The organism is Mongoliibacter ruber (assembly GCF_003003005.1).
Taxonomy (GTDB): Bacteria; Bacteroidota; Bacteroidia; order Cytophagales; family Cyclobacteriaceae; genus Mongoliibacter; species Mongoliibacter ruber.
In genome coordinates this window covers 1-57,671 of sequence record NZ_PVTR01000015.1, presented here as the reverse complement: position 1 = coordinate 57,671, position 57,671 = coordinate 1, and the positions used below count along the sequence as shown (strand labels likewise).

The window sequence follows — 57,671 nt, the reverse complement described above, 5'->3', positions numbered from 1 at the left end:
TAAAATCAGAAAAGACAGCTCGCAGGATTCAAATCAATTTTCAACTGGTTTTATTAAATCCAACAATAAAATAAAAGAGGAGGCGTTACAGGCCTTGATTACCTTAGGTTTTCCAAAATCTTCAGCAGAAAAAAATATCGCTGCAGTATTGAAAAAAACCGGAATGGATATTTCCTTAGAAGAATTAATTAAAGCATCTTTAAAAGCACCTTAATAACCTTTAAATTACTGGTCCTTTGTCCCGGCAGGATTTTTTCTCCAAATGCTCCCGTATCTATGTCTCAGCAGTAGTTTTTCTGTTGGCTTGTATTGCCTTGTGCGTAGTACCAGCTAACGCCCAAGAAGTAGAAGCAGACACAACCGGAGTGGTTATCCCTGACTCATTGGCTGTTACACCACAAGATACGCTTAACATCAATGTCATCGACTCATTAAGCCGAAGAAGGATGCTTCCATCCTTCCTTTTGTGGCAAAATCTCAATACTAATCCACTCTATCCAGAACAAAACCCTTACCGGCCGAGGTATTCTCCTTTTTATCCTACGGGTCCCGCACAAGAAAGGATTCAAGTTGAAGTAGATTCTACACTAAAATATCGAATTCAAAATGAACTGGATAGTGGAGAAGTGGACTCTGGTGTGATTTATGATTTTGACGAATTTTCAAAAATACAAGAATACAAGGTACGCCAGGAGTACTGGAGAAGTCGTTCCAGAGGAATAGATGGGGATAGCCCTGTTACGGGAAGAGACTTAGCTCTTCCAATGACAAGTACACCTCAATTTGACAGGATTTTTGGTGGAGATGAAATCAATATTATCCCTACAGGTTTTGTCAACCTGGACCTTGGAGCCATATTCAGAAGGATAGACAATCCAGCCATACCGATCAGACAGCAACAAAACGGTAATTTTAACTTCAACCAACAGATCCAAATGGCTGTCAATGGGAATTTGGGAGAAAAAATGAGGCTTGGGGCTAACTTTGATTCGAATAACTCCTTTGACTTCCAAAACCAACTTAAACTCGAGTATACGGGTTTCAAAGAAGATATCATCAAATCAATAGAGTTGGGAAATGTCAGCATGCCTGTACAGAACAGCTTGATTCAGGGGGCTCAAAATCTTTTTGGTGTAAAAACACAGTTACAATTCGGCAACCTCTTTGTAACTGCGGTGGCTTCTACCCAAAGAGGTCGAAGGGATGAATTGGTTATCGAGGGCGGGAGTCAGGGAAGACAGTTTGAGATTCAAGGTTCAAATTACGATGAAAACAGACACTTTTTCTTAGGACACTTCTTCAGGGAGAATTATGAAAGATGGTTAAGGGGACTTCCTCAGATTTTATCAGGTGTGAATATCACCAGGGTTGAGGTCTACATTATGAACAGGGCAAACAATACTGAGACCTTGCGAAATTTCAACGCATTTATGGATTTGGGAGAAGGCACCAGAATTTTCAGGCCTGACAATCCTAACATTGGAACGGGCATCACAGGAGCACCTACAGCGAATGGCTCAAATGACCTTTTTCAAAACCTAACTTCGAACAATGCCTTCAGGCCCTTTGACACAGGATCATCAGCTATAGAATCAAACCTTCAATTGACTAGAGGTATAGACTTTGAGCAGGTCAGTGGTGCTAGGAGACTGGCAGATACGGAATTTATTTTTCACCGCGAACTTGGATATGTCTCCTTGACAAGACGGTTGCAAAATGATGAGGTTTTGGCTGTTTCTTATGAATATACATTCAACGGACAGGTTTTTAAAGTCGGTGAACTCTCTGAAGATTATCAAAACCGCCCGGAAAATGAGTTGATCTTTTTGAAAATGCTCAGACCTGCACGTATCAACATCAATATACCAACCTGGGATTTGATGATGAAAAACGTCTATAACCTCAATGCAAATCAGATTATGCCAGATGGTTTTCAGCTTCAGGTAATTTACAGAGACGATAGGACAGGTCTTGATAACCCTACCCTGCTGGAAGGTGAGAACGTAGCCAATAGACCTTTGATCCGCTTGATGGGACTGGATAACCTCAACCCTCAAAATGATCCCGCACCGGATGGTAACTTTGACTTTGTACCCGGTATTACCATTTTCCCAGATAGAGGCTTACTCGTATTTCCGGTTCTGGAACCCTTTGGCAGAACATTGAGGAATCTTTTTCAGCCAAACGAAAGGAACCTGGCTGAGCGCTATGTCTTTGACACCTTGTACCGGACTACAAAAGCGGATGCTGAATTGGTGACCCGTTATGATAAATTTTTCATCAAAGGAAGGTTAACAGCAGGTTCTGCTTCCGAGATATTGCTTCCCGGACTGAATATATCACCGGGATCTGTCATCGTCAATGCTGGTAATATTCCATTGACAGAAGGTGTGGATTTCACCGTGGACTACAACATAGGGAGGGTCAATATCATCAATGAAAGTATCCTTCAGTCAGGCAAGAGAATTTCCATCAGTTTCGAAAAGGCTGATCTTGTATCTTTCCAAACGCGGAGTTTGTTAGGTACGCGCCTTGACTACATGGTCAATGACAAATTGAATATCGGTGGTACATTCCTATACCTGAATGAAAGACCCAATATCACAAGAATAGCTACAGGCTCAGAAACGCTGAGAAACAGCATGTGGGGATTGGACGCCAATTACAATGATGAATCCCGATGGCTGACCAAACTAGCAGATGCACTGCCATTTACCAATACCAAGGAAAAATCCATTATCCAGTTCAGTGGGGAATTTGCGCAACTTTTACCTGGCACCTCCAATAGGGTAAACGGTGAACAGGCTTCTTATATTGATGATTTCGAAACAGCCATTACCCCTTATGGATTGGGAAATGCAGCCGCTCAAACATGGAGTTTGGCAGCTACACCAAGGACTGACAATGATGATTTTGACCTCAGCAATATCACTGAGGATAGGTTGGGAAATGCCTACAGGAGAGCAAAAGTGGCCTGGTATAACATAGACAATGTTTTTTACAGAGAGAGCGGACCTGGGGTACCTTCAAATATTAGTAGGGAAGACCGACAAAATCATTATGTCAGAAGGGTAATTCCTCAGGAAATATTCCAATTCAGGGATAGAGATGTCATCATTGTTCCAGAACCTCTTTTTGAATTGGCCTATTTCCCTTCTGAAAGGGGAATGTACAATTACAATCCAGGACTTACTCCTGAAGGATTACTCCCAAATCCAAGACTAAATTATGGTGGGGTCACCCGCGCTATTACAACCGAGGTAGATTTTGACCGAACGAATATAGAATACATAGAATTCTGGCTCTTAGACCCATTTATTGAAGGACAAAACGGACGGGTAATTGACGGTGTCTTCAATGAAAATAACACCACTGGTGGTAAACTTCGATTTAACCTAGGTGAGGTGTCTGAGGATGTCATCAAAGATGGCAGACATGGATTTGAAAACGGTCTTCCAGCCGATGGTGATCCAACGGCTACCGCTACTACAGAATGGGGTAGAATTACCCGACAACAGTTTTTGATTCCTGCATTCGACAATTCTCCTGAAGCAAGGGCCAATCAGGATATAGGCCTGGATGGATTGGATAGTGAAGAAGAGGTTGAATTTTTCAGAGACAGGTTCATCAACAGACTGAGCGTTTCCCAAAATGCATTACAGGAAATCTTAGAAGATCCATCCAATGATGATTTCAAATATTACTTGGATGAGACCTATGACCAGAATAATGTGAAGATTCTCGAAAGGCACAAAAGATTCAACGGAATGGAAGGAAATACCCCTATTACCTCCAACGTAAATCTCCCCTATACCCCTTCCGGATCAAACCTCCCAGACAATGAGGATTTGAACAATGACAATACTATAAACGAGCTGGAAGCCTATTATGAATACGAAATAGACTTAAGGCCAGGGGAAATGGAAGTCGGTAGGAATTATATCATTGACAAGGTGACCTCTACACAGAGTGGTGACCAAGTCAATTGGTATTTGTTTCGGATCCCTATCAGAACTCCAGACAGGGTACAAGGTGATATATCAGGGTTCAAATCCATCAGGTTTATGAGGACCTACCTGACAGAATTTGAACAACCAGTTGTGCTAAGAATGGCCAATTTCAGGTTGATTGCAAGTCAATGGAGGGTTTTTCAGGAATCGCTTTTTGAAAGAGGCTTTTTTGAAATTCCCGAACCTGACAATTCCAACCTCACTGTAGGAGTGGTCAACATAGAAGAAAACAGCCAAGGCTCACCTACCCAAAGCCCTTATGTATTGCCTCCTGGAATCACACGAGACAGAGATAACCTTGCAGCTGTAGAAAGACAGCTCAACGAGCAGTCTCTAAGATTATGTGTGGAAGACTTGCAAGCAAGGGATGCAAGAGCAGTATTCAAAAATGCAAGTTCACTTGACTTGGTCCAGTTTGAGCGCATCAAAATGTTCTTCCACGCAGATTCGGAGGATGCAGAAGATGGGGAAATGACAGCTTTTTTGAGAATGGGTACTGACTATACAGACAACTATTATGAAATAGAGGTCCCTCTACTCATTACCCCAAAGGGAACACGGGATCCTCGCCAAATCTGGCCATTGGAAAATGAAATCGATATAGCGATAGATGAAATTGTAGGTGTAAAAATCGATAGAGATAACAATAGGGTACCCCTCAATTTGGCATTTACACAAGATGTAAGACAATATAAAGTAACAGTGGTAGGCCGTCCTGAATTGAGTTTAATTCAGGGAATGATGATAGGAATCAGGAACCCTGGAGAAACTGGAGGTGCGTCCAAATCCATCTGTATCTGGGCCAATGAACTTCGGGTGACAGGTTTCAAAGAATCCTCAGGCTGGGCAGCCAATGCCATACTTAACGCGCAAATAGCCGATGTGGCCACGATATCTACCTCTATCAGACATAGTTCTGTAGGATTTGGCGGATTGGAAACAAGACTTTCCCAAAGGTCTCTTTTTGCATCTACCCAATATGACGTATCCGCTAATGTCAACGTAGATAAACTTCTGCCCGAAGCAATGAATGTCACCATACCGATGTATGTCAGTCTTGAAAACACTACTGTAAGACCTGAATATGACCCATTGAACCCGGATGTATTGTTGTCCCAGGCTTTGGATAAATTCACTACGGATGCAGATCGGGACTTTTACCGCAGCCAGGTATTAGACCTGTCAAGACGAAGAAACATAGGTTTCTCCAATGTCAGAAAAAACAGAAATCCTGAAAAGGAATCGGTAAAACCATGGGACATCAGCAACTTCTCTGTCTCTTACGCATACGGTTCGGTAAGACAAAGCAACATCGACACCGAGACCTATTTATTTGAGTCTTATGTTGGCAATCTTGCCTATGTATTCCAGCCAAAGCCTGCAATACTGGAGCCCTTCAAGAATGCCGAATGGCTGGGTAATTTCAGGCTTTTGAAAGAAACCAACTTCAACTTCTCCCCTACTTCAGTATCGGCTCGGGTGGATATCGATAGAAGGTACATGCAGACCCAATACAGGAATGAATTCCTCACCACCGATGGAGTGGAACCATTCTTTCAGAAAAGCTTCTTCCTCAACAGAACATATAATGTCAATTGGGACCTCACCAAAAATCTCCGTGTAGATTACAGCGGAAGGGTAATGGCAGTAATAGATGAACCTGAAGGCTCTAGAGACTCACAGGAAGCAAGAGATTCTGTCATGGTTAACCTCAGGAATTTTGGTAGAACTACCAACTACAACCAACAAGTCATGCTCAATTACAAGCTGCCTTTTGACAAAGTGAAGGCTTTGGATTGGATAGGTATGGATTACAGGTATGGGGCAAATTATACATGGATGACTGGCGCCATAGGTCAGCGGGATACCTTGGGAAATGTAATCCAAAACACAAGAGACCAGGCAATAAACGGCAGGATTGATCTGGTGAAACTTTATAACAAGAATGCTAAAATCAGGGCACTTAATGCGCCAAAAAGACCTAGTATTCCTGGAAGACAGTCCGTAAATGCAGAAGATACCATAGGCACTCCGTTTACCAACAGGTTACTGAAATTTGTCACCATGTTTAAGGATATCACCTTTAGGGCCTCAAAAGTAGAAGGAACTTTCTTGCCTGGTTATATGGAAAACACAGGATTAATGGGTCTGGACAGGAGTTTTATGAACCCAGGACTTGGTTTTATACTTGGAGGACAAAACCCGAATATACGATTTGGACTGGCCGAACAGGGGCTGATGGCGCCTAGCACTGAATTGACCCAGGCCTTCCGACAGAATCAAGCCATAAATATCCAAGTAAATGCTTTAGCGGAACCGTTCAGAGATTTCAGGATTACCTTTGAAGCAAGAAAACGAGAAACAGGAGAATACAGCGAAATCTTTAGAAACTCAGAAACAAATCCCGGCCAGTTTACCTCATTGAGTCCAAACCGGATGGGAGGATACAGCATTACTTATTCCATGTTGAGGACAACTTTTGCCAGAGATGACCAAAGTAACAATTCACCCATATTCAGTCAATTTGTGCAAAACAGGTCTGTTATCCAAGACCGGCTAAATGCAGCCAATCCTGGAGGTGAATTTACCCTCAATGGACAAAATGTATTGACTTTAGCCTTTTTGTCTGCTTATTCAGGAAGAGACCCCAATGAACTTGAATTAAATCCATTCCCAAAAATTCCAATTCCAAATTGGCGCTTAGACTATAAGGGTTTATCACAAATACCTGCCCTAAGGGAGTATTTTGCCAGCATAAACCTTACCCATGGCTATGCCTCCACATACGAGGTGTCAAATTTCTCCAATTCTTTGTTGTACCAAACGGGCCTCGAATTATTTAATAGTGTCAGGGAGATTCCGGGTGCCACACTTACCAATGAATTTGGTGAGTATATACCGATATTTGTACTCAATCAGGTGATATTGACGGAGAGATTTTCTCCTTTAATAGGCATCAATCTACTCACTAAGGATAGATTGAACATCAATTTGGAGTACAACACAGAAAGAAATATTGGACTTAACTTTTCCAATGCACAGGTAACAGAGCAAAATAGCCGAGATTTTGGTTTTGATCTGGGATATACCAAAGCAGGAGTGAAAATTCCTTTCAAAATACAAGGAAGACAAGAAGTTTTGAAAAATGATCTGCAATTGCGCTTAAACACACGCGTAGTGGATACCAGACAAGTCCAAAGGAAAATAGAGGAACCTGCCACAGTCACGAATGGCAACCTGAACCTCCAAATCAGACCTACCATCGGGTATGTCATCAATCAAAGCCTGAATATCCAGATATATTTTGACAGGACAGTCAATGACCCGAGAGTCACCACTGCCTTCCGTAGGAGCTCTACTGCCTTTGGTGGACAACTCCGATTTAATTTATCACAATAGGTTTTTTGATTTGACGAATCCTTGTATTTTTACCCACTTTATTAAATAACTCGAATTATGAATTTGCCTCAAGAACTTAAGTACACCAAAGACCATGAATGGGTCAAAATTGAAGATGGTGTAGCTACTATCGGAATCACTGAATTTGCACAAAGAGAACTGGGAGACATCGTTTATGTAGAAGTAGAAACAGTCGGTGAAACCATTGCTTCAGGCGAAGTATTCGGTACAGTGGAAGCAGTAAAAACAGTATCTGATTTGTTTATGCCGCTCGAAGGAGAAATTCTTGAGTTCAACGAAGAACTCGAATCATCTCCAGAGTTGGTGAATGAATCCCCTTACGAAGAAGGCTGGATGATCAAAGTGAAAATCAGCGGAGATCTTCCCGAAGAACTTTTGACTGCAGAAGAATACGCTGAACTTATCGGAGTTTAATTGAGTTTGGAAAAACACAGAATATTACCGGCCATCATATGGTTAGTCATTGTACTCATCGCACTATTGACGCCGGGAAATAACATCCCGAAGACGCCTACTTTCCCCCATGCTGATAAACTGGTTCATTTTGGCATATTTGCCCTTCTGACCTTTTTGTGGTGTAGAGTAGGCACTTTAAACACTGAAAATCAGCTTATTTGGAAAAGATTATTGACTAATTTATTAGTATTTACAATAATTTTTCCTATATTAGTAGAGTATTTACAAAAATACATTCCCAATCGGTCCTTTGAGTATGCCGATATCGTAGCTAACCTTACGGGAGGTTTGGCAGGTTTTGTAGCCTTTTTTGTTTTGTACAAGTCAAAAAGTAGACTTGTATAAATAAAAATAAATAGCTACAATTGTTATCTCTTAAATTGTAAAATTTATTAACCTTTATAAAGTACAACCATGGAAGCTAAAAAAACGCCGAAGGCGGATTTGACCAAAAAATCAGCGATGTTCCTGAATCTAGGTCTCTTCGTTAGCGTTGGGTTGGTTCTGTTTGCTTTTGAATACAAATCATTCGATGATTTGGGTTTGAAGGATTTAGGACAGGTATCCGATGATTTTGAAGAACTACTTGACATTCCAATTACAGAGCAACCACCACCACCACCGCCGCCAATCGAGCAGCCGGTGATCCAGGAGATTCCTGATGAGGTTGAAATTGAAGAAAAAATCGAAGTTAACTTTGATTTGGATGTTCAGGAAGAAACAGTCATCAAAGAAGTAGTTATTGCAGATGCTCCAGTAGTGGAGAAAGCTGATGAAATTTTTGATGTTGTGGAAAACTCTCCTGAGTTCCCAGGAGGAATGGAAGCTTGGAATGATTATTTGAGAAAAAATCTTAAATACCCAACTCAAGCAAGAAGAATGGGAATCGAAGGTACAGTATATGTTGTATTCGTAGTAAACACAGATGGTTCTATACAGGATGTTGATATCCTGAGAGGTATCGGTGGCGGATGTGACGAAGAAGCACTTCGAGTAGTATCTAACGCTCCGAAATGGACTCCTGGTAAGCAAAGAGGACGTCCAGTAAGGGTAAGGATGAGACTTCCTATCAGATTCAAACTTGGATAATAACATCCAGAAAATACAAAAGGGGCTTTTGCCCCTTTTTTTATACCTATTTTTTTAGATGTATATACGGAATGGTGCCAGTATTAAAACAATATGTATATCCGCTTTAATATTATCGAACCAATATCAATAAATAAATTGTCTGCCATGGTGGATCCAACTCACCTCAAGGAAAGCAGATATCGATTAGAATCCGTTTGCTAAAAAACCTTCGTTTAACTGATTAGTGGCATGATTGCGGATAATCACAGAAAGTAAACACCTCATTTTTGATGCAAATTGATACGAATAGATACATCCATACCGCAGAAAGGTTGAACCAAAGCTACCACGAATACTAGAATTAACGGTTGCTCACAAAGTAGCAGATATTCATTTTTTATAAAATAAAAAAACACTGCGAAATATATCCCGCAGTGTTTTAATTGTACTTTACACTTTAGTGCTGATTATATAACACCAAGCTCCTTACCTACTTCAATAAAAGCATTGATGGCAGCATCCAAGTGTTCTTGATCATGGCCAGCGGATATTTGAACCCTGATTCTAGCCTGTCCTTTAGGTACCACAGGGTAATAGAATCCTATCACATAGACCCCTTTTTCCAATAATTTTTCCGCCATTTTTTGCGACAGCACTGCATCGTAGAGCATAATAGGAACTATCGCATGTTGACCAGGCTTGATATCAAATCCAGCCTCAGTCATTTTTGACCTGAAGTATTTGGTATTGTCTTCAAGCTTATCTCTGAGTTCGGTAGTCTCTGTCAATAAGTCAAAAACGGCAATGGATGCACCAGTAATTGATGGTGCTAAAGTATTAGAAAACAAATAAGGTCTGGAACGCTGCCTCAGTAACTCAATGATCTCTTTTCTTCCTGAAGTAAAACCACCAGATGCACCTCCAAGAGCTTTGCCTAGAGTGCCGGTAATGATATCAATCTTACCCATTACCCCACAATGTTCATGAACTCCCCTACCTGTCTTCCCCATAAACCCGGTGGAATGACATTCGTCGGACATGACCACGGCATTGTATTTTTCTGCAAGGGCCACTATTTTGTCAAGTTGAGCAATGGTGCCATCCATGGAAAAAACACCATCAGTAACGATGACTTTTTGCTTGGCTCCTTTGGCATCAGCTTCTTTCAGTTGCGCTTCTAAGTCTGCCATATCATTGTGCTGATAGCGGAATCTCATGGCTTTACATAACCTGACCCCATCAATAATGGAGGCGTGATTGAGCGCATCAGAAATGATTGCATCCTCAGGTCCGAAAATCGGTTCGAACACCCCGCCATTCGCATCAAATGCAGCGGCATAAAGTATGGTGTCTTCCGTACCTAAAAACTCTGAAATCTTTCTTTCCAATTCCTTATGGATATCCTGGGTGCCGCATATAAATCTCACAGAAGAAAGTCCAAAGCCATGCGTATCAATTGCCTTTTTAGCAGCTTCCACCACCTGAGGGTGAGAAGACAGTCCCAGGTAATTATTGGCACAGAAGTTAAGGACTTTCTGACCTCCCGAAATGGTGATTTCCGCAGACTGAGCGGAAGTAATCACGCGCTCTTTCTTGAAAAGTCCAGCTTCTTCAATTTCTTTTAACTCCTGTTCTAATTTGGGTTTTAAAGTTTCGTACATATCTTATTGACTTGATTTATTTTAAAAACACTCGTGGAAATTAAATGTTATTCATTCGCCGAAATCACTAATTTTACCGACTCAAACCCAAATATAATCAAAAAAGCTCATGAGGTCAGGCCTGACCTTAATGCATAAAATAATCGTATGGATAGAATTCTTATAATCGGCTCAGCCGGACAATTAGGTTCGGAGTTATCTCAGGCTTTGACCGATATGTATGGTGGAGAAAATGTCATTGCTACAGATATAAATCCGGCAAATCTTCAAAAGTTGGATTTTTGTAAAACAGAGGTTCTTGATGTCATGGATAAGGATGCTGTCAGAACCCTGGTCAAAAAGGAAAACGTCAAACAAATTTATCATTTGGCAGCGGTTCTTTCTGCTACGGGAGAAAAGAACCCTCTTTTTGCATGGCATTTAAACATGGAAAGCCTACTGTTTATACTGGAATTGGCCAAAGAGGAAAAAATGGATAAGATATATTGGCCATCCTCTATAGCTGTTTTCGGGCCAAATACTCCAAAAATTAACACCCCTCAATATTGTGTCAAAGAACCGAATACGGTTTATGGCATTTCAAAACAAGCTGGTGAAAGATGGTGTGAATATTATTTCCAAAAATTCAATGTAGATGTAAGAAGTCTCAGGTATCCAGGTTTGATTGGGTACAAATCGCTTCCTGGAGGCGGCACTACGGACTATGCAGTAGACATCTACCACAAAGCCATCGCAGGGGAACATTTCGTGTCATTTCTAAGGGAGGACTCTTATCTCCCAATGATGTATATGCCTGATGCGATCAAGGCTACATTAGACCTTATGCATGCGCCTAAGGAAAAAATAAAAATACGGTCCAGCTACAATTTAGCTGCCATCAATTTCTCACCCAAAGAAATCTTTGAGAGTATCAAACCTCATTACCCAGACTTTACGATAAGCTTCGAACCTGACTTTAGACAGGCCATAGCTGATTCATGGCCAGATAGTGTGGACGATAGTCGAGCAAGAGAGGATTGGGGCTGGAGTCATGACTTTGATCTTGAGAGAATGACTGCAGACATCCTTAAACATTTACCAAGTTATTCATTTTAACAAAACAGCCCTGAAGATTTTTCTTCAGGGCTGTTTTATTTTATAATTTGGATTCTATCCCATCTGGATCAAAGCCTAATATCAAATCTCCATCTGGAAATTGTATAATTGGCCTTTTGATCATACTGCTCTTTTGGCTTAATGTAGCTAAAGCATCCTTCTCGCTTTCAAGTTTGGCTTTTTCTTCTTCTGAAAGCTTTCTGAAGGTCATCCCTTTTTTATTGATGAGCTTTTCAAAACCTACTTTTTCAGCAAATTTGACCAGCAAATTGGCATCTGGAGCTTCTTTTTTGTAATCCGTAAAAACATACTCGACTCCCTTTTCATCAAGGAAATCAAATGTTTTTTTCATGGTACTACAGTTTTTGATACCATATATCTTCAATTCCATAACGCTAAAATTTAAGGTTGATGAATTTCTTTTAATGCTTCTTTATTGGCATCAAGGATATTTTTTATCAAGTCATCTGTCAAAGCTGTCGACAAAAAGAGACTCTCAAACTGTGACGGTGCCAAGTAAATGCCCCTTTTTAACATCGCTTGGAAATATTTTCCAAACAAAGCAGTATCAGCATGTTTGGCAGTACCGAAGTCATAAACTTCTTCCCCGGTAAAGAATAAACTATACATACTTCCTAAATGATTCACAGTATAATTTAATCCTAAGCTAGACACAGTTTCCTTAATCCCTGTTGCTATTTTCTCTCCGATACTATTCAATTGAGAATAGACTTCAGCATGATCATTTAAGTAATTCAACATTGTAAGACCTGCCGCCATTGCTATAGGATTGCCTGAAAGCGTGCCCGCTTGGTACACTGGACCAGCTGGAGAGACATGTTCCATAATCTCTTTTTTCCCGCCATAAGCTCCCACAGGCATTCCTCCGCCGATGATTTTGCCTAGTGTAGTCATATCTGGAGTGACGCCAAATAATTCTTGTGCACCACCTTTAGCAAGCCTAAAGCCAGTCATCACTTCATCAAAGATCAATACAATACCCTCACGGTTACAAATGTCCCTTAGACCTTGCAAATAACCTTCTTTTGGCAAAGCCAATCCCATATTACCTGGCACTGGCTCAAGAATAAGCGCTGCGATTTCATTTCTATTGGCAGCTACAAGTTCCTCTATAGCCTCCAGGTTATTGTATGGAGCTAAGAGGGTATCCTTTGCTGTGCCTTTGGTGACACCCGGTGAATCAGGGTTGCCCATCGTGATGGCGCCAGAACCGGCTGAAATCAAAAATGAGTCCCCGTGGCCATGGTAATGCCCTTCCATCTTGATAAATTTGTCTCTTCCGGTAAAGCCCCTTGCTACCCTAATGGCAGACATGGTAGCTTCAGTTCCGGAATTGACCATTCTCACCTTTTCTACAGATGGTACCATTGACACTATGAGTTCGGCAATTTCTACTTCGCGTGCCGTTGGAGCTCCAAAGGAAGTCCCGTTCTCCATAGCTTTGATTACGGCTTCACGGATCATAGGATGGTTGTGTCCCAAGATCATTGGACCCCAGCTGTTGATCATTTCGATGTAAGCATTATCATCTTCATCATAGATAAATGCTCCATCCGCCTTCTTGATGAAGATGGGATCTCCTCCAACAGCCCTAAATGCACGAACGGGAGAATTGACTCCTCCCGGTATAAAGTTTTTTGCTTTTTCAAACAAATTTTTACTTTGGGTAATCTGCATGAATTAAATTATTTGATTTCCAGTTTTCCGTTTTCCAGTTTCAAGACAGGAACATATCTATTACTTGAACTGTTTTTAAAATCCAGTCCATAACTGATATTTCCTTCCCAAAATCCTTTTTTATCTAAATTAGTCCGAAAGTCGTACCCTTCAGCACTGTTAACTACACTACCCAACCATTGCGTAAGTTCATACCCTAAGTGGGAATTGAATGTTGGGTAAGCTGTGTATTCATTAAAGTATTTTTCTCTGAATGAAGTAACCTTGTCTCCTCCCAATCTAAGGGCATTGTTCCCTATGAAGTAGAAATTTTCACTTTGCAACATTTCATAATTGGCAAAACTGAAATACAACCAAGTATCCATTACCAAAATAGGAACACTTACATTTTGAGACTCCAGAAAGCCCAAAGCAGAAGAGGCTATATTTGGATCATCTGCCAATAAAACAACCAGGTCAGCTTGTGAACCTGAGGTATTGGTCAAATCAATTTCTCTGAAAAAATCTATCAATGACCTTCCTGTAACTTTTTCTGATTTGACAATCTCAAAGCTGAACTTAGTGGCTGTTTCCTGCACTTGCTTCGCCAATTGTTCATCCCTTGTGGAAGAAGAGTATGCCAGGGCGATTTTTTTACCGTTGATATTTTTTCTTGCAAAATCGACCACTCCATCCGCCATAGCATTTACTGAAGGCCTAAACAAATAGGCAAACTCCAAACCCTGCAACTTGTCGTCCACATTGGACAGGGGATTGATAAAAGGTATTTTACTGTTTTCTGCAAAGTTCATTACTATTTCCACTTCCTCAGGATAAACAGGGCCTATGATCACATCAGCTTGTCTCATAAATGGATCTACCAGAATACTTTTGATCTTTTCTTCATCTCTTGCTGTGTCAAAGGTCTTCATGTTCACCTTGATTCCTGATTTTTCCAACTCCTCCACGCCCAACAAAATTCCTTGGTACAATTCAAACACAAAGTTCCCTGAACTAAGATTTCTTACCCCAGAACCACCTGAGTAGTTGAAAGGAAGGAGCAATGCAATTTCGAGTACATCTCCATTTTTTTCACCCTGCAGGCCATCAGCAAAATCACTTGCCTTACTCAATTCAGAATGAACTGTCCTTTCGTTTGAAGAGAGTATTGTCTTTCTGTCAAGCTGGGACTTGAGGGCCAAGCGGTAACCGGCGTTCTCGTTGTACTTTTTTGCATTGCCAAGCAAAAAATCCAAGGGGGCATCCCTTAAGAACTCAAAACTTGCATTCTCAGCCTCTCTTTTCAAGGAGCTATTTGTAATCATATTGATAGTTTCGAGCGCTTCCTTATTCTTTCCTTCCTGAAAATATGAAAGTGCCAAAAGGTATTTCGCATCTTCAGATTTATCCCATGACTTTTGATCTGCAATACTTTGGAGGGTAGCGCTTGCCAGACCGTATTGCTGACTCTGATATGCTGCATGGGCATAATGGTAATTGGCGTAATTGGAAAGCATTCCATACTGGCTTCTCTCCATGTAAGGCTTAAGAATATCCATGGCCTCATCGTAATTACCATATCCGATTAAAGTTTTAGCTCTTTTGTAATCGTTTAATCTGTCTTGAGCTATGCTGTCTACAAAAAATAAGGCGGTAAAAAGAAATACAAGGAAAACTCGTTTCATAAATAATATTTTCTGAATACTAAGGCAAATTCTGTACCTGTTATAAGGGTTCGAATTTAACCCATTTTCGAGCAAAAGAAAAGAAAAATGCCACCCTTCGACAGGTGGCATCAGTTCTATTTATGATTTTTAACGGAATGTCTACTCCCACTCAATGGTTGCAGGTGGTTTGGAGGAAATATCATAGACTACCCTATTGACACCTTTTACCCTGTTGATGATTTCGTTGGACATTTTCCCAAGAAAATCATACGGCAAGTGGATCCAATCCGCGGTCATGCCATCAACCGAACCTACAGCCCTTAGCGCAACCACACGCTCGTATGTTCTTTCGTCGCCCATTACCCCGACAGACTGAATCGGGAGCAAGATTGCTCCTGCCTGCCATACTTGATCGTACAGACCGTGGTTTTTCAATCCTTGGATAAAAATATAATCTACCTCTTGCAGGGTTTTCACTTTTTCTTCGGTGATATCACCCAATATCCTGATAGCCAAACCAGGTCCTGGGAAAGGATGTCTTCCAATAATTTTTTCAGGTATTTCTAAAGCCCTACCCACTTCTCTTACTTCGTCTTTGAATAAAGTATTCAATGGCTCCACCACTGACAATTTCATGAAATCAGGAAGTCCGCCAACATTATGGTGCGATTTGATAGTTGCAGAAGGTCCTTTTACCGATACTGATTCGATAACATCAGGATAGATAGTTCCTTGCCCAAGCCATTTGACACCATCAATCTTGTGAGCTTCGTCATCAAAAACCTCTATAAATGCCTTCCCGATGGCTTTCCTTTTTGTTTCAGGGTCCGAAATCCCCGCCAAAGCATCGTAAAACCTTTGTTTTGAATCTACTCCAATTACATTTAGGCCTAATGTTTTGTAAGATTCCAGTACCTCTTCGTATTCATTTTTGCGCAAAAGTCCATTGTCAACAAAAACACAGGTCAGGTTTTCTCCTATAGCTCTATGGATCAAAGTAGCCGCTACCGAAGAATCAACCCCTCCGGAAAGTCCCATGACTACTTTATCATCACCGATTCTCTCTTTCAATTCTGCTACTGTGATGTCTATGAACATGTCAGAAGTCCAATCCTGGGAACAACCACAAATATTGACCACAAAATTCCTCAAAAGGTTCTTCCCTTCTACAGAGTGGGTAACTTCCGGGTGAAATTGGATTCCATAAGTCTCCTCATTTTGAATTTTGAAAGCAGCTACCTTCACGGATGCCGTGCTGGCAATCACATCAAAACCCTCTGGAAGTGTCTTGATCGTATCTCCATGGGACATCCATACTTGGGAACCATGGGTCATTTCTTTTAATAAATCATAATGTAAGTCGATATGGTCAAGGTTTGCCCTTCCATATTCTCTAATCTCGGAAGGAAGTACTTCTCCTCCATATTTTTGCGCTAAAAGTTGAGAACCATAACAAACGCCCAAAATTGGGAGCTTACCTCTTAAAGCATCCAAATCCAGATCTGGAGAACCTTCATCTCTTACAGAACAAGGGCTGCCTGAAAGAATAAGTCCTTTAAAATCTGAAGTGATTTCCGGAATGTTGTTATAGGGGTGGATTTCGCAATAAACATTGAGTTCCCTTACCCTGCGGGCAATCAATTGTGTGTATTGGGAACCGAAATCTAGGATGAGTATTTGTTCTGCCATGCGCAAAGGTACACAGGCAAGCGAAAAGGAGAAAAAGAAAGCTGGAAATTTTCAGAAGATTATTTTGCAGGGAATAGATTGGGTTGAAAAATGTAAATTTAAAAGATTGGAAAATTACCTAGACTTGGACGAGAAGGATGGTGAAATTAACAGAATTGGCCCCTTAACTCCTAAAGGAAAATAGCTGACCCATTGTTTTTCATTTATTCTTTTGTTTTCCTGATTGAAAGTAGAACTTGATTTTGGTTTACAATTGTATTGCAAAACGCAGAGGCAAAATAATGAGATGTATTGCGAAGTTTTTAATTTTTCAATTGAGCACAACGGGTCTCAGCTTGAAGACGGCGGGCCTATCTTTTTAGATGATGCTAGCGAAAGTAGTTTCTTATCTAGTAACCCAGATTTCTAACCTTATACTGGAGATTCTCTGAAACTCTTTCAAGTTTTCTTTATAAGAATTCTATGATTGATAAGATCCAGGTCGAATACTTCCTTTCAAATAACAGGAACTTGATTATTTCAATTGATCGAAAAAGCCTTTGCTGGATTTTCTATCAGCATCAGATCCAGTTCTTTTTGGGTAAATCCCTTTTCTTTCAGCAAGGGGATCAATTCATCAAATAAAGAAGTAAAACCCTTAAAATCTCCTCCATTGGGTTCGCCCGGACTATACCAACCAGCGTCATGTGAAAGTAATATGTGGTCTAATAGTCCCTTTTCTTTTGCGAATATTACACGTTCCAAGTGACCCTCGACATCCCAAACAATACCATCCAAGCTGATCCAAACTCCAATTTCAGCGGCTTTGACGTAATTGTTAAAATCTTCTTCAGCTTGTGCATGCACCCAAACAAAATTTTCGGGATCTACACCTTCTTCTTTCAAAACATCAATTTGGGCTTTTGCTGTAGCCCAAGGCCCTGTGTGTGAAACAATAAGTAGACCTGATTCTTTATGGGTGATGGCTGCTGCCCGTACCAGTTTTTTGTCAATTTGAGAAAGACTATCCCCCTCATTTACAGATATTTTGATAAATCCAGGAAAAATACCCGTACCCTCAATTCCATGATTCACTTCCTCAATCCATCGGTCTGCAAGTTCTCTCGCTGACTCTGAATAAGCATGGGAGGGCAAATACTTACCACCTACAGCCCCATAGTATCCGGTATTGGTGATGAATTGAATTCCTGATAAATCTGAAAGCTTTTGTAGCAAAATGGGATCCTTACCCAAAAAAGAAGGTGTACATTCTATAATGGTAACTACTCCTCTGGATCTCACTTCTTCCAGGTAAGGCATTAAGACTTGTACAACTGAGTCTTTATCCCATCGATGAAATCCAGTGGAATCTGCACCTATAAAATCCACTAAAACGTGTTCGTGGATCAAAGTCAACCCCATTTGATCAGACTCTATTTTTCCATTAACTGTTTCTATGAAATTCTTTCTTTCATTTTGATTGGAGCAGGAAAAAACCAAAATCAGAAGTGGGATAATCAAAATCAATTGTTTCATCTTAGCGCCTTTGTTTTCTCTAAAGTAAAAAAATTACGCTAAAACTGGGTAAATATCAATCAACTGTCGCCAAGGTCGCTGTTTTCTCCTTCAAACAAAGTTTGCAATTCCACTGCATGGATTTTTTCTACTTCTTCAAGATACTTTCCGAAAACTGCTGTGTTTCCATGAGTGAGATAGACTTTTTCCGCTTCACTAGCTTTAATGGCTGAAATCAAACCATCCCAATCAGCGTGATCTGAAAGAACAAAACCAGCATCAGCAGCCCTTCTTCTTCGAGCTCCCCTGACATTCATCCATCCAGAACAAATAGCTGTCCGATAAGGACTGAATCTTTTCATCCAGGGAGTCCCCATGGCAGAAGGTGCCGCTATGATCAAAGCACCTTTAAATCTGGATTTAGGAATTTCGGCAGGGACTTTGGGTACATCGGGTATTTGTAAACCGTTTTTCAATAAAGCCTGATTGGTATTCCAGATGGCCCCATGCACAAAAACTTCTCCTATTGAAAAGTCGAGGTTATTCAAAATGCGTTGCGCTTTTCCCAATGAGTATCCGAAAACCACAGAGTTCATACCGTTTGAAGCATTGAGTTTCCACCAAGTATTCATGGCGTCAAATATCTTTTCTTGCGGTTCCCATTTGTATATGGGAAGTCCAAAAGTGCACTCAGAGACAAACTCATGACACTTGACTGGCTCAAAAGGATCACAAAGACCATCATCCTCCGTTTTATAGTCTCCACTGACTACGGTTACTTTTCCTTTGTACTCCAACCTTACCATGGAAGACCCTGGAATATGTCCTGCAGGATGAAGTGAAAGCTTGACACCATTGATCACAATTGCTTGATTATACCTCAAAGTCTCCAAAGCAATATCCTCACCCAAACGTAACCTCATCACTTCTTCAGACATCTGATGTGCAAGATAATGCTTCATTCCCCAGCGAGAATGGTCAGCATGAGCATGGGTGATAACCGCTTTATCCACAGGCTTCCAAGGGTCTATAAAAATATCCGCTTGTCTACAAAATAAACCTGATGGCGTAAGTTCGAGCAAAGACATTAGATTTCTTTCAGTACTTGGTCAGGTTTGGGATAACTTAGTCTACTTAATTTTTTACCTGTATAATAAGTGTCAAGACCAGAACAAGTAACAGTTCCCATAGCTTCTAAGTCCAAGGAACCATCAGCCAAGAGGCCTTTTTCCTCAACCCAAATATGTTCGATACTTCCTACAACCATGACAGTCCCATTGACCTTCATTGTGCTTGTCTCTACCAAAGTACAAGCAACTTTAACAGGACTAATCTTCACAAAAGGCGCAAAGAAATCCTCAAGAAACTCTTCCTCCAAACCCACAGCCTCGAACTCTGAAAAAGGATATCTGGCAGCTGTTTGGTGTGCCTTTTTGTAAAAACTTTCAGTTACATGGTTTAAAGTAAAAAAACCAGTTTCAATAATATTCTCAAGGGTGTGCCTTTCCACAGTATGCGGCCTGAAAAGAATTCCCACTAGGGGTGGGGAAGCACCAATGTGAAAAACCTGACTGAAAGGAGACAGATTGGTGATACCTTTTTGATTTTTGGTTCCGATCAAATTCAAACTCTTGTATCCCGCAAGAGAATTGATTAAATCCCTTCTAAAAAACGACTCAGCCTCCATAAGGGAGGCTTTATCAAAATGCTTTGTCATATAATAATCGCTTCTTCTATTGAGTTGCAATATTTGATATCCAATTGATCAATGATGTTGTCTGGATTACTTTTCATAATTTGTTCCTTGGCAATCATCACCATTTTTTCAAACCACTTTTCTTCAGGGAGAATTTTGCGGTGCTTCGAGAGGCCATGAGCCAACATTTTATTTTTCCAATGAAGAAAATACCACTCCATACTTGGCTGGTGAAACGCCCTCAATGATCTTTTATCAAAAATAAATTTTTCATACTTCCCATTCTCTACGATAGTAGTGATCTGATTGAAGGTATCTTTGAAGTCGTCTATAGGAATATAATCTGCCAATAATTCGCAAATGATAGTTCCTTTTTCTTGATTGGCATATACCTTGGCATACCTTGCTTCAAAAAGCATTTCGAAGTTATTTGACTCTATGGTACTAGCAGTGGTATTCATGATGCGTATTGATAGATTAGTTAATGAAATGAACGGTTTTTGGTGTTTTTCCCGTTGGTAACCTCTTCTTTGAAACTACCTAGATTCTCTTCTAGACGAATCGCATAGTCCAAAGTTGTCTTAATCAGCTCCTGCTGAGATTGGATTTGTTCCTTTAATCTAGACAATTCTCTATTCATATCAGCCAATTTGGCTTCATATTCGCGCTTAAGCCTTTCCTTTTCAAGTTTGGCTTTTTCCAATTCTTCCTTGAAAATCAAAAATGATTCCGGTGGAGTCCTCATAATCATAATTCTTTAAACTCGTGGGAGAATACCCATACTTTTACTACACAAAATCAACCTCAATTGTTTAAGATGCTATCTCAAATTCTTACTTAATTGATGACATTCCACCATCCAAATGCAAAATTTGACCAGTCATCCAACCTGAATCCGCTCCGAGCAGGTAAACTGCCGCCGCCGCAATATCTTCAGGTTTGCCGTATCTTCCTAATGGATGCCTCTTGTTGGATGCTTCTTTTTTATCATCCGTCCCCAATAACTGTGAGGCCAAGGGCGTATCTGTCAAGGATGGCGCAATGGCGTTGACCCTTATTTTGTTAGGTGCCCACTCTGCTGAAAGCGAACGTGTCAATCCTTCAACAGCTCCTTTGGCACTTGCTATAGATGAATGAAATCCAAGTCCAACCCCTACTGCTACAGTACTAAACAATACAACTGATGCTGATTCTGATTTTTTCAGACCTTTCATGGCCGCTTGAAGAACTTTAACAGCTCCCAAAAAATTGACCTCTAAGTCATGTTGGAAATCTTCTATGCTAAACCTATGAAATGGTTTTAGGCTGATTGTACCTGGACAATAAACCAAACCATCTATGGTATCAGGTAATTTACCTGACAAATCTACTTCTTTTGTCACATCGAGTTGTTGGTCTCCTTCCTCACTTCTCGAAAAAGAAAACACATTCGCTCCCTCAGATTTAAGTTTTGAGACTATGGATTTACCAATTCCAGAATTACCCCCAATGATTACAATATTTTTATCTTTCATAACTTTCTTTATAATACTAAATTGATTCGGAGGTGAATTGTTTACAAAATTTAACCTCACAGCACCGGAAAATTCAAATTTCACCTGATTTTCAGGGTCTATTCATGAAAAAAGCCGGTCTTTCTGACCGGCTTCAATGTTGGCTTAATTTTCAATTAAGGTTATAGGCTGATATATTTCATAAATTCAGCTCTTGTATTTTCGTCAGTTTCGAATTTACCCCCATAGTAAGAAGTGACTGTGCTACTACTTACATCTTGTATTCCTCTACTCGAAACACACATGTGATGTGCATCAATGACTACAGCTATATCATCCGTTCCTAAAATTTCCTTCAATTCGTTGCCGATTTGCATCGTCAATCTCTCCTGAACTTGAGGTCTCTTAGCAAAATATTGTACGATTCTATTGATTTTAGAAAGACCAATTACATTTCCATTGGATATGTATGCAACATGAGCTTTGCCATAAATAGGTACAAAGTGATGCTCACAGTTAGAAAAGAAGGTGATGTCCTTTTCAACAAGCATTTCCTTATACTTGTACTTATTTTCAAAAAGCTTAACATCAGGCTTGTTCTTTGGATTTAATCCACTGAAAACTTCTTTGATGTACATTTTTGCAACTCTTTTAGGTGTCCCCTTAAGGCTGTCATCAGTAAGGTCAAGTCCCAAAACATGCATTATTTCCTTAAAATGTTTTTCGATGAGCTCCATTTTAAGTTCATCATCCATTTCGAAGGCATCTTCTCTTAGAGGTGTGTCGTGAGAAGTTCCAATGTGTTCATCTCCAATTTCGTCTATGTCGTGAGAATAATTAATTCCCATCGTATTCAACAAAGTTTCTTTCTGTTTCATATAGTCGTATGATTAGCTCAAGTTTATTATCTATTTCTTTCCTTAAAATATTCCAAATAACCACCGCAATGTTTTCTGCAGTTGGGTTGAGGTTTTTAAATTCATCTGTATCAAGGTTTAAATTTTTATGGTCAAATCTATTTAATACTTTTTCTTTTATTAGGTCGCTGAGGACTTTCATATCGTAAACATATCCAGTCTCTGGATCTACAGGACCCAACAATTTCACAATCAATTCGTAATTGTGTCCATGGAAATTTGGATTGTTACACTTCCCGAAAATTTCCTGATTTTTCTCATCAGACCAATTAGGATTGTTTAATCTATGCGCGGCATTAAAATGCTCTTTTCTATATACGGCTACTTTCATTGTTTAACAAACCCTAAGTATTGATTTTTTGTTTAATTTTAAAGCTAATTCTTTAAACAAAATATGTAATTGATTGATAGTGAGCGGAAAATATAATTCGAAATTATATTGTTAATTGTCACAGGTAGACTAACAATCGACACGTTCGAAACAGTTCCCATTTATAGAAAGTGTCTTTTCCGAATATCAATTTGAATATTTCAGCAATCTTAATACTTTGATTTGCAAATTCATACCGTTGGAACTTAATTTGCTTATTGTCAATTTATAATACCATGCGTTTCACCCTATTTATTGTAACTCTGTTATTCGCAACATCTCCTATTTGTGATGAATACTCTCCGGAAATGTTACATTCAGGAAGTAATGATTATCCTAAGCTTGGAGAAATGATAATCTCAAATCATGAGAATAAGAGTCTACCACTTCCAAGTCAGGAGATTATTGTCTTGGCAGTCAAGGGACACCATCGCTTGGTAGAAAGGGGAGTCATATCAAAAGAAAAACCTCTTGTTGTGATTGATTTTTCACTGCCATCCACAAAAAAAAGGCTTTGGGTTATTGACATAGAAACAGGCTCGATATTATTTAATGATTTTGTAAGTCATGGGCGAAATTCAGGTGACCTTTACGCCACTTCATTTTCGAATCAAAATTCTTCTTATCAAAGCAGTTTGGGTTTTTACCTGACAGCTGAGACATATTTTGGCAAACATGGGTATTCTCTCAGGTTAGATGGCCTTGAAACAGGAATCAATGACAATGCAAGGGAACGGGCAATAGTCATACATGGTGCAGACTATGCCAACCCTGATTTTATTGACAAAACTGGGCGATTAGGAAGAAGTCTTGGTTGTCCCGCTCTACCATTAGAGTCGGCAAGAGGTCTTATTGACTTGATAAAAGAAAAATCCTGTCTGTTTATTTATGGAAATGAACCCTCCTATTTCCAAAACTCATTGGTTTTGCAAGGTTAATTTTTTCTCTCTTGTTGCAAAGCATCAAAAATTTCCTTGTCCCGGTTATAAATATCTCTTCTAAAAAAAACATTTCCATTGGGGTCAGCCCAATAGGTGAGATAAAAAATCACTACTGGAATTTTTCTATTTAGCAAAACAGTCTGCTCTTTGTCCTGCCTCATCGCTGATTTGATTCGATCATCAGTCCACCGGCTATCGTAAGACAACAATAATTTCGCAAATTCAAAAGGTTTTTGAATCCTGATACATCCATGACTGAGGGCCCTGTCTTCTCTTACAAATAAACTTCTGGAAGGAGTATCATGAATATACACGCTGTATTTATTTGGGAACATAAACTTGACCAAGCCTAGAGAATTTTGTTCGCCAGGCTCTTGTCTGACAGTATATGGAAACTCCCGTGGGTTTACCTTGCTCCAGTCCAAACTAGAAGGATCTACTTCCCTTCCTCCCGATGTCAGCAACTTCATATTCTTTTTCCGGAAGTAATCAGGGTCTTTTTTAGCCGCAGGAATTATTTCACTCCTGGTTATAGAAACCGGTACTGTCCAAGTTGGGCTAAATACCAAGTAGGACATTTCGGCGCTAAATTGAGGGGTAGAATGGTATGTCCTCCCAACGATTACCTTTGATGTCAAGAGGGTATCCCTGTTTTGAATATAATCTAGTTGAAAATTTGCTGTATTTACCAATATCAACTCACTGTCTTTAATATTATCTGGCAGCCACCTCAATCTCTCCAAATTGACCGCAGCCTGAGCTATCAAATCATCAGGGGTTTGGTTCAGAGCGAAAACAGTTCCCTGCCCAATCACACCATCAGGTTCCATTCCATGACGAACCTGAAGCAGTTTCAGCCCTTCCATTGTCTTTTCATTGTAGGTTTTACCGCTTGAATCCAAGGTGTCAAGAAAACCCCAAAAATTGAGTCTCTTTTTTATTTCAGGTATGGATGAATGGGTATCATTTAATTTTATGGATTTGTCAATTTTAATGGTTTTCCAAGCCTTTGAAGAAGTCGCTTTTTCCTTGTCCTTAAAATCATACATTGCACGCAAACCATCCCTCATTTTCTTATAAATGGAAAATGAAGGGTAGAATGACTCAATTGTTTTCCTTAAACTTCCCTCTTCAAGCGCCTCCTCTAACCTTTGGTCAAAAGCAAGTTCCGGTAAGTTTCTCTGAATGTTCCAGACTGTCTTCAAAGCCTCAGGATCAACTTTCCCCATACTCAAATGGGAGGCCAACATCATAAACGCATCAGTCAAGAGGACATCTACAGAAGAAAGCAATACCAAATCAGGGTCATCAAGAGAACTGCTTTTCTGTTCTAACCTATCAAATAATTCATTGATGATTTCAAGATGGTAGTCTTGAGGATTAAACCCATCAAACTTGGCTTGTGCAATTTCATAGCGCATTTCATAGGCTAATTCCAAAAGCTTACCCTGCTCACTCCAAGCACTTTTGAACTCTCTTGAACTGTAAAATCTATTGATTACAACTGAACTGAAGAGCCTCTGCCCTCTCACTTGTCTGATTTCTTCCGGACTATCCCTTTCTATCAGGTTTCTGATCAAAATTCCAAGCTCGTTCTCTGTTGCAACATCTTGTTGACCAGAAGTAAAACCTGGACTGAGAACAAAGAGAAAAAAAACAAGGAGGTTTTTGACCATAATTTTCCACACGAATATCACCTCATATTACAAGGTAAAAGCTATAAATCCAAAAGGCTCAACCTTTTGTTCAGTTGTCAGTATTCCATTAAGATGTCCCAAAGAAACCCTTAGTGATGAGTCGTATGAAAAACAAGCTGTTACTTGTCTGCATACTTTGAGATCACAAAGTCCAACAAGTCTTTGGAGTGAAGTATCAAATCTCCAACCTCCCTAAACACACCATGACCACCTTTGCATGAAGAAATAAAATCGACTTCTTTTTTGATGTAAGGAAAAGTATCTGCAGGGCAAATAGAAAACCCTACTTTTTTGAGAAGAGGTAAATCAATCAGGTCATCTCCGATATAGGCGACTTCTTCATAATTGACTTCCAAAACTTCGAGTATTTCCCTAAGTTTTTTATCCTTATCCCAAATATCATGGTAGTGAAAATCAAATTTCAATTCTTCTAACCTGTTTTCAACCACTTTGGATTTTCTTCCGCTAATAGCTCCAACCAAAACCCCGTTTTTCTTCAGGGGGTGGACTACAAACCCATCTTTAGCATTGAACCTCTTGTACTCCATTCCGGAGTTATCATAAATAATCCCCCCATCCGTAAGGACACCATCTACATCAGTCACCAACAATTTAATTTTTGCGGCTTTCTCTTTTATTTCTGGACTCAAATCTTCAAAATACCCTTGCATCTTATTTCTTTTTCTTCCATTGGATCGAATAAAGGTCCAATCTCCTTTGTTCCAGGTTTCTTACACTACCAGCCTTTCTTTGTTTTGTAAGTAGGTCAAGATCTACATCAGCCACGATTGTAGTTTCAGCATTTTCTGCCGCTTGTGCTACTGTCGCATCATGAGGAAATGAAAAATCAGAAGGGGAGTAAATCGCTGATTGCGAATATTGGATATCCATATTCTCTACCCTTGGGAGATTCCCTACTGAACCTGTGATGGCCACATAACACTCATTTTCGACTGCCCGCGCCTTGGCACAAGTATTCACCCTAAGGAAAGCGTTTTTGGTATCTGTCCAAAAAGGAACAAAGAGAATATCCATTTCCTGTTCGGCCAATATCCGGCCTAATTCAGGAAACTCCACATCATAGCATATCAAAATGCCGATTTTACCGGCATCTGTATCAAAAACTTTGATCCCATTACCGCCTTGAAGTCCCCAATAAGATTGCTCATCAGGGGTGATATGTAATTTGTATTGCTTGTCAGTAGTCCCATCCCTTCTACAGAGATAGCTGACATTTCTTAGCTTTTTCCCATCATACTCAGGCATACTTCCTGCAATGATATTGACATTATAAGACAGCGCAAGGTCACTCATTCTGCTTACGATTTCATCTGTGTAGTCCGCAAGATTCCTTATCGCCTCAGAGGCATCCATATCATTGAATTCCGCCAATAGAGGAGCATTGAAAAACTCAGGAAGTAAGCAGAAGTCCGATTTATAACCGGAAACAGTGTCCACAAAAAACTCTACCTGCTGCATGAGGTCATCTACACTATTGAAACGCCTCATTTTCCACTGCACCAATCCAAGCCGTACAATAGATTTTTTGTTACCTATTAACTTTTCATCCTTTTCATAATAGATGTTGATCCATTCTAAAAGCGTAGCGTAGGCACGGGAATCAGTATCTTCTGGAAGGTATTTGGTGATCACCTTTCTCACGTGAAACTCATTGGCCAGCTGAAAAGAAAGCACCGGATCAAAAATCTCTTTACTCTTCACCTGATCAATGTATTTCCTTGGCGTCATCTGATCGAAATATTTTGAATAGCCAGGTATACGTCCACCCGCAATGATAGATCTCAGGTTGAGGTTTTCGCAGAGCTCTTTTCTAGCGTCATATAGCCTTCGACCCAGACGCATGCCACGGTATTCCTGGTCTACAAAAACATCTGTACCATAAAGTGTGTCTCCATCATTGTCATGTGTATCAAATTTCCCAAAACCGGTAATCTGATCGTAAGTATGGTTATCTCCGAATTTTGCGTAATCAACGATAAGGCTCAAAGCAGCCGCAACTACTTTTCCGTTATCTTCAATACAAATCTGCCCTTCGGGAAATGCTTTCAGTTGGTTTTTCAGCTCTTGCTTGGTCCATGCACCTCCCTGATCCTTGTATATGGCTATCATGATTTCTCTGATATCCTCATAATCCGACAGCTTGATATTTCTTAGTTTTAATCTATGTTCTAACTCTTCTCTTTGCTTACTCATGATACAAAATTAACCAAAATTCAATCAATAATTTTAAAAGCCTCTATATTTGGCTAACAAACAAAACTATGTACTGTTTTTTAAACAATTATTTAGCCAAGTGACTTTTTAACCTTAAGAAAGATTAAATTTAAAGGTAGCAAATGTATAATTAAGTCTATGGGTGAGAAAATTTGGGATTTTAAAAAAGGCAAAGTAGCAGACTTCTTAGAGTTTTTTAATGAGTTGATGAGCATCAAACTTTTTTCGATCGGAGAATCAAGTCTTACCATTGGCCTTTTGTTGACATTGATTTTTTCCGTAGTTGCACTCTTTGTACTTTCCGAATGGGCAAGGAGATTACTTGTCAACAGGGTTCTGAAAAGATATAAAATTGAAAGAGGAACCAGACAGTCAGTAGGCACGATTGTCAAATATGTCATAGTCATTGCAGGTCTGTTCTCCATCCTACAGACAAACGGAATAGACTTAAGTGCTTTCGGAATCCTAGCAGGTGCATTGGGTGTAGGTATAGGTTTTGGTCTACAAAACATCACCAACAACTTTATCAGTGGGCTTATCATCCTTTTTGAACAGCCTATTAAAATCGGTGACAGAATAGAAGTAGGAGAAATCAATGGCGATGTAATCAAGATTTCGGCCAGGTCCACTACGGTAGTCACCAATGACAATATCAGTGTCATCATTCCTAACTCCCAGTTCATCGACAGTCAGGTGATCAATTGGTCCCATAATGATCGAAAAGTCCGCTTCAATTTCATCGTAGGGGTATCATACAAAGAGGACCCAGCTCAAGTGAAAGAAATTCTTATGGCAGTGGCTGATGCCAATGAAAATGTGCTAAAAACCCCCGCTCCGGACGTGTTGTTTGATGATTTTGACGACAGTAGTCTCAATTTTATTTTGAGGGTATGGACAAGTGAGTATGTAAACAAACCGAGAGTATTGAAAAGCCAATTGTATTTTGAGATTTTCAAGAGGTTTTCTGAAGAAAATATCGAAATCCCTTTCCCTCAGAGGGACATACACATTATTAGTGGCCCTGAAAAATTGAATAATTGATCTTTTTTGTGGTTATTTATTGCGCATTTGACTTATAAATTCTTGGATAAGGTCAAGGCATTAATTTAAACGGGGATGAAAAGGGCATTATTTTTATTAGTTTTTGTGCTTTTAACGCATATTGCTGCGTCCCAAAGTTTTTATCGCTATCGTTTCGAAACCCCATGGTCTATTTCAGCCTCGGTCGGTCCAACCCAATATTTTGGAGAGTTGTATTCACTTTGGAAGTATAGTGAAGGTGTCCAACCTGACTGGAATGCAAATTTTGCAGTCAGACGCGTTTTGGGCACACGCATCAAGGCACGTGTTGAGGGTACCTATTACCAGATTTCAGGTCAAGATCCTCCCGCTGATCCCAGAAGCCTTAGACAACCAAGAAACCTTCATTTCAGAGCCAGAAACTGGGAAGCTTCAGCTATTGGAGAAATTTATCTCAAGCCAGTCAGGAGGTACAATATTACAAGGGATTTCCTTAATTTTTATGCATTTGCAGGGGTAGGTGTCTCCTCGAATGACCCTAAGGCCCAACTGAGAGGGGAATGGGTGGCCCTAAGGCCTCTACAAATAGAAAACAACCCATACAACAAACACATCATTGTGTTTCCTACAGGCATTGGTATGAAATATAAAGCCAATGTTTGGGCTGATCTAATCCTTGAAATCAATTACCGCTGGACTTTGACCGATTATATGGATGACATTTCAGCATTCAATGTAAGTGAGTTTTATCAGGACTTAGTCAGGGATTATGGAACCAACGGCGAAGGACCAAACCCTGATAGGTTAAGGTTAGCAATCAGAAACCCTGATTTTATCCGTGAAAACGGTGAACCAGATGTAGACAAGATTTTGAGAAATAATGGCCGTGTGAGAAGAGGTTCTGGCCTTACTGAAAGATATGATGGTTATTTATCCATCAATATTGGGGTTGAACTCTATTTATCTCAGGATATATGGGACAACTGGATTTTCAGGAACAGACTTTATGAAAAAAGATACCGTTTCTGGTAGTATAAATATTCAGCTGATTCCATTACTCTCCATAAGTTGCCAAAAAGGTAATTTTTCAATAGGCAAAGCTTTTATTTTTATATCTTAGGAAGCATAATCAACCCTATTAAGCTATGTATAAATTTGCCAAGTACTTCTTTGTATTCTGGTTTTTTGCCTTTCTCCTTTTTGCCTATTGGCAGCTTAATGATCCTGATCCGGAAATTTGGGCACCTGTCTACATTTGTGCAGCCCTATTTTCAGCTTTGGCTGTCAAAGGCAAACACCCTTTGATTCCATTGTCCATTGCTATTATAGCATGTGTTATAGGAGCTATTTATTTTTACCCTGATTCTGTAAGTGAATGGGTCAACTATGAACTGGAACAACAGGACCTTACTATGAAAACCAAAGAATCAGAAGAGGCAAGAGAAACGTTTGGCCTTTTGATCGTCGCGTTAGTTTTATCATTCTCCGCTTTTGTGGGATGGAAAAAAACAAGAAACCCTTAAAACTTAATACCCTATGAAAAAGTACCTATTGATCACTTTGACTTTACTAGTCACATTCGTCTGCCAAGCGCAAGACACACGATATTTCGAGATGAGACAATACACTGTCCATGAAGGGAAAATGCCTGATCTTGTTTCAAGATTTCAAAACCATACCTTGGATTTATTTGAAAAACATGGAATAGAAAATATAGCTTATTTTCTCCCTACTGATGAAAACCCGGGATTCCTGACTTTCATTTTAGCCTATCCGGACAAAGATTCCAGGGATAAATTTTGGCAGGCATTTGGAAATGATCCCGATTGGCAAAAAGCATATAAAGAGTCTGAAGCAAATGGCCCTTTGGTCTCTAAAGTTAACCAGACCTTTATGCATACTGCTCCTGAATTAAGCCCTAAAGGCATCAATTTTGATAATGCAGGTGATCGGGTTTTCGAATTAAGAACCTACACCATGCATCCTGGCAGAGTGGCAAACATCAACGCAAGATTCAGGGATCATACTAGAACTCTATTCGAAAACCATGGGATGACCAACATTGTATATTGGTTTACTGAAGCAAAAGAAGGCGAACAAACACAGTTGGTTTACCTACTTGCCCATAAAGATGAAGCTGCAGGAAATGCTTCTTTCTTAACTTTCAGAGATGATCCTGCATGGGTTTCTGTACGAGATGCTTCAGAGGCAGATGGTAAAATTGTCGAAAAGGTAGAATCAGTATATTTTAAACCTCTCCCTTTTTCTCCTTTGAAATAGGAAGTGAAAAGCACTGATTTCCCCACTACTATTTGGTTGAGATAAACTGTATGGTCTAAGCTCTAAAAGTAGGCCTGTAGTGGCGAAAACTAAATTGTTTTGGTATTGCTGAACTCCTGTCTTAATAGATGAGGATTGGATATTTGGATAGTGTTTCTCAATCAGTTGATTGAATATAAAGTTCATCCTTATCGGAATAGAATAGGAAATTATTAAAATAAAAAACGGGCTCTTGAAATTAAGAGCCCGTTTTTCAATTATATGTTGAATCTGTTTTTTACTACTTTGCTTTAAACTCCACAGAGAGCAGCGCTAACATTTCGTCTTCAGCACTCACTGGCCCAGTGACGATAAAGATATCCTGTGATTTGGAAGTATCTACCTGACCCAATTTGATATCAAGCATTCCCATTGGCCGGCCTTCAGGGCCTGCATTGGCAATTGTCTTCATGACACCTTCCCCAATCTTTTCACCTGTAGGTGAACCCAATCTTAGCTCTACGGTGTAGCCATTGGCAGTTGCCTCTTGGCCTCCACCTATCAACATGATTGAAGCAATATCAGTCAGGTCGATGTTTTTTACTGCAAAATGTCCTTTAGAATTACCTGGAGCGATCAACAACGTTCTGCCTCCAAAAGACATCGCACTGAAACCTTCCAATGTTTTGATTCCTGCCATATCAATGGCTGGATTTCTCAAAGTTACTGCCGAGTTTCCTGTCAGTGGTTTGATGTTTTCTCCTCCACGGTCTGTAAAGCTAGCGGAGAGTACAAATACGCCGTTTTCACTAAGCGCCTTTCCTACCAATGGGTCCACACTTCCCGCTGCAGGTAACGAAGGCTTTTCCTCTACTCCTCTTCTACCCAAACTGGTGATATAAGCAACGATTTTACTTGCGTCTGAATAAGATAGCTCTGGATTTGCAGGCATTACAGTTTCACCCCAAATACCTCCTCCACCTTTCTGGATTTTATTGACCAAATAGTCGTTCACGTTAGCATTTCTCCTATACTTTCTTGCTACTTCTGTATAAGAAGGCCCTATGGAAGCTTCATTTTCTTTGTGGCATGTTTTGCAAGTAAGTGAACTGATCAGGCTTTTTCCTGTCATGGCATCAGTCATGATCAAGTGTCCCTTAGAAGCTTCTGCCTGATCCAACCCGGACACATAATCCGCTGACACAAACAATGAACTGAGGTCTTTACCAGCATCTGCATCATCCGGATCATTGACCGAAATTGTGTATTTTACAGGCTTTCCAGGGAAATAAAACGTCTGATTGCCCACTAATTTAATATCCACTTCAGGAGCAATATTACCGGCGTATACTGATATTACGGTACTCTTTGCAGAGAGATTGGAAGGGTCTTTCACTTCAACCTGCACATCGTAATCACCTATTTTTTCAAAAGTATGCTGCAGCTTTGGCTCTTGAGTCGTTTTTACTTCTCCATTGCCAAGGTCCCAAACAAAAGTCAAGGGGTCATTTTCAGGATCACTGGCATCTACTGTAAAAGTAGCTGTGAAAGGCAATGCACCTGAATTCTGATCCACTGCAATTCCTGCTACCACAGGTGTTCTATTGCCATCATTAAAGTCAATTCTAAACAAACCCGAATCAGCATTTTTGGTAAACCAACCATTACCATATTCCAGGATGTACAATTTGCCATCCGGTCCTACTTCCATATCAATGAGAGCATTGAATTTGGTAGTAGACATAAAAGGCTCCATTTTGTCAAAATCACCATTAGGCTGCATGGTCACTGCTTTGATCCAACCCCTTACCCAATCGTAAATAAAGAGTTTACCATCGTAGTAAGAAGGATACCTGGTTTCTTTTGGAAACATATCAGAATAATACACAGGTCCTGCCATGGCGTTTCTACCTCCAGTCCCTAGTTGTGGAAAATCTTCAGAGGCTCCATAAGGATACCAAATAAATGACGTCTCTGCTGGAGGGAGTTCCTTCAAACCTGTGTTGTTTCTGGAATTATTTACCGGTTTGTTTATATCAAAAGCACCGCTTGAAACACCGCTTCCGTAATCATATTCTACGTATGCATAATTGTCCCCAACAAAATACGGCCATCCAAAATTGCCTGCCTTTCTTGCTTGGTTAACCTCATCATATCCTCTCGGACCTCTTGTATCCAAGCTATCCGCATTGGCATCCGGACCTACTTCACCCCAATACAAGAAGCCTGTTTTTTGGTCAACACTAATCCTGTATGGGTTTCTATTGCCTTGAATGTAAATCTCCGGCCTGGTTTTCTCGGTACCTTTTGGATAAAGATTTCCTTCGGGAATATCATAAGAACCATCTTCATTGACCTTGATTCTTAGGATTTTACCCCTCAGATCGTTTGAATTCCCAGAACTCCTTCTGGCATCAAACTGCTCAAATCCCGGTCTGTCATCCAAAGGAGCAAAACCTCTATTGACATACTGACTGTTTGATTGATCAAATGGTGTACTATTGTCACCGGTAGAAAGGTACAGCAAGCCATCCTTATCAAAGGCAATAGAACCGCCTGTATGGCAGCAGATATTTCTTTGAGAATAGAGTTCAAGAATGATTTTTTCGGAATCCATATCCCAAGTATCATTCTGAAAAGTGAATCTGGACAACCTGTTGATTTCTTTATCACCTGTGGGCGCATAAAAAACAAAAACATGTCCATTATTCTTGAAATTCGGGTCTTTTTGCATACCCATCAAACCTTCTTCAGCATTGACACCCTGAACTTCAGCTTTCCAATAAACATCGAGTTTGGCTACTTCTCTAGCAGTGCTATCTCCGTTTTTGTATAACAATACCTCTCCTCTTCTTTGGGCTATCAAAATATCCAAATTAGGCAAAATAGTCAGTTCAGTTGGCTCAGTAAATTCACCCATCACCAAAGAAGTTTTCTCAAACCTGTTTTCTTCAGGTGCTCTCTGGGTTTTGGCTTTACTATAATCCAATTTTTTATTGTCACCTATTGCATATTTGATCCCCTCTAAGATATGCTGCAAAAACAATTCCTCCTGAAACGATTCGGTAGTGTGTCCACCAGCTGTATAAAAAGCCCTTCCTCCATCAAACTCATGATACCAGGCCACTGGATGGTGTCCCATAGCGTATCCGCCCTGGTAACTGTCCTCATCAATATCCATTAAGACATTGACATCGGGATTCATTTGCTTAAAGCTGTACCACTCATCTCTTCTATTCCATATTTCTGGAAGAAAACGGGTGGTAGAATGTGTCCTGTCAGTCACATTGATGGAGCCATCTTGTACATTAGGGTGTGGATCACCCATTCCCGGATGATTCCAGAAATAAGCTCCTGCAAGTCTATTGTACCAACCCCAATGATATTCTGTGTCAGTAGCGGCATGGATCCCCATGTATCCGCCACCAGCCTGAATATATCTTTCGAAATCAGCTTCCTGATAGTGATTCAAGACATCTCCTGTAGTACTCAACCAAATCACGGCTGAATATTGCTCTAGATTTTCTTCATTGATCAAGGCTGAATTGGTAGTAGTATCCACTTGGAATCCATTTTCAGCTCCAAGCTTCATTATGGCTGCAATTCCATCAGGTATGGATTCATGGTAAAATCCTGCAGTTTTGCTAAAAATGAGGACTTTGGGGTCTCCGCTTCTCTTGTTACTACACGAGGCAAGGAAAACCGAGAAAACTACAAGAGCAAAAACTGCCCTTGTAAAGGACTTTAAGGTTATCATAGGTTATTGTTTATCAGGAAATATAATTCGAATTCACTTTTGCTTAACTAAAGAATGGGATCAATGGAGAATATGTATTAGGATTGGTCACCTTTCCTAAAATAGGCTCCCAAATAAATGAGGAAACTAGTACTTTAACAAATTTCATTGTGTGTTTTTTACATTTAGAGATATATTTGACCCAAATAACCATAAATATGATGAAAACGAACAAGTTGACTTTGCCTATCCTCTTGGCATTTGCTTTTTTTTCCTGTGAAAAAAATCAAATAAGCCAAACTGAACTGGATGGAGAAATCATAGTAATAAGTCAAAGTCAAGGTGCAACACTTGGCTATTCAAAGAAATCAGGTGTCTCTATTTTGGATAAAGATGGCCTGCATTTCAAAGACCTCAATAAAAACGGTCAATTGGATAAGTACGAGGATTGGAGACTTTCTTCAGACGAAAGAGCCAAAGACCTTGCTTCAAAATTGTCTGTAGAACAAATAGCCGGACTGATGCTTTACAGTTCACACCAATCAATCCCAGCTGCACCGGGAGGGTTTGGAGCAGGAACTTATGGAGGCAAACCGTTATCTGAAAGCGGTCTGCCCACTCATTCTTTGAGCGATCAACAGAAGAAATTTCTCGAAGAGGACAACCTTCGACATGTATTGATTACAAGGGTAGAAAGCCCTGAAATAGCCGCCAGGTGGACTAATGAAGCCCAGGCATTTGTAGAAGGGTTAGGGATGGGTATTCCTGCCAACAACAGTTCCGATCCAAGACATGGACCTGTTGCCAGAACTGAATACAATGCCGGCGCCGGTGGCACTATTTCCATGTGGCCTGAATCATTGGGATTGGCTGCTACTTTTGACACTGAGTTGGTAGAGCGATTCGGTGAAGTAGCTTCTATGGAGTACAGAGCTTTAGGATTAACTACAGCACTTTCGCCACAGATAGACTTGGGCACTGAACCAAGATGGAACAGGTTAAAAGGAACATTTGGAGAGGATCCTACCCTTTCAGCCGATATGGCAAGGGCCTATGTGGATGGATTCCAAACTTCCAAGAACGGCTTCGAAATTGCAAATGGATGGGGCTTTCACAGTGTCAACGCAATGGTAAAACATTGGCCGGGAGGGGGCCCTGAAGAAGGTGGCCGTGATGGTCATTTTGCCTATGGGAAATTTGCTGTATATCCAGGAGACAATTTTAAAGACCACTTGATCCCATTTACTGAAGGAGCATTTAAACTCAATGGAAAAACCAAGTCTGCAACTGCAGTGATGCCTTATTACACCATTTCCTATGGACAGGACAAAAAGAACCAACTCAATACTGCCAACGCATACAATGAATACTTGATCACTGATTTGTTGAGAGGAGAGTACGGATATGATGGCGTGGTGTGTACAGACTGGGGAGTGACTGGCAATGAAGGGCCAAATCCTGAAGATTTCAGGGGAAAACCTTGGGGTTTGGAAGACAAAACTGTAGAAGAAAGGCATTATCAGGTGCTAATGGCAGGAGCGGATCAGTTCGGAGGTAATAATGACATCAAGCCTGTATTGGCTGCTTACCAAATGGGTGTGGAAGAGCATGGGGAGGAATGGATGCGTGAGAGGTTTGAAACATCAGCAGTGAGGCTACTTAGAAATATTTTTCAAGCTGGTTTGTTTGAGAACCCTTACCTCAATCCCGAGAATACCAAGGCAACAGTGGGCAAGCCAGAATTCATGGATGAAGGTTTTGAAGCACAACTGAAGTCTATAGTCATGCTGAAAAACAAAGATTCTGTGTTGCCTTTAAAAGAAAAAACAAAGGTCTACATACCTCAAAAGTTTATCCCATCTACCACAAATTGGTGGGGAGTGAAATCTGAAGAAAAATGGGTAGACGCCATCAACCTAGCCATTGCAAAGAATTACTTCGAAGTGGTAAGCAATTCTGAAGAAGCTGAAGCGGCACTGGTATTTATCAGCAACCCAGAATCAGGCACTGGATATGATCCGGAAGACCGTGAAAAAGGTGGGACAGGTTATGTTCCTATAAGTCTACAATACGGGCCGTATAAGGCAGAGCATGCAAGATCTGAAAGCATTGCTTCAGGTGATCCTGTGATCGCTCCTTCTGTCACCAACAGGACATACAAAGACAAAAGCATCACAGCTTCCAATATTAAGGAACTCGAAACACTTCTGGAAACCAAAAAAAGTATGGGTAACAAGCCCGTCATTGCAATAATTGAAACAGGTAACCCTATGATCTTTGCTGAATTTGAAAGAGAAGTACAGGGTATCTTGCTTCACTTCGGAGTTCAGGATCAAGCTATTTTGGATATTTTGACAGGTAAAAAAGAGCCTTCTGCCTTATTGCCTGTACAAATGCCGGCAGATATGAAAACCGTAGAACTTCAAATGGAAGATGTGCCACATGATATGGAATGTCATGTTGATGAAATAGGCAATGCCTATGATTTTGCTTTTGGACTCAATTGGTCAGGAAAAATCGAAGATGAGAGGGTCCGTAAATACAGCAAGAAATAAGCTGAATACGAAAATCAGCCTTTCATCAATAATGATTGACAAGAACCTATATAGGTATCTTGGAAATCAGTTGAAATGGGAAGAAGTTTTAAGAAAATAATCTCAATGATAAGAAAAGCCGGGTGAATCATCCGGCTTCTTCTGTTTGTGGCTCTTGATCCAGGTAAGTCCTATTACCGCAGACTATCCTCTCCACACGAATCGGTCTTTGGTCAGTACTTTTTGACCAATAATTCCCATCAGCATCTTTGGAGATCGACCAAAGCAGACCGTCTTCGTCTCGGTAAGTGAACACGCCTGTTTTTTTATTTCTTCTGATGTCTTCATTGATTTCATAAAACCACTCTGAACCATCCTCAGTCTGTAAATAGACTTCACAGGCAGTATTGATTTTTTCATACTCCATACATCCTGACATCAAAATCAGGCAAATGACCATAAAAAAATTAGACACTTTCAGCATACGTTATTTATCCCAATCCTAGCGGGTGATTGATATTGACAGCTAATTTAGAGAATACTTCTAAAGTAACACTCATAGCGGCAATATTTTAGCGCATGATCACTCTTCAAAGTGGTTATTAAAACAAGCAAAAAACCCAGAAGAAAGTAATTTCTCCTGGGCTTGATTTTAAAATTTCATCCGTAAGATCATGGCATCAGTGCAGCCACACCTGGAAGCACTTTGCCTTCCATGTGCTCCAATAATGCTCCACCACCTGTAGACACGTAAGATACTTTGTCTGTAAAACCGAACTTGTTTACAGCGGCAGCTGAGTCGCCTCCCCCGATCAGGGAAAAGGCTCCTGACTCTGTAGCTTCAGCGATTGCCTTAGCCACTGCTACTGTACCATGAGTGAAGCTGCTCATTTCAAACACTCCCATTGGGCCATTCCAAAGGATTGTTTTGGATGATTTCACTACATCAGCAAAGAGTTCTCTAGTCTCGGGGCCAATATCCAATCCCATCCAGTTATCCGGGATTTGACCTGCTTTGGCAAGTCCCTGTTCTGCATCATTGGCAAAGGCTTTGGAAGTAACAGTATCAAGCGGAAGAATGATCTTAACCCCTTTTTCTTCTGCCTTCTTCATCAGTTCTTTTACATACTCTACCTTATCTTCTTCACAAAGTGAATCACCTATGGTACCACCTTTTGCCTTAGAAAAAGTATAGGACATTCCTCCTCCAATAATAAGGTTATCTACTTTTTCCAAAAGTCTCTCAATGATCAATATTTTATCAGAAATTTTTGCTCCACCCATGATGGCAGTGTATGGTCTTTCTGGCTTTTCCATTACTTTGTCTGCATTTTTCAATTCAGACTGCATCAGGTAGCCAGCAGCTTTTGTTTCAAAAAATTTGGCAATAACTGCAGTGGAAGCGTGTGCCCTATGGGCTGTTCCAAAGGCATCGTTCACATATACATCTCCAAGCTTAGACAACTTCTCAGCGAAACCTTCATCTCCTTTTTCTTCCTCTTTGTAGAACCTTAGGTTTTCTAAAAGTAGCACTTCTCCCGGTTTAAGGCCTGTGGCTAAATTCACAGCTTCCTGACCTATACAATCAGGGGCAAACTTAACTCCTTGATCAAGGTTTTTTTGTAGGCAATTCACCACATGCTTCAAAGAAAAAACATCTTCTGGACCGCTTTTAGGGCGTCCTAGATGAGACATAAGTACACAAGAACCACCGTCTTTCAGGATTTTCTCAATAGTAGGTATCGCCGCCCTGATCCTGGTATCATCACTTACATTTTGATGCTCATCCAAAGGAACATTAAAATCCACCCTGATTAGGGCTCTTTTACCTTTGAAATCCAAATTATCTACACTTTTGATTCTTTCATTCATGGTTATGTTATTAAAAGGTTTGATAGTCAATTTATGATTAACAATATATGTTTTTAAGATATTAAGCCATTTGATGACAAATATATGCTTCCTCAATTTTTACAGAATAGTTCCAAAGCATTCAGTTCGGTGAATATACTGATCAATATTTTCCTAAAAAGAACTACTCATCTCCAAACAGCATTGTTTTCAGCTCCTAAAACCCTGAAAGCATGTATTTATTCGATAGCTGCTGCTCTTTTTAAGCGGTCATTCACCGCTCTGCCTAGTCCTTCTTCTGGCAAAAGCTCTGATAAAATTACAGAAACATCCAAGCTATCCAAAGCCCTCATTGCTGCAAAAAGGTTTTTTGCAGCTTCTTGCGTATCACTAGTCTGGCTAAGCCGGATTTGAAGTCTTTCAGAAAGGTTGGCAAATACTTTGTCAAAAGATAACACTGCAAATACCTGACCCTTCTTTTTATATTCTTCTATCAATTTATCCAGGTCTCCCAATACAAACGGCTTGGTAGGTGCATAATGACTTTTCAACATCCCCGGTGATTTGGGGTTGCTACTTGAATGTGCCATGACCTGAACAGGCCCAACTATTCCCTCTATTTGGTGAACATCGAGTCCTCCCAATCTGTAAACAGTTACCTGATCACCTTCCAGCCCCACGATCGTACTCTCTAAACCCACCTCAGAAGCTCCACCATCAAGTATGTAAGGTATATGAGCGCCTAATTGATCGTTGACATGTGAAGCCTGGGTAGGACTGATATACCCGAATGGATTTGCACTTGGTGCTGCAAGGGGAAAATCCAATTCCGCCAAAAGAGATCTTGTAAGGCTATGACTCGGTATTCGGACGGCTACAGTATCCAATCCACTCGTTACCAAATCAGGTATACTCACTTTTCTTGGCAACAAAAGAGTCAAAGGCCCAGGCCAAAAAACATTTGCAAGCTCCTTCAAAGGTCTTGGAAATTCCTTTACAAAGTCATTTACCTTTTCGATTGAATCGGTATGTACAATCAGAGGATCAAAACTGGGTCTTTTTTTGGTCTCAAAAATCTTGGCTACTGCATCTGGGCTCAAAGCATTTCCAGCAAGGCCATAAACAGTTTCTGTTGGAATGGCGACCAATTCACCGCTTTCCAACAAGTCCTTGGCCAATTTGATATCAGTACCTATTCTTGCCATTAATCCTGACAAAATTCATCTACCCATTCTTTGGCTTCTGGAAACCCAAGGCTCAATGCCATTTTCAAATTGGCACATCCCTCTTCTTTTTGACCGAAAGCTGACATTTGAGTAACTCCCAACAAGTAATATGCTGCGCCATTTCTATTGTCCAAATCGACCGTAGTCACCAAAGACTCAATAGCACTTACTGGGTCATTGTTGGCCAATTGGGCTTTGGCCCTGTTAAAATGAACCAATGGCTGGTCTGGATTGACTTGAAGGACAATGTCAAAATCAAAAATCGCGTCTTCATATTCTTCCAAAGCCAAAAGCGCCAAGCCTCTATTGTAGTAAACATCTCCTTGATTGGGATCTAAACCATTGGCTTTATTATAATCCAAAACGGCATTTTTGAATTCTTTCTTCTCCAAATAAGCATTCCCCCTATTGAAAAATGGCTTGTATGAAGTATCATCCAAGGCGATCGATGCCGTAAAAGCGGCAATTGCCTCATCGTATTTGTCCTGTTGGTAAAGGGCTACACCTTTCGCATTGTGCGCGGAGGTGTTTTCAGGATTTTTATCCAAAACCCTATCAAAATATTCGATGGCATTTTGGTACTCGCTGGATTCCATCTTGCGAACACCCTCGTCAAACAGCTCTTCTTCAGAAGGACTGCAAGAAATCAGTATCAGAATGGCAAAAAGCCCTGTCAGTTGTTTTTTCACTTCCTATTTATTTAAGGCGCAAAGATAAACAATTAAAGGCACTAGGAAGAACTAGCTTCCATTTTTGCACGGTAAACTTCAGGAAGTGGCACTGGACGCATGGTTTTCATAGAGACAGAAACCATTACTGTTTCCGCCTGAGCAAAAATCTTAGTTTCTCCTTGATGTGTTTTTCCCATGATGATTTGTTCCATCACAAAGGAGGTGTTCCCCATACTTTTGACCCTTACGTATACTGAAGGCGTGTCCAAAGCATGTATTGGCAACCGATAATCAATATTGATATTGGCTACTACTGTACCCGTCTCCATGACATCCCAGCCACATTCTTCGTATAAAAATGAAGCCCTTGCATGCTCAAAATAACTGAAGTAAATTCCATTATTGACGTGCATGTAACCATCTATATCCGAGAAACGGACCTGTACAGGCACTGAAAAAGAAAAAGAGGACATCACATCCTCTATACTGTATTTTTTCATGATTTACCGATCTGCTTAAAGTAGTATTTCTGATTTACTAGTCTTTTCCAACATTCTCAGAATAGACATATTATTGTGTACCAAGTCCTCTACCGATTCGAAATGAACCCAAGCCAAGTCCTTGCTTTCTGCCGAAACAACAAGCGGTTCATCTATTTCTGCCTCTATCAAAAACCTCACGTCATAGTGAAAATGCTCTGGCGTATTTCCTCTTTGAGGAATTACATGACGGTCAATATCAAATATTCCGAAATCCACCATTCTGAGAGAGGTCAATCCACTTTCTTCCTGAGCTTCTTTCATCGCTACAGCCTGGAGATTTTCTTCTCCATCTGCATGTCCTCCTAATTGCAACCACCTATTCAACTTCTTGTGTAAAGTCATAAGTGTATGGGTTCTCCTTTTGTTGACTATCCAGGCAGAAGCTGTAAAATGACCATGAAGTCTTTCCCTTACGAATGCCAATTCATCATGGGTCAAGTCAATAAAATCATTGATGAAAGCAGCCTCTTCTTCAAAGGGAGTACGGTAATTTTTAAGATTTTCTCTCAGCGATTTTCTGTTCATTTCAATTTTTGCTTTCAAATATGTTATCGATAAACTCGTCAAAAGAAGAAGCATCTTTGTACAAGTGATCTGAATATACGGTGACTAGTACCTTAAGGTAGCTGGGTTTATCGTTGATACTCACTTTTTCAACGCTGACATTTCCATATAACTGGTCAATCTTTTGGGTAAAATCAGCATTGCTCAGTGGCGGTTTGAAGTATTGCTTTTCGGTCGTCCTGACTTTTTCATTGATATCTTCTATTTTTCTATCAAGACTTACCCTACTATACCCCAAATCTACTATTCGCCTGCCAAAAGCAAAGAAAAGATTGGAAAAAGTTTTTTCGGTCAAGGGTTCTTCAAAAGATACTGCAAAACCATTCGCATAAGGTGACTTTAAAACATGCACTTCAGGATGACTGTTCATGCCGGAAGTTTTGAAGTGGTAATTTTTAGCAATGAGGGCCATTGTGTTTTTCCCTTCCGGTGAAGACATCCAGCTACCTATGGCTTCTATTTCTCTTTCGGTCTGAACAAAATTCTCTTTGATGTTGAGTCCTTGGGCTTTTTTGGGAAAAAGCTTACCTAGAACATCATCTATAAATGAGGACATCAGTTATTTAGTTTATATACCCCCTCAGGCTCACAAAAAATCAGGCCTTCTTCTTCCAATTCTCTTAAAACCTTCAAGGTATATGTATCATTTTTCAATCCAGGTACTTCCTGAATGTTATGTATAGAAAACAGCATTCCTTGCTTTAAAGTTTGAATGATCTTTTGCTTCAACTTTTCATCACGCTGTCCCAGGGCTTTTTTTTTATCAATGCATACATCACAAATGCCACATTCAGCGTCAGAATCTTCCCCGAAATAATTAGAAATCTGGGTTGCCCTGCATTGGCTATTTTCTCTGATATATGCCACCATCAAAGCAGCTTTAGAAATGGCATTCTGCCTTCTTTCTTCAATTCTTTTGGTATTAAGTGGTAGTCTGCCTGCATCATAGCGCTCGGTCAAAAATGTGATTTGAGGCTGGTCTTTTCTCTTGGAATAAGCAATTATCCCATGATTATCCAAATGTTCGAGCACACGTATCAATTCCGCCTCAGAAATATTCATTGCCTTGGCGAGTTTTACTTCCTGAATTTTGATAAACTCCACAAACAATTCTCCCCCATAAGTCCTCAACAATAATTTAATGACAGGGTCAATCTTGGCATTAGCAATTTGAAATTCATAAAGCTTGCTATGAGTTACCTCAAATTTTAATGAAGAAGGAGAAAAAAAGCTCTCGTTCATATCCAGCAGCCCCTCTTCCTTAAGAACCTTCATGGCATTGTAGGTCGTAAGTAGGTCAAGGCTGTAGGTGTCCGTAAATTCAGAAATATTGAATTGAAAGCTGACCATAAACCCACTTCCTACAGCAATCCTGTAGTAATTGGCCAAGCACTGATAAACTTTTTTCAGGAAATCGGTGGGAGGATAAGCGATGGCAGCTCGTTCTTCCAAGGTCTTGATATCCTGCTCATTGGTCAATAAGATGGCATAGGCCTTCAGTTCATCTCTGCCAGCCCTGCCAGCTTCTTGATAATAATTTTCAAGGTTTTCGGGCAAGTCCAGGTGAATCACTGTACGCACATCAGGTTTATCTATCCCCATTCCAAAAGCATTGGTAGCAACCATCACCCTAACCGTACCGTTTTTCCATTCAGCCTGTCTTTTTTCCCTTGTCAAATTATCCAAACCTGCATGGTAAAAGGTGGCTGCAATACCGACTTGGTTTAAGCTATGGGCAATGTCTTTTGTTCCCTTTCTATTTCTTACATAAACAATAGAAGTCCCTGGGACTTTTTTCAAAATATCTACAGCCTTTTCCAGCTTGTTTTCTGCAAAACGAACTGAATAACTAAGATTTTTTCTTGAAAATGACCTGACATAAATGGCCGGATTTTTTAACAGTAATTTTTCTACAATATCATCTTTGACTTTGAGCGTGGCTGAAGCTGTAAGTGCCAGGCATGGAACTTTAGGGTGAAATTCCCTGATATTGGCGATTTCTAAGTAAGGAGGTCTAAAATCATACCCCCACTGAGAAATACAATGGGCCTCATCTACGGCGATAAGGTTGACATTCATTTTTTTGAATCGCTCAATAAACAGTTCGGTCTTTAAGCGCTCCGGTGAAACATAGAGAAACTTATAATTTCCATAAATACAATTGTCCAAAACGGTATCGATTTCCCTCTTACTCATGCCGGAATAAATGGCTGCTGCCAACACTCCCCTTCTCCTTAAGTTATCAACCTGATCTTTCATCAAGGCAATAAGCGGACTGACCACCACACACACGCCCTCCATCACAAGCGCAGGCACCTGAAAACAGATAGACTTACCCCCACCCGTAGGAAGCAATGCCAGACAGTCCTCGCCTTCAAGCACTGACATCACTATATTCAGTTGACTAGGGCGAAAATCGCTGTAGCCAAATACTTTTTGGAGGATATCGTAAGCTTGTGCTTTCAAGTTACCAGTTGATTTTATCTTTGTTTAAGAATGCCGCAATTCCCTTTTTACAATCTGAAGTACCTCTTGCCTTGGCATTCATTGAGGCTGCGTACTCCAGTCCGTCTTCCAAACTTTTTTCTTGTACCCTCCCTATCATTTGCTTGGTGAGGGCCATGGATTGAGCGGAATTTTGACGGATCAGCTTCTGGGCATAAGCATATACTTTATCTTCCAATTCATCTTCAGCTACTACATAATTGATCATCCCAACACTTTGAGCCTCCTTAGCTTCAATCAAGTCTCCATCCAAGAGCAGTTGCTTGGCTTTGCCTTCCCCTATTTTTCTTATCAGAAAAACTTTAACAATCGCGGGAACAAAGCCGATTTTAACCTCTGTATAACCAAATTTGGCGGCCTCTGCTGAAAAAGAAAAATCACAAACTGTCGCCAGCCCGCATCCTCCTGCGAGTGCATGACCTTGTATTTGCGCAATGATGATCTTGGGGGAAGTATAGATGTTGTAGAAAAGGTCTTTTAGGCTTCGGCTGTCTGCTAGGTTTTCCTCATAGGTATTTGTCTGCAATGATTGAAGGTATGCAAGATCAGCTCCTGAACAAAAAACTTTCCCCGCAGCCTTGATGACGATTACTTTTACCTCATCATTGCTCTCCATGGCTGCCAAACTCTGTTTGAGCGCCTCCACCATCTCGGCATTTAGGGCATTTCTTTTTTCAGGCCTATTAAGCTCTATATATCCAATCCTGTCTTTAATAGATGTTTTGATGGCTTGGTTCATATGATTTGGGTTTAATTTTAATTAAGATGAAAGATAGACTTCCTCAAACCGGGACACAAGGAATGCGATTCAAAAAACAAACTTATAGGTCTTTTGTCCAACTCCAAGATACAGACTATCGCCCTGAGTGTAAGGTTGCCATTTTCCACCTTCCCAAATATAGCTTTGATTGTTGGCCAATCCCTGAAAACCTACCGATCCTTTACTTAATTCAATAAAACCGAGATCGGCTGGTAACACTATTTTTTGCATACTGTCTTGGGATACTATTGTCAGTGGGTACATCTTTTCTATCTCCATAGTTTTTCTGTAAGGTGTTATTTTAAAAGTCAGTTCAGAATCTTCAATTTCCATGGAGTGATACAGATCTTTCCTTATCCAAAAATCAACAGCATACCCTTTTTGCACACCGTAGACAATCAATTCTTTTCTTTGCTGGGCTTCTATTATCCAGTAAGCACGTATTAGTAAAAATACAAAAAGCAATCCGGCACCAAAATGATAAAAAGCCGACTTCCGGTATATCAACCCAAGAAAAAGCATCGCCAAAATCAACCAATAAAAGAAAACTGAAGCGCCGGGAATATAGATTTCATCGATTTTGGAAAAAGGAAGTTCCTGAATCCAAAAAACTGACTTATTGACCAACAAAATGGCTTTTTCTGTTGGCCACGCTAAAGCATCTGAAATCAATGGCACCTTAGACAGAAGCATGAACGGCACACCAAAGCACATGATCAAAAAAGCTCCTGGAATGGCCACCAAATTGGACAAAATAAAGTAAACCGGGAAGGTATGAAAATAGTAGGCTGATATGGGGAAGGTGGCCAATTGGGCAGCTATACCTACTGTAGAAATTTGCCACATGTACTCAAGGACTGCATGCTTGGGCATCCAAAGTCTCACCAATACAGGCTGAAAAAGCAAAATACCAATTAGTGCAATGTAGGATAACTGAAAACCCACTGCATATATCAGGTCAGGGTCAAATATCAAGAGGATAAATGCAGAAAGTGAGATTGCATTGAATATGGATGGACTTCTGGACTTCATCTGCGCCAATGCCATCAATGTAAACATAGTGGCTGCCCGCATGACAGATGGCGACATCCCCGTCAACATTGCATAAGCCCAAATCAAAACTATAATCAAGGAAAGATAAATCACCCTATTTGATTTCTTAAGCCTGTAAGGCTTGACAAAGAGAAAAAAGAAGCCATAAATAATACCCACATGAAGCCCTGATACTGCTAGGATATGCATGGCACCAGCTGTGGAATAAGCATCACTGATATCTTTTTCAAGGTTTTTCTTTTGTCCCAAAAGGAGTGCTTTGGCTACCTGACTCGCCTTTGGGTCAAGAATTTTACTTTCCAGCTGTTTCATCACCACTGACCTTATCTGTATAAAAAAAGTATGTATTGGTTGGTCTTTTACTTTTCCTATGACTTCAAAATTATCTCCCACAAAATGTTGGTGGCTTATTTTCTGCCTCCTCATAAATCTGCGGTAATCAAACTCAAAAGGAACAGCGGGTTCCTGAATTTCCTGTGGGCTTCCTTTGACAAGCAAAAAATCACCTGCCTGTAACGATTCCTTTGAACGGTGGTAAATCAACACTTCCCCTTCCACACTTTGCCAACCATCCTGCGTCAAGATACTTTTCATTTTGAGACTATTGGCTACAGAATTTGGCTTGGGCTCATCTTGCCCCTGCACCTGCGCTGTATACGCAAATATTGGCGCTCTAAAATTTACCAGATGGTTTGATTTTTTGCTGATATCATTTCTTTCAGCTACAATAAGTCCCAAAAACAACAATTGAAGCATTGCCAAAAGCGGGAGGGACACCCTGTGTTGGAACTCCCTACTTTTTTCATTGATCAGGATAAGAATAAAATAAAGTGTAAAAGTCAGGCCCAATCCATAAAGCCACCATGCCGAATCCAAATGTGCCACAACAGGATAAAAAAGTATCCCCAATGTTAGAAAAATCACGTAGCGCAAAAATGGATATTCGGAAAAAATCATTTTGAAGACTTTTCCCTGAATTTAGCCAAAAACAAAAAAAAGAGGGCCATTCAGCCCTCTCACATTGATAACTTAATCGGATAAGTTTGTTAAAACCTATACCCCACATTAAAACCTGCTTTGATTTCAACTGCTGAAAACTGATCAGCTACTTCCTGCGAGAAAGTTCTACTTAAGGCCACAAAAGGACCAAAAGCGAAATTGTTATAATTCCACTTATAACCTGTAATAAGACCTATATGTCCGCCATTGAGGCTGGTCACAGCAATCGAGTTGTCAACGGCTTCTCTGTATTCTCCAAATCTGTATTTAAAAAAAGGAGATACGTGTATTTTTCCCGTGTCATTTCCCGCAAAATAGAAATTGTAGGAAAGCAAAAAGGAAGTAGCATTGAAATCTCTGCCATCACCACCTCGTCGGTAACCAAACCTGTCATTCAGGTGAATCTCAGCTCCAATAGACTGGTCATCTGACAAAAATTGTTCGTAACCTACCTCTACCGAGCCGATAAATATGGTATTCAGGAAATTCAGTCTAACTTCACCCCTTGGATTTTCCAGTGAAACTTGAGCCTGTGCTCCAAATTGAAACAATGTCAATGCAAATAGTGTAAAGAGTAATTTTTTCATAACTGTTCTTTAGGATTAAAATGTCGGGGTTAAACTTACAAATACAGTTCCATTTTATAATGCTGAATATTACATTCTTCAAACAAGTCCCCCACTTTATCAAAACCAAATTTGGCATAGAGCGGAACTGCCGGAAGCTGGGCATGCATATAGAGTTTCTTGCCTTTAGCATCAGGGTTTTTGGCGATATCTTCCAAAACTGCCTTCACAAGTGACTGGCCTACACCTTTGCCTCTTTGTTGTTTGATAACGGCAAAACGCTCGAGTTTGATACCATTATCAGTAAATCTCCACCTTGCAGTACCTGCAGGGATGTTATTTACTTTCGCCAAGAAGTGAATTGAGGTGTCCTCAAATTCATCATATTCCTCAGAAGGATCCACTTCTTGCTCGATCACAAAAACTTCTTCGCGTATTTTAAAAATGGTTTCAAGCTGTTCCTTTGTCAGGACTTTTGTCACCACGATTGGATTCTCTTCTTTCATTTTTTTGATTTTCGTCTTTTTCGTATGCTTCAATGATTGATTTCACAAGTTTGTGACGGATGACATCTTTCCCGCTGAGATTGACAATTCCTATGCCTTTGACTTCTTTCAATACATGCAAAGCTTCCCTGAGTCCGGATTTTTGACGGCTAGGTAAATCTACCTGGGTCTGATCTCCTGTGATGATGACTTTGGAATTTGGCCCCATCCTGGTCAGGAACATTTTGATCTGCTCAGAGGTGGTGTTTTGTGCTTCATCCAGGAGCACAAAGGCATCATGCAAAGTCCTTCCTCTCATGTAAGCCAATGGTGCTATTTCGATCACCCTGGTTTCCTGATAAAACTTGAGTTTTTCTGAAGGGACCATATCCGCCAAAGCGTCATAGATAGGCCTTAAGTACGGATCAAGCTTTTCTTGAAGGTCACCGGGTAAAAAGCCTAAATTTTCTCCAGCTTCTACAGCAGGTCTTGTGATGATGATTCTTTTTACTTCTCTATTTTTCAGTGCTCTCACAGCTAGTGCAACTGCGATGTACGTTTTTCCCGTACCGGCAGGGCCCAATGCAAAAACCAAATCGTTTTTGTAAGAAGCATCTACCAGTTTACGCTGATTGGGAGATTTCGGCTTTATGACAAGTCCTTTGTTGCCAAAAATAATGACATCGTCTTTTTTGTTTTCCTCAAAAGGAGTCCCTTCCAATGCGATGTATTCTTTTACATTGTCAGGGCTGACATGTCCAAACCGATGAAAATGCTGTAAAAGCATATTGAGAAGGTCATTGATCCGCAAAATCTCAGGAGCACGCCCCTGAATCCTGATTTCATTGCCACGGGATACAATTTTGCTCTGCGGAAAAGCGGCAGCAATCTGACGTATATTTTCGTTTTCTGCACCTAAAAAGTCCAGCAGCGGAATATTTTCTAAAGTAATTACTTTCTCTACCAACCTGATATATTTGATTTACGATTTGAACCTGCGGCGTAAGGAATAAATTTCTATTTTTGCTCACACCTAATACAAAAATAGAAAATTTTAACGGACTTGCTTGTATGGCATTGATAACATTCACTTCGGACTTTGGAGACAGAGATTATTATGTACCCGCTGTAAAGGCCAAGATGTTGTCGATCAATCCACAACTTTCAATTATCGACATTACACATCATGTAGACAACTTTGACGTGGCGCATGCTGCTTTCACTTTGAAATCTGTTTACAAAGAGTTCCCTAAAGGCACCATACACCTTGTCGCCATGAATGGAACTAGTAATATCACAGATGGTTTTATCGGCGTCAAACATGAGGAACATATTTTTATTGGCCCCAATAATGGGATACTCTCGCTTTTGTTTGATTCAGAGCCGGGCATCATTGTACAGTTTGCAGATATCCACCTGAAAGAGAGCACCTTCCCGACCAAAGACATATTGGCTCCTATTGCTGCCAAAGTTGCCTCGGGAGCTGCCATTCATGATTTTGGAGGGCCTTTGCAACAAATCAGAAAAATGTTGCCTCGCCATGTCAAAGCCAATAAGAAACAAATCATCGGTCATGTGGTGCGTGTAGACAATTATGGCAACCTGATTACCAATATCGAAAAGGGTATTTTTGACAAGCTGAATCCCGGAAAATTCACGATTCAGTTTGGGAGGGAAAATATCCAAGACTTGCAGCACGCTTATGACTTGGTCGAACCCGGTGACTGTTTTGCGTTTTTCAATAGCTTGGGATTATTGGAAATCGGGATCAACCATGGTCATGGGGCAGAGTTGCTTGGTCTCAGGTATGACAGTCCAATATTTATTCATTTTGAAACAGAAGAAACGGAAATAGGATGATCAGGGTAGTAAGGATGGAATTTGAGGAAGACAAGGTGGAAGCATTCTTGGAAAACTTCCACCAACACAAAAAAAAGATCAGGAATTTCCCTGGATGTGAGTACCTGGAGTTGTGGCAAGACGAAAATCAAAAAAATATTTTCATGACCTATAGCCATTGGAAAAGCGAGATTGCCTTAAATCAATACCGTGATTCTGAACTATTTAAATCAGTGTGGAGCTATACCAAACAGCTATTTTCGGCCAAGCCAATAGCATTTTCAGCAAAAAAAATTGAGGAGTTACCTTAAATGTGCTTGCAGAGAAAAAAAACAATACTCATATTTGCATCCCGTTCAGCAAGGAACGCGGAAAATTGAAATGCCCAAGTGGCGAAATTGTTAGACCTGCCTTTGCCGGCAGGCAGGCGCGTTGGCATCAAACACCAATGAGCCTTGATTTGAATTATTGAATTGCCCAGGTGGCGGAATTGGTAGACGCGTTGGTCTCAAACACCAATGAGGTTACACTCGTGCCGGTTCGACTCCGGCCCTGGGTACTTAAACAGAAAAGGTCCTGCTTTCACAAGTTGGACCTTTTTTTATGGCTTAGACCGGAGGAGAAGTTTATCCCGATGAATATCGGGAACTCCGGCCCTGGGTACATGAAAGTAAAAAGCTCCTTCTTTAATTAGATGGAGCTTTTTTTATGGATTAAGTTGGAGGGAAAGTTTATCCCGATGAGATTATCGGGAACTCCGGCTTTGGGTGCTTCATGTAAAAATCTCCTCCCTCCATGTTCCCCACTTGAGGTCACAGATTGTGACCTCAAGTTTTGAATTTCCTTGCCTGTCAATTGAAAGCGGAAAGAATCAGGAAACCTATCCAAATTACGCTTTACAGCTTGATTTAAGACCTTGGTCTCAACTTGATACATTTCAGCCAAGTCACTATCCAGCATAACATAAACGTCCCTGATAGTAAATATTTTGTTTTCAATATTCTTCTTTACCAGCTCCATAAAAACCCCTCTGTTGCAGAAATAAACAAAAACCCAACGCCTGAAAACTAAAATCCTAAATATTGCTGGGATGGTACTGAGAAATTTTACAACTCGATAAACATTTGTTCTAGTTATCATTATTCCACCCTAAAATTCCCCCCTCCCCCTTTTCTTTCCGATACAAAATCCCTAAATTAAGCTTGCCAATTCTCTGATTAGCAAACACTTTTGCGCTTATACACCCAGCTTATGAAGCGATTGAAAGTACACTTTGATGTTGATCCTTTTAAGAAGATCAAGATTATCTTCATGCTATCGGTATGTTTTATATTGCCAAGTCAGGTTTTTTCCCAAGAGGATATCATAAGCAAGCTACGTGCTGAGCTACTCACTGCCCCAAGAGATACCAACAAAGTCTGGATTTACAGAGACTTGGCCTTTTATTATCATGAAAAGAACCTAGACTCTGTTCTATATTTTGCTGATCAAGGAGCCAATCTGTCAATTCAAATCAACTTTCCCTATGGACAGATCTGGAGTTTGTATCAAAAAGCCTTGGCATTGGAATACCTCAACCGCTTTGAGGAAGCCATGGAGGTTTTTTCTTTCATGAAAGGTCTTTCGCTTCAAAGTAAAGATAGTGTGAGCCTTGCCAAGATCACCAATGCCATTGGGGTGGCCTATTATTATCAGGGCATTCAAGAACAGGCCCTTGCCCATTACCAAGAGGGGTTGGAACTGAGTGAAGGTGTGAATTATCTTGAAGGTGCATCTCACGCTTTAAACAATATGGCGGTAATTTACCGGCAGCAGCGGAATTTCAAAAGGGCATTGGAGGTACATCAGAAATCCCTGAACATAAAAACCAGCCAATCAGATACTGTGGGGATGATCAATTCACACTATAACCTTGGCCTATTGCACTCTTATCTTAACGATTATACCAATAGCCTTTTGGCCTTTAAGCTTGCTGAAGAACTGTCCACAAACACCCCTTCCTCCCACAACCTTGCCGAAATCAGTATTGGTAAAGCGATTGCCCTTTACAATTTGGGAAATGACCAAGAAGCATATGAATTGCTTTCTGCTGAAATACCTAAACTCAAACCCGACAAAATCCACGAAAAAGCAATTGCACTTACCTATTTGGGTGTATTGGAAATCAAGTTGGGGAAAAATGGCTTAGACAGGCTATTGGAGGCCCATCAAATCTTGGAAAATTCAGACAGGCTGGAACTTCAGAGACAGCTATTCAAAGAAATGGCCTATGCTTATGAAATCATCGGTCAGCACAACCTTTCTGTAAATGCGTGGAAAGAATACAACAGTATCAATGACAGCATCAACAATGAACAAAAGGCTTGGGCAATAGAGGAAATGCAAGCTCGGTTCGATGCCATTGATAAGGACAAAAGAATACAACAACAAGAACTTGCTCTTTTTTCAGAAAAATCAAAGAAGAAGTGGATCAGCATCGTGCTTACCTTTACGTTTTTCTCATTTGCCGCAGGCATGTATTTGTACATAATAAAATGGAGAAATCAAGTAAAAGAACATGAGGAAGAATTGAGAAGTACTATCAATAGCACAAGTATAGATTTTCAAAAAGTAAATCATAAAGCTTTAAGCCCCCTGACAAAGCGGGAAATGGAAATCATCCAATTAGTCGAGGAAGGTAAATCTAACCACGAAATCGCAGATCAGCTTTTTGTCAGTGAAAACACCGTGAAGACCCATTTGAAAAATATTTTTTCCAAAACTGAAGCCAAAAATCGAACTGACCTGATTCACCGATTGCATAGGTATTGAAGGGGAAAACTCAAAATCACCCTTAAGGGTGATGTACAGAAATTCATAAAAGAGGATTTTTATGGAGTCATTCTTATAATCCAAAATGATTATCCACATGAAAAAACTTCTTAAAATCCTTGCAGTAGCTGTCACGGGAATTTTATTTCTGATCATCATAGCTGTAGCCTATGTATCAGCTGCACTTCCTAATGTAGGCCCACCAGAAGAGATTGTAGTCGAAGTCAGTCCCGAGCGAATCGCAAGGGGAGAATATCTCGGCAACCATGTGATGCTCTGTGTAGATTGTCACTCTGTCCGTGATTTTAGCCTTTTTTCCGGCCCCATTGTACCAGGCACTATGACCGCTGGGGGTGAATTATTCAGTGAAAGTGAGGGGTTTCCAGGGAAATTCATTTCTCCCAACATCACTCCTTTTAACCTACAAGATTGGACAGATGGAGAAATTTTCAGGGCCATTACCACCGGGGTTAGAAAAAACGGATCCCCTATTTTCCCTGTAATGCCTTATCTGGAATATGGAAAAACAGACCCAGAGGACATCAAAGACATCATTGCCTGGCTGCGTAGTTTGGAACCAGTAGAAGCCACTCATGAGCCTTCGAAAGCCAATTTCCCATTTAACCTGATCATGAGAACCATGCCACAAAAAGCTAATTTAGCAAAAAAACCAGATCCTTCTGATCAAGTGGCTTATGGTGGCTACTTAGTAACCGCTGCCGCATGCGCGGAATGTCACACCAAATTTGAAAACGGAAATTTTACTGGCGAAAGATTGGCCGGTGGCCGTGAATTTGAAATGCCTGGGGCCAAATTATCTACGCCTAACCTTACACCCCATGAAAGCGGTATAGGGAATTGGACAAAAGAAATGTTTGTCTCCCGTTTCAAAATGTATGGAGAAAACTACATTCCTGAAAAAGTCAATCCAGGAGAATTTCAAACAATCATGCCATGGGTGATGTATGCAGGAATGAAAGAGGAAGATCTGGAAGCAATCTACACATACCTCATGTCACTTCAACCTGTAGAAAATTACATTGAGAAGTTTAAACCCAATGGCTAAATCAAAAGCTGAAGCCAATTCAGCTGTTTGCTTCTCAATTCCAATCAACTTGCTTTTGAAACAATTCAACCGGTCTATCTTCTTTATTCATTGGCCAAATGCTGTGAAGGATTACTCCGTCCCTCCTCAAAGCATAGCCCATAACAAAAGTGATTTCCTTGCAGTACTCGTACTCCAAGTAGATGAACTTTTCTCCATCGTCCCCGACCTTTTTAAAGGTATTTTCCAGACTAAAATTGCTCGACTTACCGCAGAGTTCATTTACAGATGCTTTCAAACTTTCCAGGTTCCGTTTCCTGTTTTGAAAGGCGATAGAGGCTGATATTCCTTCCGGTTCTAACATGGGATGATTGATCAGACGCTCGGGAGTTCTTACGTTTTTCAAAAAGGTTTCGGCATCTTTTTTAGCCTTTCGGACCAGAGGATCTGATTCACAGGAGAAAAGACATAGCACGCACAGGCTTAGCAGAAGCAATCGAAAGTTCATAATCTTGGTTTTCCCGAAACTAACCAAATTCTTTCAGAAGCAAGAAAAACTCAGCTCTTTTAGTAGAAAGCATCTTCAAAATGTCTAAAATTAACATTCCCATTGCGGTCTCTATAGACCCCTACAATATCGAAACGGATATCTTTATGCCAGTCTTTTTCATAAATATAATGGTCGGCTGCCTTGATCAATAGCTTTCTCTTAGTGGCATCCACAAACTCTTCGGCAAAACCAAAGCCTGTCCCACTCCTAAATTTGACCTCCACAAACACCAAAATACCTCTATAAGTAAATATCAAATCAATCTCTGCATGCCTATGTCTATAATTGGCATCTAGAAATTCATAGCCTTTTCCCGAAAGCCAAGTTTTGACGAGGTCTTCCGCTTCTTTACCTTTGTCATTGTGCAGTGCCATTGTCCATTGGTTTTAAGTGTGAAAAACTATTTAAAAATCAGGACACATTTACTGTTTTGTATCAAAAGAACTATCCTCAAAAAATCAGCGTTCCTTCAAAGCAACAAATACATCCCGTGAATCAAGTTATTAATAAAAAAGTAAAATTTCTAGACCTTGGCAGCAAGGATTATAAAGAAACCTGGGATTTTCAGGAAGAGATTTTCGCTAAAACAATCGCCCTCAAAATTGCGAACCGAAATGCTCCGCTGGAAATGCAGCAAGCCACAGACAATTACCTACTTTTTGTAGAGCATCCCCATGTGTATACTTTAGGAAAGAGTGGTGAAGAATCCCATTTGTTATTGGACGAAAATGGCCTTGTTGAAAAGCAGGCCAAGTTTTACAAAATCAACCGCGGTGGGGATATTACCTACCATGGCCCCGGCCAATTGGTTGGTTACCCCATACTTGATTTGGATAATTTCTTTACTGACATCCACAAGTATTTGAGGCTATTGGAAGAAGCCATTATCCTGACTTTGGCTGACTACGGAATAGAAGCGGGGCGGATTGAAGGATTGACAGGTGTCTGGATCGACCATATAGCGCAACAAAATCCAAGGAAAATCTGTGCCTTGGGAGTCAAATCCAGCCGATGGGTGACCATGCATGGCTTTGCCTTCAATGTCAATGCCAATATCAATTATTTCAACAATATCGTTCCTTGTGGTATTTCTGACAAAGCAGTGACTTCCTTACATCTTGAACTGGGGAGATCGGTAGATGAATCGGAGATTAAGGAAAAAGTCAAAAATCATATTTTTGATCTGTTTGAAATGGAAACTTAATAAAAACAACTTGATATAACGAAGAAATCATAGTAGAGCGAAGATCTCCAGAGCGAAACCGATTCGAAATACTGTAGAAATACGCCTCGCGAAATATAGTTGATATAATTATGAGATTTAACGGCTAATTTTGTTGTCTTGAATCTTGTTTCTTGAATCTCATCTCTAGAAGAAAAAAATGAAAAAAGACATAGATTTCCATCCTGTCACTGGGGTGAAATTAGCGATAGCCAAAGAAGAAGTCAATGGCAATATTGAATGGGCTGTGTATATCATCAACCTCAATCTTATTGAATTGAGTACAGTTATGATCACCTCCAAAGGATATGGAATCATGGAAGGAGAAGAGAAGAAGACCTCTACCCTAAGACATATGATTCAGGAATTGGGAGCTCAATCTATCGCCAAAATAGAACCTATTGATCCTGCCCTTTTTGCTCTAAACAATGAGTTTTGGGTAAGCTACTACATCCTCGACCAGATATTTGACAAAAAATTCATTTTCCCACAAGGAAGCATGGATGAAGTCAATATTAAAAATATACCGGAACTGGGTTTGGAAGGTGTATTGCATGCTTAAGCTGAAAATCAATTTCCGGGAAATTATTACTTAATTTTTTTTATCGATAAATTAAAATTGAAACAAGGTGGTTATCTGCTTCTTTACCAGTAGGGGAAATTCAAAAATTGAATCAATTGGTTCATTATCAATATCCACAAATATCAAGTATCGAAAAATATCTAGGTGATTAGAATTTTTTAATAATTTGCATATTCACATAAATTTGGACATCCAAACAAAACATTCCTGACAGCTATGAACAACTTTTTAAATGAACTCAGTGATATTCTTTTTTTGGATATAGAAACCGCCTCCTCTGAAGCTTCTTTCGATTTGCTACCACAAAGACTTCAGGAAGAATGGTTGAAGAAAGAAAAACATATCCAACAGGACAAAAACAAAGAGACTGAAGAAACTAGAGAACCGGGAAGTCTGTTTTTTCAAAAAGCGGGTATCTACGCTGAATTTGGAAAAGTCATCACAGTGGGTGTGGGGTATTTCCATTTTGTCTCAGATGAAAGCAAACTGGAGTTCCGGACCAAAAGCTATGCAGAGGAAACAGAATACGACACGCTTTCTTCATTTACAGAGTTATTGAACCGAAAGAAATGGATACTCTGTGCTCACAACGGCAAAGAATTTGACTTTCCTTTTTTAAGTCGCAGGATTCTGATCAATAGAATCCCACTTCCCGAACCATTGCAGATGGCAGGGAAAAAACCATGGGAAATCAGACACCTTGACACTTTAGAATTATGGAAGTTTGGGGATTACAAGCACTATACACGTTTGGAGCTATTGGCCTCCGTTTTTGACATCCCTACTTCTAAGGAAGGAATAGACGGTTCGCAGGTCAATGAAGCTTATTATGTAGAAAATAATCTCCAAAAAATCCGAGAGTACTGCCTGAGAGATGTATTGGTCACCGCACAGATTTATTTGGCTTTTCAGGGTTTTCCACCGGATGTGGAGATGACAATTATCAATAAGGATTCTTCTGAATGAAACCGGAGCAAAGCGAAGGTCCCGAGAGCGAAGTGATTCGGTATAGATTGATATAGGGTTGTTGATATTGATGGATACTGATTGATATTAAGATATATGATTATCCGCAATCATGCCACTTAGCAACCAAACTATGGTTTTCCTGTTTTGTGCGGATATTCTTTAGGTGAAATTTATTGTGTTGGTTTTCAGTATTTTAGTCATTCAATTTTTGTGGTTTTGGGTGTCTCGGTCTATTTTTAGTCCATGTTTGTAAGGCGAAAAAGGAATTCAAGTGGAACTTTCAGTGTCCAGA

General features: G+C 40.2%; 52 protein-coding genes and 1 tRNA gene (1 of these 53 running past the window's edge). 20 read left to right on the top strand and 33 right to left on the bottom strand.

Features of this window, described 5'->3' with window-relative positions; genetic code table 11:
• The 5 genes from ruvA to CLW00_RS19005 all read left to right on the top strand — a co-directional run.
• On the top strand, window positions 1-214 hold the end of the coding sequence (gene ruvA, locus CLW00_RS19025; RefSeq protein WP_106135291.1) for a Holliday junction branch migration protein RuvA. It extends 386 nt beyond the left edge of the window; 214 of the gene's 600 nt are visible here — the last part of the coding sequence; its start codon lies beyond the left edge, outside the window; it ends in the stop codon at window positions 212-214.
• A 22-nt stretch (window positions 215-236) separates the two neighbouring features.
• Window positions 237-7,409 (top strand): cell surface protein SprA, encoded by a 7,173-nt coding sequence (gene sov, locus CLW00_RS19020; protein WP_483869496.1) that lies wholly within the window; start codon window positions 237-239, stop codon window positions 7,407-7,409.
• A gap of 57 nt (window positions 7,410-7,466) precedes the next feature.
• On the top strand, window positions 7,467-7,844 hold the full coding sequence (gene gcvH / locus CLW00_RS19015) for a glycine cleavage system protein GcvH (RefSeq protein ID WP_106135290.1): 378 nt from the start codon (window positions 7,467-7,469) through the stop codon (window positions 7,842-7,844).
• 6 nt (window positions 7,845-7,850) lie between these two features.
• On the top strand, window positions 7,851-8,231 hold the full coding sequence (locus CLW00_RS19010; RefSeq protein ID WP_106135314.1) for a VanZ family protein: 381 nt from the start codon (window positions 7,851-7,853) through the stop codon (window positions 8,229-8,231).
• A 69-nt stretch (window positions 8,232-8,300) separates the two neighbouring features.
• Complete coding sequence (locus tag CLW00_RS19005; RefSeq protein WP_106135289.1) at window positions 8,301-8,975, top strand: energy transducer TonB; 675 nt, start codon at window positions 8,301-8,303, stop codon at window positions 8,973-8,975.
• Between the two features lie 449 nt (window positions 8,976-9,424).
• Here CLW00_RS19005 and kbl read toward each other — a convergent pair whose 3' ends face one another.
• On the bottom strand, window positions 9,425-10,618 hold the full coding sequence (gene kbl / locus CLW00_RS19000) for a glycine C-acetyltransferase (protein ID WP_106135288.1): 1,194 nt from the start codon (window positions 10,616-10,618) through the stop codon (window positions 9,425-9,427).
• Between the two features lie 147 nt (window positions 10,619-10,765).
• On the opposite strand from kbl, the gene CLW00_RS18995 reads away from it, so the two are divergent.
• Complete coding sequence (locus CLW00_RS18995) at window positions 10,766-11,713, top strand: NAD-dependent epimerase/dehydratase family protein (protein WP_106135287.1); 948 nt, start codon at window positions 10,766-10,768, stop codon at window positions 11,711-11,713.
• A 40-nt stretch (window positions 11,714-11,753) separates the two neighbouring features.
• Here the strand turns inward: CLW00_RS18995 and CLW00_RS18990 are convergent, their stop codons facing one another.
• The 12 genes from CLW00_RS18990 to CLW00_RS18930 form a co-directional block, all read right to left on the bottom strand.
• Window positions 11,754-12,104, bottom strand: a complete 351-nt coding sequence (locus CLW00_RS18990) for a Spx/MgsR family RNA polymerase-binding regulatory protein (protein WP_106135286.1) — start codon at window positions 12,102-12,104, stop codon at window positions 11,754-11,756.
• An 11-nt stretch (window positions 12,105-12,115) separates the two neighbouring features.
• On the bottom strand, window positions 12,116-13,411 hold the full coding sequence (gene hemL, locus CLW00_RS18985) for a glutamate-1-semialdehyde 2,1-aminomutase (RefSeq protein WP_106135285.1): 1,296 nt from the start codon (window positions 13,409-13,411) through the stop codon (window positions 12,116-12,118).
• A gap of 8 nt (window positions 13,412-13,419) precedes the next feature.
• On the bottom strand, window positions 13,420-15,075 hold the full coding sequence (locus tag CLW00_RS18980) for an ABC transporter substrate-binding protein (protein WP_106135284.1): 1,656 nt from the start codon (window positions 15,073-15,075) through the stop codon (window positions 13,420-13,422).
• Window positions 15,076-15,216: 141 nt separating this feature from the next.
• Window positions 15,217-16,746, bottom strand: coding sequence for a glutamine-hydrolyzing GMP synthase (gene guaA, locus CLW00_RS18975; RefSeq protein ID WP_106135283.1), 1,530 nt, complete (start codon window positions 16,744-16,746; stop codon window positions 15,217-15,219).
• Window positions 16,747-17,265: 519 nt separating this feature from the next.
• Window positions 17,266-18,261, bottom strand: coding sequence for a phosphotriesterase family protein (locus CLW00_RS18965; protein WP_106135281.1), 996 nt, complete (start codon window positions 18,259-18,261; stop codon window positions 17,266-17,268).
• A gap of 59 nt (window positions 18,262-18,320) precedes the next feature.
• Window positions 18,321-19,328, bottom strand: coding sequence for a ligase-associated DNA damage response exonuclease (locus CLW00_RS18960; RefSeq protein WP_106135280.1), 1,008 nt, complete (start codon window positions 19,326-19,328; stop codon window positions 18,321-18,323).
• Window positions 19,328-19,957, bottom strand: a complete 630-nt coding sequence (locus tag CLW00_RS18955; RefSeq protein WP_106135279.1) for a flavin reductase family protein — start codon at window positions 19,955-19,957, stop codon at window positions 19,328-19,330. Before CLW00_RS18955 ends, CLW00_RS18960 begins: the two co-directional genes overlap by 1 nt.
• The gene (locus CLW00_RS18950; protein WP_106135278.1) at window positions 19,954-20,397 is read right to left on the bottom strand and encodes a hypothetical protein; all 444 of its coding nucleotides are present in this window, start codon (window positions 20,395-20,397) and stop codon (window positions 19,954-19,956) included. Before CLW00_RS18950 ends, CLW00_RS18955 begins: the two co-directional genes overlap by 4 nt.
• A 20-nt stretch (window positions 20,398-20,417) precedes the next feature.
• Window positions 20,418-20,681, bottom strand: coding sequence for a hypothetical protein (locus CLW00_RS18945; protein WP_106135277.1), 264 nt, complete (start codon window positions 20,679-20,681; stop codon window positions 20,418-20,420).
• A gap of 88 nt (window positions 20,682-20,769) precedes the next feature.
• On the bottom strand, window positions 20,770-21,450 hold the full coding sequence (locus CLW00_RS18940; protein WP_106135313.1) for an SDR family NAD(P)-dependent oxidoreductase: 681 nt from the start codon (window positions 21,448-21,450) through the stop codon (window positions 20,770-20,772).
• A 161-nt stretch (window positions 21,451-21,611) separates the two neighbouring features.
• Window positions 21,612-22,307, bottom strand: coding sequence for a GTP cyclohydrolase I FolE (folE, locus tag CLW00_RS18935; protein WP_106135276.1), 696 nt, complete (start codon window positions 22,305-22,307; stop codon window positions 21,612-21,614).
• Window positions 22,267-22,677, bottom strand: coding sequence for a 6-pyruvoyl trahydropterin synthase family protein (locus CLW00_RS18930; protein WP_106135275.1), 411 nt, complete (start codon window positions 22,675-22,677; stop codon window positions 22,267-22,269). The genes folE and CLW00_RS18930 overlap by 41 nt, the downstream gene beginning before the upstream one ends.
• A gap of 275 nt (window positions 22,678-22,952) precedes the next feature.
• Here CLW00_RS18930 and CLW00_RS18925 point away from each other — a divergent pair, with 275 nt between their 5' ends.
• Window positions 22,953-23,654, top strand: coding sequence for a murein L,D-transpeptidase catalytic domain family protein (locus CLW00_RS18925; protein ID WP_106135274.1), 702 nt, complete (start codon window positions 22,953-22,955; stop codon window positions 23,652-23,654).
• Here the strand turns inward: CLW00_RS18925 and CLW00_RS18920 are convergent.
• The 3 genes from CLW00_RS18920 to CLW00_RS18910 all read right to left on the bottom strand — a co-directional run bounded on the left by CLW00_RS18920 (window position 23,651) and on the right by CLW00_RS18910 (window position 27,568).
• Window positions 23,651-25,333 (bottom strand): L,D-transpeptidase family protein, encoded by a 1,683-nt coding sequence (locus tag CLW00_RS18920; protein WP_106135273.1) that lies wholly within the window; start codon window positions 25,331-25,333, stop codon window positions 23,651-23,653. The genes CLW00_RS18925 and CLW00_RS18920 overlap by 4 nt on opposite strands.
• A gap of 140 nt (window positions 25,334-25,473) precedes the next feature.
• Complete coding sequence (locus CLW00_RS18915; RefSeq protein WP_106135272.1) at window positions 25,474-26,025, bottom strand: KdsC family phosphatase; 552 nt, start codon at window positions 26,023-26,025, stop codon at window positions 25,474-25,476.
• Window position 26,026: 1 nt separating this feature from the next.
• Window positions 26,027-27,568 (bottom strand): bifunctional GNAT family N-acetyltransferase/carbon-nitrogen hydrolase family protein, encoded by a 1,542-nt coding sequence (locus CLW00_RS18910; RefSeq protein ID WP_106135271.1) that lies wholly within the window; start codon window positions 27,566-27,568, stop codon window positions 26,027-26,029.
• 159 nt (window positions 27,569-27,727) lie between these two features.
• Here CLW00_RS18910 and CLW00_RS18905 point away from each other — a divergent pair, with 159 nt between their 5' ends.
• From CLW00_RS18905 to CLW00_RS18890, 4 genes are all read left to right on the top strand, one after another.
• Window positions 27,728-28,630, top strand: a complete 903-nt coding sequence (locus CLW00_RS18905) for a mechanosensitive ion channel family protein (protein ID WP_106135270.1) — start codon at window positions 27,728-27,730, stop codon at window positions 28,628-28,630.
• Window positions 28,631-28,705: 75 nt separating this feature from the next.
• Window positions 28,706-29,641: a hypothetical protein gene (locus CLW00_RS18900; protein ID WP_106135269.1), complete on the top strand. Its 936-nt coding sequence runs from the start codon at window positions 28,706-28,708 to the stop codon at window positions 29,639-29,641.
• A gap of 113 nt (window positions 29,642-29,754) precedes the next feature.
• A complete protein-coding gene (locus CLW00_RS18895; protein ID WP_106135268.1) occupies window positions 29,755-30,132 on the top strand; it encodes a transmembrane 220 family protein in 378 nt (125 codons plus the stop codon).
• A 13-nt stretch (window positions 30,133-30,145) separates the two neighbouring features.
• Entirely contained in the window at window positions 30,146-30,889 is a 744-nt protein-coding gene (locus CLW00_RS18890) for an NIPSNAP family protein (RefSeq protein ID WP_106135267.1), read from the top strand.
• Window positions 30,890-31,169: 280 nt separating this feature from the next.
• Here the strand turns inward: CLW00_RS18890 and CLW00_RS18885 are convergent, their stop codons facing one another.
• A complete protein-coding gene (locus CLW00_RS18885; protein WP_106135266.1) occupies window positions 31,170-34,625 on the bottom strand; it encodes a ThuA domain-containing protein in 3,456 nt (1,151 codons plus the stop codon).
• Between the two features lie 197 nt (window positions 34,626-34,822).
• On the opposite strand from CLW00_RS18885, the gene CLW00_RS18880 reads away from it, so the two are divergent.
• A complete protein-coding gene (locus tag CLW00_RS18880) occupies window positions 34,823-37,159 on the top strand; it encodes a glycoside hydrolase family 3 protein (RefSeq protein WP_342747920.1) in 2,337 nt (778 codons plus the stop codon).
• Window positions 37,160-37,286: 127 nt separating this feature from the next.
• Here the strand turns inward: CLW00_RS18880 and CLW00_RS18875 are convergent, their stop codons facing one another.
• The 13 genes from CLW00_RS18875 to CLW00_RS18815 all read right to left on the bottom strand — a co-directional run bounded on the left by CLW00_RS18875 (window position 37,287) and on the right by CLW00_RS18815 (window position 49,327).
• The gene (locus CLW00_RS18875; RefSeq protein ID WP_211300227.1) at window positions 37,287-37,622 is read right to left on the bottom strand and encodes a hypothetical protein; all 336 of its coding nucleotides are present in this window, start codon (window positions 37,620-37,622) and stop codon (window positions 37,287-37,289) included.
• 188 nt (window positions 37,623-37,810) lie between these two features.
• On the bottom strand, window positions 37,811-39,010 hold the full coding sequence (locus CLW00_RS18870; protein WP_106135265.1) for a phosphoglycerate kinase: 1,200 nt from the start codon (window positions 39,008-39,010) through the stop codon (window positions 37,811-37,813).
• Between the two features lie 218 nt (window positions 39,011-39,228).
• Window positions 39,229-40,194, bottom strand: a complete 966-nt coding sequence (locus CLW00_RS18865) for an L-threonylcarbamoyladenylate synthase (protein WP_106135264.1) — start codon at window positions 40,192-40,194, stop codon at window positions 39,229-39,231.
• Window positions 40,194-40,904 carry a tetratricopeptide repeat protein gene (locus CLW00_RS18860; protein ID WP_245917396.1) on the bottom strand — a complete coding sequence of 237 codons (711 nt, stop codon included), beginning with the start codon at window positions 40,902-40,904 and terminating at the stop codon, window positions 40,194-40,196. The genes CLW00_RS18865 and CLW00_RS18860 overlap by 1 nt, the downstream gene beginning before the upstream one ends.
• Window positions 40,905-40,945: 41 nt before the next feature.
• The gene (locus CLW00_RS18855; protein WP_106135263.1) at window positions 40,946-41,386 is read right to left on the bottom strand and encodes an acyl-CoA thioesterase; all 441 of its coding nucleotides are present in this window, start codon (window positions 41,384-41,386) and stop codon (window positions 40,946-40,948) included.
• A 15-nt stretch (window positions 41,387-41,401) separates the two neighbouring features.
• Window positions 41,402-41,953: an NUDIX hydrolase gene (locus CLW00_RS18850; RefSeq protein ID WP_106135309.1), complete on the bottom strand. Its 552-nt coding sequence runs from the start codon at window positions 41,951-41,953 to the stop codon at window positions 41,402-41,404.
• 1 nt (window position 41,954) lies between these two features.
• Window positions 41,955-42,548: a hypothetical protein gene (locus CLW00_RS18845; protein WP_106135262.1), complete on the bottom strand. Its 594-nt coding sequence runs from the start codon at window positions 42,546-42,548 to the stop codon at window positions 41,955-41,957.
• Entirely contained in the window at window positions 42,548-44,458 is a 1,911-nt protein-coding gene (locus CLW00_RS18840) for a RecQ family ATP-dependent DNA helicase (RefSeq protein WP_106135261.1), read from the bottom strand. Before CLW00_RS18840 ends, CLW00_RS18845 begins: the two co-directional genes overlap by 1 nt.
• Window position 44,459: 1 nt before the next feature.
• The gene (locus tag CLW00_RS18835) at window positions 44,460-45,236 is read right to left on the bottom strand and encodes an enoyl-CoA hydratase/isomerase family protein (RefSeq protein WP_106135260.1); all 777 of its coding nucleotides are present in this window, start codon (window positions 45,234-45,236) and stop codon (window positions 44,460-44,462) included.
• 69 nt (window positions 45,237-45,305) lie between these two features.
• Window positions 45,306-47,267 carry a ComEC/Rec2 family competence protein gene (locus CLW00_RS18830; protein ID WP_106135259.1) on the bottom strand — a complete coding sequence of 654 codons (1,962 nt, stop codon included), beginning with the start codon at window positions 47,265-47,267 and terminating at the stop codon, window positions 45,306-45,308.
• An 89-nt stretch (window positions 47,268-47,356) separates the two neighbouring features.
• Window positions 47,357-47,896, bottom strand: a complete 540-nt coding sequence (locus CLW00_RS18825) for a DUF3575 domain-containing protein (RefSeq protein WP_106135258.1) — start codon at window positions 47,894-47,896, stop codon at window positions 47,357-47,359.
• A gap of 35 nt (window positions 47,897-47,931) precedes the next feature.
• Window positions 47,932-48,381, bottom strand: a complete 450-nt coding sequence (locus tag CLW00_RS18820; protein ID WP_106135257.1) for a GNAT family N-acetyltransferase — start codon at window positions 48,379-48,381, stop codon at window positions 47,932-47,934.
• Window positions 48,326-49,327, bottom strand: coding sequence for a PhoH family protein (locus CLW00_RS18815; RefSeq protein WP_106135256.1), 1,002 nt, complete (start codon window positions 49,325-49,327; stop codon window positions 48,326-48,328). Before CLW00_RS18815 ends, CLW00_RS18820 begins: the two co-directional genes overlap by 56 nt.
• A 104-nt stretch (window positions 49,328-49,431) precedes the next feature.
• Here CLW00_RS18815 and CLW00_RS18810 point away from each other — a divergent pair, with 104 nt between their 5' ends.
• The 3 genes from CLW00_RS18810 (at window position 49,432) to CLW00_RS18800 (ending at window position 50,758) form a co-directional block, all read left to right on the top strand.
• On the top strand, window positions 49,432-50,220 hold the full coding sequence (locus CLW00_RS18810) for an SAM hydrolase/SAM-dependent halogenase family protein (protein WP_106135255.1): 789 nt from the start codon (window positions 49,432-49,434) through the stop codon (window positions 50,218-50,220).
• Window positions 50,217-50,510, top strand: a complete 294-nt coding sequence (locus CLW00_RS18805) for a putative quinol monooxygenase (RefSeq protein WP_281257458.1) — start codon at window positions 50,217-50,219, stop codon at window positions 50,508-50,510. Before CLW00_RS18810 ends, CLW00_RS18805 begins: the two co-directional genes overlap by 4 nt.
• Window positions 50,511-50,674: 164 nt before the next feature.
• Window positions 50,675-50,758: transfer RNA gene (locus tag CLW00_RS18800), tRNA-Leu, on the top strand.
• Between the two features lie 131 nt (window positions 50,759-50,889).
• On the opposite strand, the gene CLW00_RS21565 is transcribed toward CLW00_RS18800, so the two are convergent.
• The gene (locus tag CLW00_RS21565; RefSeq protein WP_211300226.1) at window positions 50,890-51,219 is read right to left on the bottom strand and encodes an ORF6N domain-containing protein; all 330 of its coding nucleotides are present in this window, start codon (window positions 51,217-51,219) and stop codon (window positions 50,890-50,892) included.
• A 231-nt stretch (window positions 51,220-51,450) separates the two neighbouring features.
• Here CLW00_RS21565 and CLW00_RS21785 point away from each other — a divergent pair, with 231 nt between their 5' ends.
• On the top strand, window positions 51,451-53,010 hold the full coding sequence (locus tag CLW00_RS21785; protein WP_106135254.1) for a LuxR C-terminal-related transcriptional regulator: 1,560 nt from the start codon (window positions 51,451-51,453) through the stop codon (window positions 53,008-53,010).
• 97 nt (window positions 53,011-53,107) lie between these two features.
• On the top strand, window positions 53,108-54,076 hold the full coding sequence (locus tag CLW00_RS18785) for a cytochrome c (protein ID WP_106135307.1): 969 nt from the start codon (window positions 53,108-53,110) through the stop codon (window positions 54,074-54,076).
• Window positions 54,077-54,110: 34 nt separating this feature from the next.
• Here the strand turns inward: CLW00_RS18785 and CLW00_RS18780 are convergent, their stop codons facing one another.
• Together CLW00_RS18780 and CLW00_RS18775 are read right to left on the bottom strand one after the other, a co-directional pair.
• Complete coding sequence (locus CLW00_RS18780) at window positions 54,111-54,461, bottom strand: hypothetical protein (protein ID WP_146131460.1); 351 nt, start codon at window positions 54,459-54,461, stop codon at window positions 54,111-54,113.
• Between the two features lie 161 nt (window positions 54,462-54,622).
• Window positions 54,623-54,979, bottom strand: a complete 357-nt coding sequence (locus CLW00_RS18775) for a YraN family protein (protein ID WP_106135252.1) — start codon at window positions 54,977-54,979, stop codon at window positions 54,623-54,625.
• A gap of 116 nt (window positions 54,980-55,095) precedes the next feature.
• On the opposite strand from CLW00_RS18775, the gene lipB reads away from it, so the two are divergent.
• The 3 genes from lipB (at window position 55,096) to CLW00_RS18760 (ending at window position 57,376) form a co-directional block, all read left to right on the top strand.
• On the top strand, window positions 55,096-55,809 hold the full coding sequence (gene lipB, locus CLW00_RS18770; RefSeq protein WP_106135306.1) for a lipoyl(octanoyl) transferase LipB: 714 nt from the start codon (window positions 55,096-55,098) through the stop codon (window positions 55,807-55,809).
• Window positions 55,810-55,987: 178 nt separating this feature from the next.
• Complete coding sequence (locus CLW00_RS18765) at window positions 55,988-56,389, top strand: hypothetical protein (protein WP_106135251.1); 402 nt, start codon at window positions 55,988-55,990, stop codon at window positions 56,387-56,389.
• 237 nt (window positions 56,390-56,626) lie between these two features.
• Window positions 56,627-57,376: a 3'-5' exonuclease gene (locus CLW00_RS18760; RefSeq protein WP_106135250.1), complete on the top strand. Its 750-nt coding sequence runs from the start codon at window positions 56,627-56,629 to the stop codon at window positions 57,374-57,376.
• The last annotated feature ends 295 nt before the right edge of the window (window positions 57,377-57,671 follow it).

What these genes read in the sequence shown, in the direction of transcription:
- gcvH (WP_106135290.1), top strand. Translation starts at nt 7,467, where the DNA reads ATGAATTTGCCTCAAGAACTTAAGTACACCAAAGACCATGAATGGGTC.
- CLW00_RS19005 (WP_106135289.1), top strand. Translation starts at nt 8,301, where the DNA reads ATGGAAGCTAAAAAAACGCCGAAGGCGGATTTGACCAAAAAATCAGCG.
- kbl (WP_106135288.1), bottom strand. Translation starts at nt 10,618, where the DNA reads ATGTACGAAACTTTAAAACCCAAATTAGAACAGGAGTTAAAAGAAATT.
- CLW00_RS18995 (WP_106135287.1), top strand. Translation starts at nt 10,766, where the DNA reads ATGGATAGAATTCTTATAATCGGCTCAGCCGGACAATTAGGTTCGGAG.
- CLW00_RS18990 (WP_106135286.1), bottom strand. Translation starts at nt 12,104, where the DNA reads ATGGAATTGAAGATATATGGTATCAAAAACTGTAGTACCATGAAAAAA.
- hemL (WP_106135285.1), bottom strand. Translation starts at nt 13,411, where the DNA reads ATGCAGATTACCCAAAGTAAAAATTTGTTTGAAAAAGCAAAAAACTTT.
- CLW00_RS18980 (WP_106135284.1), bottom strand. Translation starts at nt 15,075, where the DNA reads ATGAAACGAGTTTTCCTTGTATTTCTTTTTACCGCCTTATTTTTTGTA.
- guaA (WP_106135283.1), bottom strand. Translation starts at nt 16,746, where the DNA reads ATGGCAGAACAAATACTCATCCTAGATTTCGGTTCCCAATACACACAA.
- CLW00_RS18965 (WP_106135281.1), bottom strand. Translation starts at nt 18,261, where the DNA reads ATGAAACAATTGATTTTGATTATCCCACTTCTGATTTTGGTTTTTTCC.
- CLW00_RS18960 (WP_106135280.1), bottom strand. Translation starts at nt 19,328, where the DNA reads ATGTCTTTGCTCGAACTTACGCCATCAGGTTTATTTTGTAGACAAGCG.
- CLW00_RS18955 (WP_106135279.1), bottom strand. Translation starts at nt 19,957, where the DNA reads ATGACAAAGCATTTTGATAAAGCCTCCCTTATGGAGGCTGAGTCGTTT.
- CLW00_RS18950 (WP_106135278.1), bottom strand. Translation starts at nt 20,397, where the DNA reads ATGAATACCACTGCTAGTACCATAGAGTCAAATAACTTCGAAATGCTT.
- CLW00_RS18945 (WP_106135277.1), bottom strand. Translation starts at nt 20,681, where the DNA reads ATGAGGACTCCACCGGAATCATTTTTGATTTTCAAGGAAGAATTGGAA.
- CLW00_RS18940 (WP_106135313.1), bottom strand. Translation starts at nt 21,450, where the DNA reads ATGAAAGATAAAAATATTGTAATCATTGGGGGTAATTCTGGAATTGGT.
- folE (WP_106135276.1), bottom strand. Translation starts at nt 22,307, where the DNA reads ATGAAACAGAAAGAAACTTTGTTGAATACGATGGGAATTAATTATTCT.
- CLW00_RS18930 (WP_106135275.1), bottom strand. Translation starts at nt 22,677, where the DNA reads ATGAAAGTAGCCGTATATAGAAAAGAGCATTTTAATGCCGCGCATAGA.
- CLW00_RS18925 (WP_106135274.1), top strand. Translation starts at nt 22,953, where the DNA reads ATGCGTTTCACCCTATTTATTGTAACTCTGTTATTCGCAACATCTCCT.
- CLW00_RS18920 (WP_106135273.1), bottom strand. Translation starts at nt 25,333, where the DNA reads ATGGTCAAAAACCTCCTTGTTTTTTTTCTCTTTGTTCTCAGTCCAGGT.
- CLW00_RS18915 (WP_106135272.1), bottom strand. Translation starts at nt 26,025, where the DNA reads ATGCAAGGGTATTTTGAAGATTTGAGTCCAGAAATAAAAGAGAAAGCC.
- CLW00_RS18910 (WP_106135271.1), bottom strand. Translation starts at nt 27,568, where the DNA reads ATGAGTAAGCAAAGAGAAGAGTTAGAACATAGATTAAAACTAAGAAAT.
- CLW00_RS18905 (WP_106135270.1), top strand. Translation starts at nt 27,728, where the DNA reads ATGGGTGAGAAAATTTGGGATTTTAAAAAAGGCAAAGTAGCAGACTTC.
- CLW00_RS18900 (WP_106135269.1), top strand. Translation starts at nt 28,706, where the DNA reads ATGAAAAGGGCATTATTTTTATTAGTTTTTGTGCTTTTAACGCATATT.
- CLW00_RS18895 (WP_106135268.1), top strand. Translation starts at nt 29,755, where the DNA reads ATGTATAAATTTGCCAAGTACTTCTTTGTATTCTGGTTTTTTGCCTTT.
- CLW00_RS18890 (WP_106135267.1), top strand. Translation starts at nt 30,146, where the DNA reads ATGAAAAAGTACCTATTGATCACTTTGACTTTACTAGTCACATTCGTC.
- CLW00_RS18885 (WP_106135266.1), bottom strand. Translation starts at nt 34,625, where the DNA reads ATGATAACCTTAAAGTCCTTTACAAGGGCAGTTTTTGCTCTTGTAGTT.
- CLW00_RS18880 (WP_342747920.1), top strand. Translation starts at nt 34,823, where the DNA reads ATGATGAAAACGAACAAGTTGACTTTGCCTATCCTCTTGGCATTTGCT.
- CLW00_RS18875 (WP_211300227.1), bottom strand. Translation starts at nt 37,622, where the DNA reads ATGCTGAAAGTGTCTAATTTTTTTATGGTCATTTGCCTGATTTTGATG.
- CLW00_RS18870 (WP_106135265.1), bottom strand. Translation starts at nt 39,010, where the DNA reads ATGAATGAAAGAATCAAAAGTGTAGATAATTTGGATTTCAAAGGTAAA.
- CLW00_RS18865 (WP_106135264.1), bottom strand. Translation starts at nt 40,194, where the DNA reads ATGGCAAGAATAGGTACTGATATCAAATTGGCCAAGGACTTGTTGGAA.
- CLW00_RS18855 (WP_106135263.1), bottom strand. Translation starts at nt 41,386, where the DNA reads ATGAAAAAATACAGTATAGAGGATGTGATGTCCTCTTTTTCTTTTTCA.
- CLW00_RS18850 (WP_106135309.1), bottom strand. Translation starts at nt 41,953, where the DNA reads ATGAACAGAAAATCGCTGAGAGAAAATCTTAAAAATTACCGTACTCCC.
- CLW00_RS18845 (WP_106135262.1), bottom strand. Translation starts at nt 42,548, where the DNA reads ATGTCCTCATTTATAGATGATGTTCTAGGTAAGCTTTTTCCCAAAAAA.
- CLW00_RS18835 (WP_106135260.1), bottom strand. Translation starts at nt 45,236, where the DNA reads ATGAACCAAGCCATCAAAACATCTATTAAAGACAGGATTGGATATATA.
- CLW00_RS18830 (WP_106135259.1), bottom strand. Translation starts at nt 47,267, where the DNA reads ATGATTTTTTCCGAATATCCATTTTTGCGCTACGTGATTTTTCTAACA.
- CLW00_RS18825 (WP_106135258.1), bottom strand. Translation starts at nt 47,896, where the DNA reads ATGAAAAAATTACTCTTTACACTATTTGCATTGACATTGTTTCAATTT.
- CLW00_RS18820 (WP_106135257.1), bottom strand. Translation starts at nt 48,381, where the DNA reads ATGAAAGAAGAGAATCCAATCGTGGTGACAAAAGTCCTGACAAAGGAA.
- CLW00_RS18810 (WP_106135255.1), top strand. Translation starts at nt 49,432, where the DNA reads ATGGCATTGATAACATTCACTTCGGACTTTGGAGACAGAGATTATTAT.
- CLW00_RS18805 (WP_281257458.1), top strand. Translation starts at nt 50,217, where the DNA reads ATGATCAGGGTAGTAAGGATGGAATTTGAGGAAGACAAGGTGGAAGCA.
- CLW00_RS21565 (WP_211300226.1), bottom strand. Translation starts at nt 51,219, where the DNA reads ATGGAGCTGGTAAAGAAGAATATTGAAAACAAAATATTTACTATCAGG.
- CLW00_RS21785 (WP_106135254.1), top strand. Translation starts at nt 51,451, where the DNA reads ATGAAGCGATTGAAAGTACACTTTGATGTTGATCCTTTTAAGAAGATC.
- CLW00_RS18785 (WP_106135307.1), top strand. Translation starts at nt 53,108, where the DNA reads ATGAAAAAACTTCTTAAAATCCTTGCAGTAGCTGTCACGGGAATTTTA.
- CLW00_RS18775 (WP_106135252.1), bottom strand. Translation starts at nt 54,979, where the DNA reads ATGGCACTGCACAATGACAAAGGTAAAGAAGCGGAAGACCTCGTCAAA.
- CLW00_RS18765 (WP_106135251.1), top strand. Translation starts at nt 55,988, where the DNA reads ATGAAAAAAGACATAGATTTCCATCCTGTCACTGGGGTGAAATTAGCG.
- CLW00_RS18760 (WP_106135250.1), top strand. Translation starts at nt 56,627, where the DNA reads ATGAACAACTTTTTAAATGAACTCAGTGATATTCTTTTTTTGGATATA.